Origin of the sequence: Streptomyces lanatus, assembly GCF_014655715.1 — a bacterium.
Classification (GTDB): Bacteria; Actinomycetota; Actinomycetes; order Streptomycetales; family Streptomycetaceae; genus Streptomyces; species Streptomyces lanatus.
The window spans coordinates 593,585-651,255 of record NZ_BNBM01000003.1; the positions used below are offsets into that span (position 1 = coordinate 593,585).

Annotated in this window: 37 protein-coding genes and 1 pseudogene (1 of these 38 cut by a window edge); 14 read left to right on the top strand and 24 right to left on the bottom strand. The window is 70.2% G+C overall.

The window, feature by feature from the left end; translation table 11 throughout:
- Window positions 1-188: 188 nt before the first annotated feature.
- The 3 genes from IE325_RS11730 (at window position 189) to IE325_RS11740 (ending at window position 6,149) form a co-directional block, all read left to right on the top strand.
- Window positions 189-1,106, top strand: a complete 918-nt coding sequence (locus tag IE325_RS11730) for an FG-GAP repeat domain-containing protein (protein WP_190069727.1) — start codon at window positions 189-191, stop codon at window positions 1,104-1,106.
- A 70-nt stretch (window positions 1,107-1,176) separates the two neighbouring features.
- A complete protein-coding gene (locus IE325_RS11735) occupies window positions 1,177-5,601 on the top strand; it encodes a Hint domain-containing protein (RefSeq protein WP_190069728.1) in 4,425 nt (1,474 codons plus the stop codon).
- The gene (locus tag IE325_RS11740; protein WP_190069729.1) at window positions 5,601-6,149 is read left to right on the top strand and encodes a hypothetical protein; all 549 of its coding nucleotides are present in this window, start codon (window positions 5,601-5,603) and stop codon (window positions 6,147-6,149) included. Before IE325_RS11735 ends, IE325_RS11740 begins: the two co-directional genes overlap by 1 nt.
- 75 nt (window positions 6,150-6,224) lie before the next feature.
- Here the strand turns inward: IE325_RS11740 and pyk are convergent, their stop codons facing one another.
- The 3 genes from pyk to pta all read right to left on the bottom strand — a co-directional run bounded on the left by pyk (window position 6,225) and on the right by pta (window position 11,027).
- Window positions 6,225-7,655, bottom strand: coding sequence for a pyruvate kinase (gene pyk, locus IE325_RS11745; protein ID WP_190069730.1), 1,431 nt, complete (start codon window positions 7,653-7,655; stop codon window positions 6,225-6,227).
- Window positions 7,656-7,737: 82 nt separating this feature from the next.
- Window positions 7,738-8,940: an acetate kinase gene (locus IE325_RS11750; protein WP_190069731.1), complete on the bottom strand. Its 1,203-nt coding sequence runs from the start codon at window positions 8,938-8,940 to the stop codon at window positions 7,738-7,740.
- Window positions 8,937-11,027, bottom strand: a complete 2,091-nt coding sequence (gene pta, locus IE325_RS11755; RefSeq protein WP_190069732.1) for a phosphate acetyltransferase — start codon at window positions 11,025-11,027, stop codon at window positions 8,937-8,939. The genes IE325_RS11750 and pta overlap by 4 nt, the downstream gene beginning before the upstream one ends.
- 203 nt (window positions 11,028-11,230) lie before the next feature.
- Here pta and IE325_RS11760 point away from each other — a divergent pair, with 203 nt between their 5' ends.
- The gene (locus IE325_RS11760; protein WP_190069733.1) at window positions 11,231-12,256 is read left to right on the top strand and encodes an ATP-dependent 6-phosphofructokinase; all 1,026 of its coding nucleotides are present in this window, start codon (window positions 11,231-11,233) and stop codon (window positions 12,254-12,256) included.
- 36 nt (window positions 12,257-12,292) lie between these two features.
- Here the strand turns inward: IE325_RS11760 and IE325_RS11765 are convergent, their stop codons facing one another.
- On the bottom strand, window positions 12,293-13,039 hold the full coding sequence (locus tag IE325_RS11765) for an XRE family transcriptional regulator (protein WP_373315141.1): 747 nt from the start codon (window positions 13,037-13,039) through the stop codon (window positions 12,293-12,295).
- Window positions 13,040-13,216: 177 nt separating this feature from the next.
- Here IE325_RS11765 and IE325_RS11770 point away from each other — a divergent pair, with 177 nt between their 5' ends.
- On the top strand, window positions 13,217-13,654 hold the full coding sequence (locus IE325_RS11770; RefSeq protein WP_190069735.1) for a PPOX class F420-dependent oxidoreductase: 438 nt from the start codon (window positions 13,217-13,219) through the stop codon (window positions 13,652-13,654).
- A gap of 13 nt (window positions 13,655-13,667) precedes the next feature.
- Here IE325_RS11770 and IE325_RS11775 read toward each other — a convergent pair whose 3' ends face one another.
- From IE325_RS11775 to IE325_RS11795, 5 genes are all read right to left on the bottom strand, one after another.
- Window positions 13,668-14,543, bottom strand: coding sequence for a carbohydrate ABC transporter permease (locus tag IE325_RS11775; protein WP_373315146.1), 876 nt, complete (start codon window positions 14,541-14,543; stop codon window positions 13,668-13,670).
- A gap of 14 nt (window positions 14,544-14,557) precedes the next feature.
- The gene (locus IE325_RS11780; protein WP_190069736.1) at window positions 14,558-15,427 is read right to left on the bottom strand and encodes a carbohydrate ABC transporter permease; all 870 of its coding nucleotides are present in this window, start codon (window positions 15,425-15,427) and stop codon (window positions 14,558-14,560) included.
- A 10-nt stretch (window positions 15,428-15,437) separates the two neighbouring features.
- Entirely contained in the window at window positions 15,438-16,820 is a 1,383-nt protein-coding gene (locus IE325_RS11785; RefSeq protein WP_190069737.1) for an extracellular solute-binding protein, read from the bottom strand.
- 144 nt (window positions 16,821-16,964) lie between these two features.
- Window positions 16,965-19,040, bottom strand: a complete 2,076-nt coding sequence (locus tag IE325_RS11790) for a tetratricopeptide repeat protein (protein ID WP_350894421.1) — start codon at window positions 19,038-19,040, stop codon at window positions 16,965-16,967.
- Window positions 19,041-19,182: 142 nt separating this feature from the next.
- Window positions 19,183-20,049 carry a 5'-methylthioadenosine/S-adenosylhomocysteine nucleosidase family protein gene (locus IE325_RS11795; RefSeq protein ID WP_373315143.1) on the bottom strand — a complete coding sequence of 289 codons (867 nt, stop codon included), beginning with the start codon at window positions 20,047-20,049 and terminating at the stop codon, window positions 19,183-19,185.
- Window positions 20,050-20,083: 34 nt separating this feature from the next.
- Between IE325_RS11795 and IE325_RS11800 the strand changes: the two genes are divergently transcribed.
- Both IE325_RS11800 and IE325_RS47275 read left to right on the top strand, forming a co-directional pair.
- Window positions 20,084-20,623, top strand: a complete 540-nt coding sequence (locus IE325_RS11800) for a hypothetical protein (RefSeq protein ID WP_190069739.1) — start codon at window positions 20,084-20,086, stop codon at window positions 20,621-20,623.
- Between the two features lie 1,850 nt (window positions 20,624-22,473).
- Window positions 22,474-22,830, top strand: a pseudogene (locus IE325_RS47275) (tetratricopeptide repeat protein); the annotation flags it as partial.
- Between the two features lie 220 nt (window positions 22,831-23,050).
- Here the strand turns inward: IE325_RS47275 and IE325_RS11810 are convergent.
- Together IE325_RS11810 and IE325_RS11815 are read right to left on the bottom strand one after the other, a co-directional pair.
- Entirely contained in the window at window positions 23,051-23,752 is a 702-nt protein-coding gene (locus IE325_RS11810; protein WP_229911757.1) for a response regulator, read from the bottom strand.
- Entirely contained in the window at window positions 23,749-25,494 is a 1,746-nt protein-coding gene (locus IE325_RS11815; protein WP_229911758.1) for a sensor histidine kinase, read from the bottom strand. The genes IE325_RS11810 and IE325_RS11815 overlap by 4 nt, the downstream gene beginning before the upstream one ends.
- Window positions 25,495-25,705: 211 nt before the next feature.
- Between IE325_RS11815 and IE325_RS11820 the strand changes: the two genes are divergently transcribed.
- Entirely contained in the window at window positions 25,706-27,103 is a 1,398-nt protein-coding gene (locus IE325_RS11820; protein ID WP_190069740.1) for a cation:dicarboxylate symporter family transporter, read from the top strand.
- A 162-nt stretch (window positions 27,104-27,265) separates the two neighbouring features.
- Here IE325_RS11820 and IE325_RS11825 read toward each other — a convergent pair whose 3' ends face one another.
- Window positions 27,266-27,706, bottom strand: a complete 441-nt coding sequence (locus IE325_RS11825) for a MarR family winged helix-turn-helix transcriptional regulator (protein WP_190069741.1) — start codon at window positions 27,704-27,706, stop codon at window positions 27,266-27,268.
- Window positions 27,707-27,784: 78 nt separating this feature from the next.
- On the opposite strand from IE325_RS11825, the gene IE325_RS11830 reads away from it, so the two are divergent.
- The 4 genes from IE325_RS11830 (at window position 27,785) to IE325_RS11845 (ending at window position 31,610) form a co-directional block, all read left to right on the top strand.
- Window positions 27,785-28,426, top strand: a complete 642-nt coding sequence (locus IE325_RS11830) for a maleylpyruvate isomerase family mycothiol-dependent enzyme (RefSeq protein ID WP_190069742.1) — start codon at window positions 27,785-27,787, stop codon at window positions 28,424-28,426.
- Window positions 28,427-28,512: 86 nt separating this feature from the next.
- On the top strand, window positions 28,513-28,902 hold the full coding sequence (locus tag IE325_RS11835; RefSeq protein ID WP_190069743.1) for a MerR family transcriptional regulator: 390 nt from the start codon (window positions 28,513-28,515) through the stop codon (window positions 28,900-28,902).
- Between the two features lie 14 nt (window positions 28,903-28,916).
- Window positions 28,917-29,231 carry a thioredoxin family protein gene (locus IE325_RS11840; protein WP_190069744.1) on the top strand — a complete coding sequence of 105 codons (315 nt, stop codon included), beginning with the start codon at window positions 28,917-28,919 and terminating at the stop codon, window positions 29,229-29,231.
- Between the two features lie 168 nt (window positions 29,232-29,399).
- A complete protein-coding gene (locus tag IE325_RS11845) occupies window positions 29,400-31,610 on the top strand; it encodes a HelD family protein (protein WP_190069745.1) in 2,211 nt (736 codons plus the stop codon).
- 61 nt (window positions 31,611-31,671) lie between these two features.
- On the opposite strand, the gene glgB is transcribed toward IE325_RS11845, so the two are convergent.
- The 5 genes from glgB to IE325_RS11870 all read right to left on the bottom strand — a co-directional run bounded on the left by glgB (window position 31,672) and on the right by IE325_RS11870 (window position 41,108).
- Entirely contained in the window at window positions 31,672-34,332 is a 2,661-nt protein-coding gene (glgB, locus tag IE325_RS11850; protein WP_190069746.1) for a 1,4-alpha-glucan branching enzyme, read from the bottom strand.
- The gene (locus IE325_RS11855; RefSeq protein ID WP_190069747.1) at window positions 34,329-35,774 is read right to left on the bottom strand and encodes a maltokinase N-terminal cap-like domain-containing protein; all 1,446 of its coding nucleotides are present in this window, start codon (window positions 35,772-35,774) and stop codon (window positions 34,329-34,331) included. The genes glgB and IE325_RS11855 overlap by 4 nt, the downstream gene beginning before the upstream one ends.
- Window positions 35,775-35,860: 86 nt before the next feature.
- Window positions 35,861-37,561, bottom strand: a complete 1,701-nt coding sequence (gene treS, locus IE325_RS11860; RefSeq protein WP_190069748.1) for a maltose alpha-D-glucosyltransferase — start codon at window positions 37,559-37,561, stop codon at window positions 35,861-35,863.
- A complete protein-coding gene (locus IE325_RS11865) occupies window positions 37,558-39,657 on the bottom strand; it encodes an alpha-1,4-glucan--maltose-1-phosphate maltosyltransferase (RefSeq protein WP_190069749.1) in 2,100 nt (699 codons plus the stop codon). Before IE325_RS11865 ends, treS begins: the two co-directional genes overlap by 4 nt.
- A gap of 248 nt (window positions 39,658-39,905) precedes the next feature.
- Window positions 39,906-41,108: a S8 family peptidase gene (locus IE325_RS11870; protein WP_190069750.1), complete on the bottom strand. Its 1,203-nt coding sequence runs from the start codon at window positions 41,106-41,108 to the stop codon at window positions 39,906-39,908.
- A 319-nt stretch (window positions 41,109-41,427) separates the two neighbouring features.
- Here IE325_RS11870 and IE325_RS11875 point away from each other — a divergent pair, with 319 nt between their 5' ends.
- Entirely contained in the window at window positions 41,428-44,052 is a 2,625-nt protein-coding gene (locus tag IE325_RS11875; protein WP_190069751.1) for a glycosyltransferase family 1 protein, read from the top strand.
- Window positions 44,053-44,092: 40 nt separating this feature from the next.
- Window positions 44,093-44,797, top strand: a complete 705-nt coding sequence (locus IE325_RS11880) for a hypothetical protein (RefSeq protein WP_229911759.1) — start codon at window positions 44,093-44,095, stop codon at window positions 44,795-44,797.
- Between the two features lie 6 nt (window positions 44,798-44,803).
- Here IE325_RS11880 and IE325_RS11885 read toward each other — a convergent pair whose 3' ends face one another.
- The 7 genes from IE325_RS11885 to IE325_RS11915 form a co-directional block, all read right to left on the bottom strand.
- Window positions 44,804-48,238: a glycosyltransferase gene (locus IE325_RS11885; protein WP_190069752.1), complete on the bottom strand. Its 3,435-nt coding sequence runs from the start codon at window positions 48,236-48,238 to the stop codon at window positions 44,804-44,806.
- A gap of 54 nt (window positions 48,239-48,292) precedes the next feature.
- Complete coding sequence (locus IE325_RS11890; RefSeq protein ID WP_190069753.1) at window positions 48,293-48,796, bottom strand: DUF1990 domain-containing protein; 504 nt, start codon at window positions 48,794-48,796, stop codon at window positions 48,293-48,295.
- A gap of 71 nt (window positions 48,797-48,867) precedes the next feature.
- Window positions 48,868-50,529, bottom strand: a complete 1,662-nt coding sequence (locus tag IE325_RS11895) for a M4 family metallopeptidase (protein ID WP_190069754.1) — start codon at window positions 50,527-50,529, stop codon at window positions 48,868-48,870.
- A 209-nt stretch (window positions 50,530-50,738) separates the two neighbouring features.
- Window positions 50,739-52,787, bottom strand: a complete 2,049-nt coding sequence (locus IE325_RS11900) for a M4 family metallopeptidase (RefSeq protein ID WP_190069755.1) — start codon at window positions 52,785-52,787, stop codon at window positions 50,739-50,741.
- 273 nt (window positions 52,788-53,060) lie between these two features.
- On the bottom strand, window positions 53,061-55,091 hold the full coding sequence (locus IE325_RS11905) for an NAD(+) synthase (RefSeq protein WP_190069756.1): 2,031 nt from the start codon (window positions 55,089-55,091) through the stop codon (window positions 53,061-53,063).
- 53 nt (window positions 55,092-55,144) lie between these two features.
- Window positions 55,145-56,884: an ABC transporter ATP-binding protein gene (locus tag IE325_RS11910; RefSeq protein WP_190069826.1), complete on the bottom strand. Its 1,740-nt coding sequence runs from the start codon at window positions 56,882-56,884 to the stop codon at window positions 55,145-55,147.
- A gap of 113 nt (window positions 56,885-56,997) precedes the next feature.
- On the bottom strand, window positions 56,998-57,671 hold the 3' portion of the coding sequence (locus tag IE325_RS11915) for an ABC transporter transmembrane domain-containing protein (protein ID WP_190069757.1). 1,039 nt of this gene lie beyond the right edge of the window; only the last 674 of its 1,713 coding nucleotides appear in the window; the start codon falls outside the window, past its right edge; it ends in the stop codon at window positions 56,998-57,000.

Sequence of the window (57,671 nt, forward strand, 5' to 3'; positions counted from 1 at the left end):
CCCACGACTCGTTCACGGCGTACCGAAAAGCTCTTTACATAATTCACACAGGCCCCATACGGTGGCGTTGCCGTGAGCATGACCAGCCACGGCGCGGGGGTTGCACCGGGGAAGCATGGCGAGGGCGTGAGCCATCGGCGTGTGCGTGCGCATCCCCGCCGACCTCATCGAGGGGGACCTCGCACTCCATGTTCACTCTCGTCAGACGCCCGCTGCGCCGAGCGGCGGCGGTCACCTCCGCGCTCGCGGTGGCCGTCGTACTCGCCATGACGACGGCGAAGGACACACCGACCTCGCCCTCCGCGGACAACTCCGACCGGGCGCCCCTGCTCCAGCAGGCGGCCGCCGACGGCACCGGCCTCTTCCCGCTGCTCGCGCGGGACAAGAACGGCCGCCTCTTCGACTACGAGCCCAAGGGCACCGGCGGATTCGCCGCCAAGTTCGACCTGGGCGGCGGCTACTCCGGCGCCACCGCCCTCGCCCAGGCCGACATCTCCCGCGGCCAGACCGGCACCGACCTGTACGCCGTCATCGACGGCACGCTCTACTACACCGCCGAGCGGGCCGGCGACACCAAGGTCCTCGGCACCGGCTGGGACCAGTACAACCTGCTCGTCTCCGTGGGCGACATGGGCGGCAGCGCCCACCCCGACCTGCTCGCCCGCGGCGAGGACGGCACGCTCTGGCTGTACCAGGGCAAGGCCGACGGCACCCTGTCCGCGCGGGTCCGCGCCGGTGCGTCCGGCTGGAACGGCATGAACGAACTCGCCGGCCGCGGGGACTACACCGGCGACGGGAAGGCCGACCTCGTCGCCCGCTCCACCGCCGGTGTGCTCTACGTCTACCCGGGCACCGGCAATGCCACGGCCGACGCCGTCCTCGGCACCCGCGTGACGGTCACCGCGCCCACCGGAACGGCGTGGAAGGACTACGGCACCCTCGTCTCGGCCGGCGACAACGACGGCGACGGCAAGCCCGACCTGCTCGGCGTGGACAGCGCGGGCGCACTGTGGCTATTCAAGGGCACGGGCAAGGCCTCGGCGCCCTTCGCCGCCCGCACCCAGATCGGCACCAGTGGCTGGACGGCGTACAACCTGCTCTTCTGAGCCGTCTGTCCGTTCGGTTTCCTCCGATTCCTCAGCAGAGACTTCTCAGCAGAACGGCTGACACTTCCTGATGCGTACACACGCACGTCCGGCCGCCCTCAGCCGCCGGACCATCTTCCGCAGACCGGGTGGCTGGACCCGGTTCCTGACCACCACGGCCCTCGCCACCGCGACCGTGATCGCGATGACGAGCGGTCAACTTCCCGTCCCGGCGCAGCAGCAGGCCGCCGCCACAGCCGACGAACCCACCCTCACCACGCCCTTCGACCTCGCCGGCGCCGCTCGCATCCGTGAGGAGCAGTGCCTGCTCAGCAGCGCTCTGCGCAAGGGCGGTCCTGCGGCCAAGGACGTCGCACGAGCGGGGCTCATCGGCACCGAGGAACAGCTGCACACGGCCGCCGATCCGGAGTACTGGACCGACACCCCGCTCGCCAGGGCGTTCGACAAGGACCGGGCGGCGGCCGACGCCAAGCTGGATGAGCTGTCTGGCCGCCGCAAGGTATGGGAGCAGTCCCTCGCCATTCCCGACCAGACCACACCGCCGGGCTACACGGTCACCGGCTTCGGGTGGGTGGATGACGACGCCAATCCGTTCCACACCATCAAACTGGGCAGTTGGGTCGCCGACCAGTTCTGGAAGCACGAGGACGACCTTTACACCGACCCCCATCCGCTGGCGAGCAAGGAATCCGTCGACGCCGCCACGGCCATCTACAAGGCTCGTTACGACGAGAAGGCCTCCGCTGACTACGAGGACCGCCAGGCGTGGGAGTCCATGCAGTTCATGCATGGCATGTACGCCGACGACGCGCGCCTCTTCCTCCAGTACGGCGGATTCCCCACCAGCGCCCCCGACCCGGACTCCATGGAGTTCCGGATCGACGTCGAGAACCTCAAGGCACGGTTCGCGTCCTGCGCGTACAGCAACCCGCAGGACCCGCACAAGGCGCTCACGACCGAACTCGCCGTGGCGCACACCGAGTGGGAGGACGAGCTCGGCGGGCAGAAGACCCAGCGGGACACCATCGTCCGCGCCGAGGTGCAGGCCAACGCCGACCTGTCCACCGCCTCCCAGGCACTCGGTGAGGCCCTCGCCCAGTCGCTGATCGCGAGCCGGCTCACCGTCTGGCAGGCGTACTGGACCAAGCAGAAACCGGCCGATCACCCCCTCTTCTATCCGACCACGGCCGAGTTCAACCAGGTCAAGAAGTGGATCGCGAACGCCCAGGGCCGGGCCTCGGGCCGCCTCTTCGTCGCTTCCCGTGCCGCGCTGTCCGCCAAGGCGCAGGCGGCGGCGGTCACTAAGGCCCAGACCGAGGCGTACGCCATCGCCGACAAGGCGGGTCTGCCACGCGGCCGCGGCCTGTTGTACGGCCAGCAGGCCGCGCAGGTCACCAAGGCGTCCGCAGCGGCCACCCAGGCGGCGGCGAAGGCCGTGGAGACCGCGTACAACGCGACCCGCGCCTCGGCCGCCGACAGCAAGACGCTCAACTCCCTGGCCAACACCCAGGCACACGCGGCGAAGGCGGAGTTCCGGCGCAAGGCGGCCCAGGAGGCCGAGGCCCAGGCGAAGGCCGCCGCGGAGGGCGCCGCCAAGCAGGCCGAGGAGGCCGCGAAGCACGCGGCCGAGGCCAAGGCGGCGGAGAACAAGGCCGAGGCCGCGGAGAAGACCGCGAAGGACGCGGCGGCCGACGCCGCGGCCAAGCGCAAGAAGGCCGAGGCGGAGCGCGACTACGCCAAGTCGCAGAAGGAACTGGCCGCGGCCGAGCGCAAGAAGGCGCACGACGCCGAGGCCCGGGCCACGTCCGAGCGGTCCGTCGCGGCGGACAAGCTCTCCGAGGCGCAGGCGGCGGGCAGGACCGCGGCGGAGAAGAAGGACGGCGCGCTGGCCCAGGAGCAGCGGGCCAAGAAGGCCAGGGATGGCGCGCTGGCCGCCGAGGAGCGCCGGGACAGCCTGGTGGCGAAGGCAGAGGCGGCCGAAGCACTGCTCGCCGCGGTGGACGGCACCGCGGACGCCATCGAGGCCCGACAGGCGGCGACGAAGGCACGTACCGCGGCCAACGAGGCCACGACGGCGGCCACCGAAGCGCGCAAGGCGGCGAACGAGGCCACCGAGGCGGCCACCGGCGCCCGCGAGGCGGCGACCCGGGCCCAGGGCGCGGCCAAGCGCGCCCAGTCGGCGGCGGACGCGGCCAAGCGTGACGTCGCCATCACCGATGCCGCCGTGACCAAGGCCCACGCGGCCGCCGCCGACGCCATCGCCGCGTCCCAGGCCGCCAAGTGGAACGCCATCGCGGCCAAGGCGGAGGCGGAGACCGCGCAGAAGTCGGCCGCCAAGGCCAAGGGCGACGCCGTCGTGGCGCGCTCCGAGGCCGGCCTCGCGGGGGCCGACGCGATCCGCACCGCGGGCCACGCCTACTCCACCGCGCAGGCCGCCTCGGCCGCCCGTGACTCGGCCGCCCAGGTCGTCAAGCCGGCCAACGACGCCATCGAACTCGGCTCCCCCTACGCGGAGACCGACTCCTCGGCGGGCCTCGCCGTACTGACCGGACAGGCGTCCAAGACGGCCGCCCAGCAGCAGGTCGCCGTGGCCAACGCGAAGGCCGCCGAGGCTGCCAAGGCGGCGGCCGCGGCCAAGGCGCTGGCGGCCAGGGCGGACGCCGACGCGAAGGCGGCAGCCGAAGCCGCCGCCAACGCGGCCGAGTACGCGGCGAACGCCGCCAAGTCCGCGGCCGAGGCCCAGACTTCCTCCGATGCGGCGGCCGCCTCCGCCAAGGCGGCGAAGAAGGCCGAAGCCAACACCGTCACCTACCACGAGAGGGCCGTCGAGGATGCCGAGGCGGCTCAGAAAGCGGCCACCTCGGCCGACGGGTACGCCACTCAGGCCGATTCCGAGGCCGACGAGGCCGAGAAGGACGCTGCGAGCGCCCGCCGTGCCGCCGACGCCGCGGAGACCGACGCTTCCACGGCCCGTTCCGTCGCCGACCAGGCGGAGAGGGACGCCACCACGGCCGAGGCCGCCGCGGCCAACGCCCGCAACCTGGCGGTGGAAGCGGCGCAGGCCGCCATCCGCACGCAGGAGGCGGACTTCGAGGAACGCAAGGAGCAGCAGCGCACCCCTGACGGCGGCGGAACCGGTGTCGACGGGGTCGTGATGAAGCCCAGCGCCGACACGAGGGTCGACGTCAACCCGCTGAGCGACTGCGTGGGCACGGGCAGCGGCAAGGACATCGGCTGCGAGATCGACCTCGAGTTCCACTTCTACGGCGAGATGGACTTCTATCTGGAGACCTGCCCGACGCCCGGCGTCGAGCGCGCCAAGTGCGGCAGCGCCATCAAACGCACCTACCTGAACAGCGCGCCGCTCGACGTCCGTTTCCGTGAGGACGACGTCCACATCGACGGCCTGGAGCTCACCGCCTCGGTCCTGAAGGCCGTGGCCACGGGAGCCGTCGCCGACATCGTCGGCTGCTCGAAGGGCAAGATCAGCAGCTGTCTGTGGTTGGCCGGCAGCATCATCCTGCCGGGGCTGCTGATGAAGGCCGCCGAGGCCGCGTTCGCCGTGCACCTGGCCATGCGTGAGGGCGCCGGCATCGGCCGGGCCATCTGGGGTCTGCGCGGCGCCGGGCTCTCCTCGTCCGCCGCGGCCAACCTCGAACGCCTCGGCCGGCAGGCACTCAACTCCATGTGCTTCCCCGCCGGGACGAAGGTCGCCACCGAGCACGGCACCAAGCCGATCGAACAGATCAGGGCAGGCGACCGGGTCTGGGCGGACGACCCGGAGACCGGCGAACGCCGACTGCGCACGGTCGCCGGGGTGATGCAGCGCACCACCGACGCGCTGGTCTCCGTGGACATGGGCGCGGAGACCGTCCGGGCCACCCCCGAACACCCCTTCTGGGTGAACGGCAAGGGCTGGACGAGCGCCGAGGCACTGCGTGAGGGCGACCGGCTGCGCACCCTGGACGGCCGGGGCGCCCGGGTCGAGTCGGTCCGGAAGGCCGCGGTCCGGACCCAGGTGTTCAACTTCGAGGTCGAAGGCGACCACACTTACTTCGTCGGCCGGACGAAGGTGCTGGTGCACAACGCCTGCCGGATCTGGCCGAACAACATGTCCGTCTCGCTGGCCGACGAACTCGCGGTGGCGGAGCGGCTGGGTGTCCGGCCTGCCAGGCCGGGATCCGCGAACTGGGACAAGTACATCGACATGGACGGCGAAAAGATCAAGTGGGCCGTCCTGGAGGACGGACAGTTGGTGATCATGCCGAAGGTGGTGCAGGGCCAGGAGCTGTCCCATCCCGTGCTGAGCGGCGGTGCCCCCGTCAAGGCCGCCGGTGAGGCCCAGATCGCGGGCAGCAACGGCCAGTACTTCGGGCTGGAGATCAACAGCCACAGCGGTCACTTCTTCAAGCAGGGCGACCCCTTCTGGGCCCCCGGAGGCGGGTCCGAGGCGCTGGGCCGGGAGATGTTCGAGGCGGCCGGGGTGCATTTCTGATGACCGGCCTCTTCGACGAACTGGACCGACTCGACCTCGACGGACACCTCCGTCGCTGGTCGGCGCCCGATCTCGACCGTACCGACGGCTCGGTCCACGCCTGGATCGCCGCCGCCCAGCAGTTCGCCGCCCGGATCCAGCAGGACCCGGGCGGGCTGACCGACGAACAGGTGCGGGCGCTTGCGCAGGCGTGGCCCGCGCTGCTCGCGGCGGCCGAGCGGGCGACCGGACCGCAGGGCAACGAGTGGGTGCTGCGTGACCTGTGGCTCAGGTCCTGGCTGCTGCAGCGGCTCGGCCCGCGTGAGGGCGTGTCCCTGCTCGACCCGGGGCAGGTGCTCGACCGTGCGCTGGACGCCATGCCGATGAGCCCGCAGGAGGCCGCCTCGCTCGCGCCCCGGTGGCGGGAGCTGGACCGGCCGCAGATCCTGTCGCTGCGGATGATCCGGCGACTGCTCGCTCCGGTACGGCCGCTGGCCACGGTCCTTGCCGATCACCCGCGCTGGGCCGAATGCCAGAAGTGGGAGGCGTTGGCCGGCGATCTGCCCTGACCCGTGGGAAACGCTGAGGGCGCCCCCTGCCACAGGGGGCGCCCTCAGTGCCGTACAAGAGGCTTCCAGCGGCGGTCAGTCCCGCCCGCCGCCCCCCAGATGGTGAACGCGAACCATGTTCGTCGTCCCCGGCACCCCGGGCGGCGACCCCGCCGTGATGACCACGATGTCGCCCTCGTCGAACAACCCCAGCTTCACGATCTCCTGGTCCACCAGGTCGACCATCTCATCCGTGCTGTTGACGAACGGGACGACGTGCGGCTCCACGCCCCAGCTGAGGGTCATCTGGTTGCGGGTGGACTCGTCCGTGGTGAAGGCGATGATCTGCTGGGCGGCGCGGTAGCGGCACAGGCGGCGGGCGGTGTCGCCGGACTGGGTGAAGGCGACCAGGCCCTTGCCGCCGAGGAAGTCGGCGATCTCGCAGGCCGCGCGGGCGACGGAGCCGCCCTGGGTGCGGGGCTTCTTGCCGGGGACCAGGGGCTGTAGGCCCTTGGACAGCAGTTCCTGCTCGGCCGCGGTGACGATCTTCGACATCGTCCTGACCGTTTCGATCGGGTAGGCGCCGACCGAGGACTCGGCGGACAGCATCACCGCGTCCGCGCCGTCCAGGATCGCGTTGGCCACGTCGGAGGCCTCGGCGCGGGTCGGGCGGGAGTTGGTGATCATGGACTCCATCATCTGGGTCGCCACGATCACCGGCTTGGCGTTGCGGCGGCACAACTCGATGAGCCGCTTCTGCACCATGGGGACCTTTTCGAGGGGGTACTCGACGGCCAGGTCGCCACGCGCGACCATCACACCGTCGAACGCCATCACGACGTCCTCCATGTTGGCGACCGCCTGCGGCTTCTCCACCTTGGCGATGACCGGGACGCGGCGGCCGACCTCGTCCATGACCTTGTGCACGTCGGCCACGTCGGCCGCGTCCCGCACGAAGGAGAGCGCGACCAGGTCGCAGCCCATGCGGAGGGCGAAGCGGAGGTCCTCGACGTCCTTCTCGCTCAGCGCCGGCACGTTCACCGCCGCGCCCGGCAGGTTGATGCCCTTGTGGTCGGAGACGACACCGCCCTCGATGACGATCGTCTTCACCCGGGGGCCGTCGACCTCGGTGACCTTCAGCTCGACGTTGCCGTCGTTGATGAGGACCTGGTCGCCCTTGGCGACGTCACCCGGCAGGCCCTTGTAGGTGGTCCCGCAGATCTGCTTGTCGCCCGGGACGTCCTCGGTCGTGATGACGAACTCGTCACCGCGCTCCAGCTCCACCGGGCCCTCTGCGAAGGTCTCCAGGCGGATCTTCGGGCCCTGGAGGTCGGCGAGGACGCCGATCGCGCGGCCGGTGGCCTCGGACGCGGCCCGCAGGCGCTCGTACCGCCCCTGGTGGTCCTCGTGCGTGCCATGGCTGAAGTTGAAGCGGGCCACATTCATGCCGGCCTCGATCAGCGAGACAAGCTGTTCGTGGGAGTCGACCGCGGGGCCGAGAGTACAAACGATTTTCGAACGGCGCATGGGACGATCCTATCGGTTTGTTTCGCCGCGGAATATTCCGTCTGGTGGAAGATACAAATGAGCTTGGCTTTGCTCAGCCGTGTTACCCGGCCGTTGCCCACGTCTGTGTCGCGATCTCCAGTTCTTCATCCGTCGGCACCACTGCGACCGCCACCCTCGCGCCGGCGGGCGAGATCAGCCGCGGCCCGTCACCGCGTACGGCATTCAGCTCGGCGTCCACGGCCAGGCCCAGCTGCTCCAGGCCCGCCACGGCCGCCTCCCGCACGGGCGCCGCGTTCTCGCCCACCCCGGCCGTGAACGCGATCGCGTCCACCTTGCCGAGCACGGCGTAATAGGCGCCGATGTACTTCTTCAGTCGGTGAATGTAGATGTCGAAGGCCAATTGGGCGCGCTCGTCACCCTCGTCGATCCGGCGGCGGATCTCCCGCATGTCGTTGTCGCCGCACAGGCCGATCAATCCGCTCTTCTTGTTGAGAAGAGTGTCGATTTCCGCGATGGACATTTCGCCAACCCGCGCCAAATGGAAGATGACGGCGGGGTCCATGTCACCCGATCGCGTGCCCATTACCAGCCCCTCCAAGGGCGTCAGCCCCATGGAGGTGTCCACACACCGGCCGCCCCGCACCGCCGACGCCGACGCGCCGTTGCCGAGGTGCAGCACGATCACATTGACCTCGGAAGGGTCCTTGCCCAGCAGCTCGGCGGTGGCCCGGGAGACGTATGCGTGCGAGGTGCCGTGGAAGCCGTACCGGCGTATCCGGTGGCGGTCCGCCGTCTCCACGTCGATGGCGTAGCGGGCGGCCGACTCCGGCATCGTCGTGTGGAACGCGGTGTCGAAGACGGCGACCTGGGGCAGGTCCGGGCGCAGCGCCTGGGCCGTGCGGATGCCGGTGAGGTTGGCCGGGTTGTGCAGCGGGGCCACCGGGATGAGCCGCTCGATCTCGGCGAGGACCGTGTCGTCGATGACGGTGGGCTCGGTGAAGTGCTTGCCGCCGTGCACCACCCGGTGTCCGATCGCGGCCAGCTCGGGGGAGTCGAGGCCGAGGCCGTCCTTGGCCAGCTCCGCCGCCACGGCCTTCAGCGCGGCGTCGTGGTCGGCGATCGGCTCGGTCCGCTCACGGCTCTCGCCGCCACCCGTCAGCGGGGTGTGCTTGAGCCGGGAGGACTGCTCGCCGATCCGCTCGACCAGCCCGGTCGCCAGCCGGCTGCCGTCCCGCATGTCCAGCAGCTGGTACTTCACCGACGAGGAGCCGGAGTTGAGGACGAGGACACGGGTCGCGGTCACTGCTGGGAAGCCTTCTCACTGGGGGACTGGGCCTGGATGGCGGTGATCGCCACGGTCGTGACGATGTCCTGGACGAGGGCGCCCCGGGACAGGTCGTTGACCGGCTTGCGCAGACCCTGCAGCACCGGTCCGACGGCGATCGCGCCGGCCGAGCGCTGCACGGCCTTGTAGGTGTTGTTACCCGTATTGAGGTCCGGGAAGATCAGAACCGTTGCCTGCCCCGCCACTTCGGATTCCGGCAGCTTGGTCGCGGCCACCGACGGCTCGACCGCGGCGTCGTACTGGATGGGCCCCTCGATCCGCAGATCCGGCCGCCGCGTACGCACCAGCTCGGTCGCCTCGCGCACCTTGTCGACATCGGCGCCCGACCCGGACGTACCCGTCGAGTACGACAGCATCGCGATCCGCGGCTCCACCCCGAACCCCTGGGCCGTGCCCGCCGACTGGATGGCGATGTCGGCCAGTTGCTCGGCGTTCGGGTCGGGGTTGACCGCGCAGTCGCCGTAGACCAGGACCTTGTCGGCGAGGCACATGAAGAAGACGGACGACACGATGTCCGCGCCCGGCCGGGTCTTGATGATCTCGAACGCCGGGCGGATCGTCGCGGCCGTGGAGTGCACGGAACCCGACACCATGCCGTCGGCCAGGCCCTCCTCCACCATCAGCGTCCCGAAGTAGTTGACATCACTCACCACGTCGTACGCCAGCTCCACCGTGACCCCCCGATGGGCGCGCAACTGGGCGTACTTCTCGGCGAACGCGTCGCGCAGCTCGCTGGTCGCCGGGTCGATCAGCTGGGCGGCACCCAGGTCGATCCCGAGATCGGCCGCCTTCTTGCGGATCTGGTCCACCGGGCCGAGCAGGGTCAGGTCGCACACCCCGCGCCGCAGCAGCACCTCGGCGGCGTGCAGCACGCGCGGCTCGGTGCCCTCGGGCAGCACGATGCGGCGCATGTCCGAGCGGGCCGTCTCCAGCAGCTGGTGCTCGAACATCATCGGCGTCACCCGGTCGGTGCTCGGCGCCGAGACCCGCTTCAGCAGCTCACCGGTGTCGACATAGCGCTCGAACAGACCCAGCGCGGTCTCCGCCTTGCGCGGGGTGACCGCGCTCAACTTCCCCTCCAGGGAGAAGAGTTGCTCGGCGGTGGGGAAGCTGTAACCGGGCACCGAGAGCACCGGGGTGCCCGGGGCGAGGCGGCCGGCGAGGGTGAGGATCTCCTTGCCGGGACGCTCGTCCAGGGTGAGCAGCACACCGGCGATCGGAGGGGTGCCGGCGCTGTGCGCGGCCAGCGAACCGACCACCAGGTCGGCGCGGTCGCCCGGGGTGACGACCAGACAGCCCGGGGTCAGGGCGGCCAGGAAGTTCGGCAGCATCGCGCCGCCGAACACGAAGTCCAGCGCGTCACGCGCGAGCCCCGAGTCGTCGCCGAGCAGGACCTTCGCGTCCAGGGACTGGGCGATCTGCGCGACCGTCGGCGCGGCCAGGGCCGGCTCGTCCGGGACGACATAGCAGGGCACCGGCAGCCGTGAGCCGAGCCGCTCGGCGATCTCGTCCCGGTCGGTCCGGGCCACCCGGTTGGTGACCATGGCCAGCACGTCGCAGCCCAGGCTCTCGTACGCCCGGTAGGCGTTGCGCGTCTCGGCGAGCACCGACTCGGCGGCCTGCTTGCGGCCGCCCACGACGGGTATCACGGACGCGCCGAACTCGTTGGCGAGCCGGGCGTTCAGGGACAGCTCGTCCGGGAGCTGGGTGTCGGCGAAGTCGGTGCCGAGGACGAGGACGACGTCGTAGTCACGGGCCACGGCGTGGAACCGGTCGACCAGCGTGGACACCAGCTCGTCGGTGCCTCGCTCGGCCTGGAGGGCGGACGCCTCGTGGTAGTCCATGCCGTAGACCGTCGCCGGGTCCTGGGAGAGGCGATAACGGGAGCGCAGCAGCTCGTACAGGCGGTCGGGGGTGTGATGGACCAGCGGCCGGAACACCCCCACCCGGTCGACCTGCCGGGTCAGAAGCTCCATGACCCCCAGCTCGACGACCTGGCGGCCGTCGCCGCGGTCGATTCCGGTCACGTACACGCTGCGCGTCACGCGTGCTCTCCGTTTCGTCTGTAGGGGTCGTCTGGGTCACATGATCGGTCGAAAAATCGCCCAGTGGGGTGAGCGAAACCCTCTTGACAATACCCTTGGCGGTGGATAAGGCGCCCGTCAGTACGGGAGCAGCACCGCCCTCGCGGACGTGAAACAATCGGATTGGCTCACCGGTATCAACAGCGAGCAGGAGACACAGCACGATGCGTATCGGAGTCCTGACCGCAGGCGGCGACTGCCCCGGCCTGAACGCCGTGATCCGGTCGGTCGTGCACCGGGCCGTCGCCCAGTACGGCGACGAGGTGATCGGCTTCGAGGACGGCTTCGCGGGCCTCCTCGACGGCCACTACCGCAGCCTCGACCTGGAGGCGGTCAGCGGCATCCTGGCCCGCGGCGGCACCATCCTCGGCTCCTCGCGACTGGAGCGCAACCGGCTGCGCGAGGCGTGCGAGAGCGCCCCCGACATCGCCCGTGACTTCGGCATCGACGCCCTGATCCCGATCGGCGGCGAGGGCACCCTGACGGCGGCCCGCATGCTGTCCGACGCCGGTCTGCCGGTGGTCGGCGTCCCCAAGACGATCGACAACGACATCTCCTCGACCGACCGCACCTTCGGCTTCGACACGGCCGTCGGCGTCGCGACGGAGGCCATGGACCGCCTCAAGACCACCGCCGAGTCCCACCAGCGCGTCATGGTCGTCGAGGTCATGGGCCGCCACGCGGGCTGGATCGCCCTGGAGTCCGGCATGGCGGCCGGCGCGCACGGCATCTGCCTCCCGGAGCGCCCCTTCGACCCCGCCGACCTGGTCAAGATGGTCGAGGAGCGCTTCGCGCGCGGCAAGAAGTTCGCGGTGATCTGCGTCGCCGAGGGCGCCCACCCCGCCGACGGCTCCATGGACTACGGCAAGGGCGAGATCGACCAGTTCGGCCACGAGCGCTTCCAGGGCATCGGCACCGCCCTCGCCTTCGAGCTGGAGCGCCGCCTCGGCAAGGAGGCCAAGCCGGTCATTCTCGGCCACGTCCAGCGTGGCGGCACCCCGACCGCGTACGACCGCGTCCTCGCCACCCGCTTCGGCTGGCACGCGGTGGAGGCCGCGCACCAGGGCGAGTTCGGCAGGATGACGGCGCTGCGCGGCACGGACATCGTGATGGTGCCGCTGGCGGAGGCGGTCACCGAGCTGAAGACGGTGCCGAAGGACCGGATGGACGAGGCGGAGTCGGTCTTCTAGACCCAGACCCAGACCCAGACCTGGACCCGGCTCGGCTCAGGCCCCGTTCCCCTGGACCGTCGTCCAGAAGCGCTCCACGATCCGGTCCATGAACTCGCGCCCGGCCGCACCGGCCTCCCCGTTGCCGCCGCCCCAGCTCAGCGTGGCGGTCATCTGCCCCTGGTAGACCTGGTGCAGCTCCTGGAGGCTGACCTCCAGCAGGCGCCGGTCCAGTGGCACCATCCGGCCGATCGGGCGCACATACGCCTGCCAGCGCGTCGTCACGGCACTGCGCAGCAGATCGGCGAGCTTGGTCTCGCGGCCGGTGACGGTGATGAAGTCGGGCAGCGTCAGGGCGAGGGCGTCGGCGAGGGCGGCGGACTGGCGGTCGGTGCCCTGCCAGTCGTCGTTCTCCTCCATACGGAGATAGGCGGGCACGTCATGCCCGACGACACGGGCCACGTCCTCGGGCGCGAGACCCCGGGCGATCCGGTGCTCGCGCAGCGTCCGCGGCCTGCCGAGCAGTTCACCCGGCGAGCACCACAGCACGCCCGCGAGGGCGGTGAGCTCATGGTTGGAGGGGGCGGCGAGCTCGCGCTCCCAGGCGATGACGAGATCCTCGGTGACGTAGGGGAGTCCGTACGAGGAACGCATGCCGTAGGCGACATGCTCGGGCCCCATGTTGAGGCCGGCGCGGAGTCTTCGGGCGGCGGGGGCGTTGAACGGGGGAGTGGGTGGATTGCGGCGGCTGGAGCGGTTGGGGGGCTGGTTCGGTTGAGCCGGGGGTCGGTGCACGGCCCACAACGTAGGCCGCGCGGAGTGGGGTGACTACAGTCTGTTCAGCCAGGATCACGGATTGTAGGAAAGTACGGCTACTGGCGGGTTCGGCGGTGGCTGAAGATCGCCTGTCGGGTCGGTGGGGTGACGGCGAGGATGGCGTTCGGTTGACGCGTTGACGATCTCCGAGGGTGAGGACTCCCGATGAATGGCAAGCTCAATGGGCATATTCGCGAACGACTGCTGGCTCCGAACTTCTGGCACCTCGCGACCGTGGGACCGGACGGCATGCCGCAGGTCTCGCCCATGTGGGCGGACATCGAAGACGAGTACGTCATGGTGAACACGTCGATCGGCCGCGTGAAGGTGGACAACCTGCGGCTCAATCCCAACGTTTCCCTCTCCCACCACGACCCCGAGAACCCGTACGACCGCGCCGAGATCCGCGGTCGGGTGGTCCGGCTGGTGGAGGGCGAGATGGCGGAGCGGGCGATGGACCGGCTCGCGCGGAAGTACATCGGGGAGGAGCGGTATCCGTGGCTGCTGCCCGGGGAGCGGCGGGTGATGATCCTCATCGAGCCGGTGCGGGTGCGGCGGGTCGTGGGGGTGGAGCGGTTCCGGGCGGGGGTGCTGCCCGAGTAGCGGGACGGCCCCTTCATCCTTTGACGGCTCCGCTCAACGCGAAGCCGCCGCCCATGCGTCGGGCGACCAGTACGTACAGCAGGATCACCGGCGTCGAGTAGACGATGGAGAACGCGGCGAGCTGCCCGTACGCCACCATCCCGCGGTTGCCGAAGAAGTCGTTGATGCTCACGGACGCCGGCATCTGGTCGGGGGTCAGCAGCAGCATGAAGGGGACGAAGAAGTTCCCCCACATCATGACGAACGAGAAGACCGTGACCACGGCGACTCCGGGCCCCATGAGCGGGAGCACGATCCGAAGCAGCGACTGGAGCGAGGACGCGCCGTCCGTCCAGGCGGCCTCCTCCAGCTCCTTCGGCACCCCGTCCATGAAGTTCTTCATCAGCCAGATGGCGAACGGCAGTTGGGAGGCGGCGAAGAAGAAGATCGTCCCCTCCATGGTGTCGATCAGGTTCACCCGCACGAACAGGGCGTACACCGGCACCATGATCGCCGTGATCGGCAGGCTCGTCGCGAACAGGATCGTGAGGAGGAACGGCCGGTTGAAGCGGGACCGGAAGCGGGAGAGCGGGTAGGCCGCGAGTGCCGCGCACACGACGGTGAGCGCGGTGCCGCCGCCGCACAGGAGCAGGCTGTTGAGCAGCGGGGTGAAGGTGATCTCCGGGGTCAGGACCGCGTCGAAGTTGTCCAGGGTGATGCCGTCCGGGACCTTGACCCGGAGGTTGGCGCTGGGGTCGAGGGCAGAGAGCACGACCCAGGCGAGCGGCAGCACGAAGGTGGCGGCCAGGACGAGGAGGCCGGCGTCGGCGGCGAGACGGTGGGTGGTTCTGCGGGAGGAGGGGGAGCGGAGGGAGGAGGGGTAGCGGCGGGAGCGGTCCATGGATGTCATGGGTGTCATGGGTGTCAGACCTCCGTCCGCAGCAGACGCAGATAGACCACCGAGAACAACGACCCCACCACCAGGAGCAGCAGCGCGACCGCGGTGCCGTAACCGATCATGCTCTTCTGGAACGCCTCCTCGTACATGAACAGCGGCAGCGTCTGGCTCTTGCCGCCCGGCCCGCCCCTCGTCATCACCCAGATCAGCCCGAAGACGGACAGCGTCTGGAGGGTGATGAGCATGAGGTTGGTGCCGATGGAGCGGCGGATCATCGGGAGCGTGATGTGCCACATACGGCGCCAGCCGCCCGCCCCGTCGACCTCGGCGGCCTCGGTGATCTCCTTGGGGATCTCGTTCAGGGCGGCCGAGTAGACGAGCATCGAGAAGGCGGTGCCGCGCCAGACGTTCGCGAAGGACACGGCGAGGATCGGTAGCGTGAACAGCCAGTTCTGGGTGGGGAGATGGAGCTGGTCCAGGATGGCGTTCAGGGTGCCCTCGCGACGGAAGAAGGCGTAGAGGAGGAACCCGGCGACGACCTCCGGCAGCACCCACGCCGTGACGACGATCCCGCCGGTGAGCGTGCGCACGGGCTTCGAGGCGCGCTGCATCAGCATGGCGAGGCCCAGGCCGAGGGTGTTCTGCCCGAGCAGGGCCGAGATGACGGTGAAGACGAGGGTGAGCCAGACCGCGTTGAGGAACGCCTCGTCGCCGAACGCCGTACGGAAGTTGTCGAAGCCGACGAAGGAGTCCTCGGCCTGGCCGGTGAGCTGGAGGTCGGTGAAGGCGATGTAGGCGCAGTAGGCGATGGGACCGGCGAGGAAGAGGAGCAGGAGGACGACGGAGGGGGAGACAGGGAGGGCGCGGGTGAGGGAGCGGGAGCGCTTTCTGCTCATGGGTGGGCGGCTACTTCTCGATCACCTGGTTGTCGGCCGCGGATTTGAGCTCCTCGTCGTAGCCCTTCGCCGCGTCGTCGACCGACATGTCGCCGGTCGTCACCCCCTCCATGGCCTCCTGTACGGCGGTGGAGACCTTCGGGTACGCCGGGTAGGCGGGCCGGTAGTGCGTGCTCGCGACGAGGTCGGTGAAGAACTTGATGCCGGGCTGGGCGTCGATGTACGCGGGGTCGGCGGCGACGTCCTCCCGTACGGCGATACCGGAGTTGGCGACGGACCACTTCTGGGCGTTCGCCTTGGTCTGCATCGTCTTGATGAACTCGAAGGCGAGGTCGGGGTTGGACGCCTTGGCCGGGATGGACCAGGTCCAGCCGCCGGACATGCTGACCTTGCCGGGTGCCTGGCCCTTCTGCGTCGGCATGGCGGCGAGGCCGAGCTCGTCCGACCACTCGGGCCACTCGTGCCCGCTGCCGGGAAGCCAGTCCTGCGGGAGCCAGGAGCCGTCGAGGGCGATGGCGAGCTTGCCCTGCGGAAGCCATTCGCCGCGGACGCGGGTCATGACGTTGGGGTCGAGGGCGTCGGAGACGTCGGGGCCGAGCTTCTCCTTGTAGACGGTTTCGACGAACGAGAGGGAGTCCTTGAAGCCGTCGCTCCCGGCGATCCACTTCTTGGACGACTTGTCGTACAGAGGGTCTGCTTTTGTGTCGCTCGTGCCGTAGAGCAGCATTTCGAACGTCTGCATGGTGGCGGCTTCGCCGACGGGCTTGCCCGTGTAGACGTTGAGGGGAATGACGTCGGGGACCTTTTCCTTGACGGTCCGAGCGGCATCGAGGACGTCGTCCCAGGTCTTCGGCTGCCAGTCCGCAGGCAGACCGGCCTTCTTGAAGATGTCCTTGCTGAACCAGAGCCCCCGGGTGTCGGTGCCGTCCGGGACGCCGTACGTCTTCCCGTCCTCGCCCTTCGCCGCCGCCTTCGCCGTGTCGATGAACTTGTCCCAGTCCTGCCACTTGGCCAGGTAGGGGTCCAGCGGCTTCAAGTACCCGCTGGTGATGTCCGAGTTGATGAGGAACGTGTCCTCGTAGACCAGGTCGGGCGCGGTCTTGGGGGAGCGGAGCATCTGCTGGAGCTTGGTGTAGTACTCCGAGTCCGGGGCCTTGATGGGGACGAACTCGACCTTCTTGCCGGGGTTCGCCTTCTCGAACTGCTTCTTGATGTCCGCGAGGTAGGTGTCCATCACCTTGATGGAGTTGTCCGTGGACTGCTTGAAGGAGACCTTGATGGTGTCCGGGTCACTCCCGGATCCGCCGCCGCACGCGGTGAGGGTTCCTGCGGCGGCGAGGGTCAGGGCGAGGAGTGTGGGGAGGGCGGGGCGGGCGGTGGGGCGCACGGGCATGACCTCCTGCGGGCGCACGTCGTGGTGGCCTGGGGTTGTCTGCCCGGTGAACCTAAGAGGAGTGGTCTAGTCAGGTCAATGGATGTGCGGGGGATTCCGCGGGGAGGGGGGAGTTGCCCCCAGCGGGTATGGCGGCGGGGCCGTCTACGAGTGCCTGGTCCGTGCAGACCATTGTTCGGCGGCGCAGGCGCGGGAACGGGCGGCTTCGGTGGGGGCGTTGGCGTGAGTGAAGGCGTCGGCGGCCTGGAGAAAGGCGGAGCGTGCTCGGGCGGGCTGCTGGACGTTCTTGTGGGCGACGGCAAGATGGTCGAGAGTCACTCCCTGGCCGTACCAGTCCTCGAGCTCCTGGAAGATCTCCAGGGACTTGCCGTGTGCCTCGATCGCCTCTTCCACCCGGCCTGCCCGCTCCAGAGCGTTGCCGATATTGCCCCACTCCGCCGCCTCGTTGTGGCGGTGGCCGGCGACCTGGAACAGAATGCGGGCGGACGTGTGCGCGTTGATCGCCTTGTCCGCATCGCCTTGCCGTAGTTGGGCGTTTCCGAGACAACCCAAGGCATTGGCCACACCGAGGCCGTCTTCGACGGCATGGAAAAGCTTGATCGCGCGGTTGTGGGCTTCAATCGCCTTCTTCGTCCGGCCCGCGCGTCGCAGTGCGACGCCCAGATTGTTCCACGCCCAGGCCTCTTGGCGGCGGTCTCCGATGTCCTGGAACAGGTCGCGGGCGCGGGTGTGGGCGGCGATGGCCTTCTTGGCCCGGCCCGCCCCGTCCAGGGCGTTGCCGATGTTGCCCCACGACCCGGCCTCTTCGCCCCGGTCTCCGATGTCCTGGAACAGATCGCGGGCGCGGGTGTGGGCGGCGATCGCCTCCTCCGCCCGGCCCGCCTGCGACAGAGCGATGCCGAGGTTGTTCAACACCCCGGCCTCGCGGTGGCGGTCCCCGGCACGGTGGGCGGCCTCTCCAGCGGCCTTCGCGACGGAGATGGCGTCGTCGAAATGCCGCCGCCAGTTCAGATACGACGCCAGGCAGTCGGCCAGCAGGGCCGCCGTGTCCGCGAACTGCTCCTCCCGCGCCCACTGCACCGCCGCCACCAGCGCTGCCCGCTCCTCGTCGAGCCACGCCACGGCCTGCGCCCGGTCCGTGAAGGGCCCCTGATCGCCTTGCGGAACCGACAGCAAGCGACTCGCCGCATAGGTCCGCCCGATGTAGAACCGCACGACCCGTTCGCGCGCCGCCTCGCCTTCCTCCCGCAACTCCGCGTCCCGTGCCACCACACCGGCCCCGAAGGCCCGGACCAGGTCGTGCATCCGCCAGCGCAAGTCGGCAGCCGACCCGGCGGCGGACGGTGCCGACGCGACGAGGTGCGCGGCGGCCAAGTCCTCCAACAGGGCCAGTACGACATCTGTTTCGAGGCCGGCCAGGGCGACGACCGCCGCTGTACCCGTCTCGGCGTCCGGAGCGAGACAGAGTAGACGCAGCAACCGGGACTGGTCGGCCGACAGCCGGCGATAAGAGGTCTCCAGCACGGGACGCAGGACGAGAGAGCGCCCGTACAAGTCTGTTCCAGGGCTGCCGTGGTCGAGGACAGCGGTGGCGTCATCGGCCTGCTTCACCTCCGCCACCAGAGAGGCGATATCCCGATGGCGCCGTCGGCGCAGCATCCCTGCGGCGATCTGGAGCGCCAGGGGCAAGTGGCCGCAGCTATCGGTGAGTGCGCGCAGCGCCTCGGGTTCCCGGACCGGACGTTCGTCCCGTTCATCGGTGGCGTGCAGGGCACGAGTCACAAGGGCGACGGAGTCGTCCGGGGCGAGCGTCTCAAGGTCGATCAGGCGTATCGCGAGTGCGTCCGGCCGATTCCGCGAGGTGATGAGCACCCTGTGGTGATCCGTGCCCGGCAGGAGCGGCAGGTACTGGGACGGGTCGGACGCGTTGTCCAGGATCAGCAGCATCCGGTCCCGTCGTTCGGCGAGCAGCGCTCGATACGTGTCGTGCTGCCGCTCCGGCGTCGTCGGCAGATCCCGGTCCCGTACCCCCAGCGCATCGAGCAGCGCGACCACTGCCTGATCAGCCGTAACCGGATCCTCGTCGTATCCACGCAGATCAACGAAGAGCGTCCCGCCCGGAAACCAGCCCTTCCCGTGTGCCCGATACGCCGCCTCCACCGCCAGCGCCGTCTTCCCGATGCCGCCCATGCCCGTGACGGCGAAGATGAGCAGCGGCAAGGCGTCCGTGTCGTCCTCGCCGGGGGAGAGATGCGGGAGCAGGCGGTCCAGCTCCGTCGAGCGGCCGGTGAAACCCAGGGGGCGGGGTGGGAGTGCGGCGGTCGCTCGCGGGACCGGGCCGTGGGTGGTGCCCCTGCCGCCCCTACCGTCGCCCGTCGGTCTTGCCGGTGACGGGGCCGTAGAAGGTGCCGCCGCGGAAGTCGATGTGGTCTCCGCCGTACGTCGCTCCGCCGTCGCCGCGTCGTTGGGGACCCTCCTCGGGGTCGGAGGACGCAGAGGAACCCTGCCGCGGCCGGTGCTTGCGCAGCACCGCGAACGTCACCGCGGCAGCCTGCTTGGCGGCGAGTTCCTGCGAACCCGCCGCGTCGGCATCGCGCTTGCCCGCGTCGGCGCGGTCGCTGATGCCGCGGATCACCAGCGCGTCCAACTGCCCGTTCAGATGGGCCGCGTGGGCCGCCCCCGAACCCTCCATCTCGATCGCGCCGGCGTCGTTGTAGTTCTCGCGCAGATATCCGGCGATCTCGGACTCGGCGTCCGCCAGGACCACGTCGCCCGTCGCGATCGGCATGAAGTGTGCCCGTACGTCGGCCATGTCCCGCACCGCGGAACGCGCCGACTGCACAAGCGCGTGGGAGGCCGAATGGGCCTTCGGCCTGGCCTGGAAACCCTCCGGCGTCTGCTTGCCGCCGTGGATCTCATACACCTGCGTGCCGATGACGACGTCACCGATTCCGACGTCGTCCTTGAGGCTGCCGGCGACTCCGACGAAGAACACTGCCTCCGGGTTCAGCCAGCTGATGAGCAACGTGGTGAGTGCGGCGGCCCGCCCGGCGCCTACGCCCAGCTCGGCGATGGCAATATGCCAGGTGGTGCTGGGCAGTTGACCTATCTCTACACGTGTTCCGTCACGGTGTACGCGTTCGCGTCGCTTCTCGACATACGCGCGGACGGCGTCGTATTCGAGGGGCAGCGCGGTCAGGACGAGAGCGGTGGGCTGAGTCTCCGGCACGCTCACTAACGTACCGCCGGGGGAAGGGGTTCGCGTGGCGGAACAGGACGTCACCGTGGGGCAGTTGCTGCTCGCCGAGTATCAGAGTGTCAAGGACGAGCAGAAGGCGCGGATCGGGTTCCGGGACAACTTGCTGTACGTGACCCTCGCCGTCGTGGCCGCCGTCATCGCCGCCGCCGCGCAGGCCAAGCAGCCGTCAATGCTGCTTGCGCTGCCGCCGGTGTGTGTGGTGCTCGGGTGGACGTATCTCGTGAATGATCAGAAGATCTCGGCGATCGGCGCGTATGTGCGGGAGGAGCTGGGGCCTCGGCTTGCCGCGCTTGCCCAGCCCGGGGGTGGGTTCGAGGCGTTCGGGTGGGAGACCGCGCATCGGGGGGACGCGCGGCGTGGGTCCCGTAAGGCCGTGCAGCTAGTGGTGGATCTGCTGGCCTTCTGTGGGGTGCCGTTGGCGGCGTTGGTGTTGTTCTGGGTGGATGGGGGGTCCGGGGCGATGCTTGTCGTGCTGTCGGTGGGGGAGGCGGTGGCTGTGGGTGGGTTGGCTTGGCAGGTGGTGTGGTACGCGCGTGGGGGGTGAATACCGGGTGGATTCCCCTTGTGCGGCGTAGCGTTGAAGATTCGCGACTGGACTAGGACTCCGGGGGACGGTACGGGCGTATGAAGGCTGCGTTGCTGGCTGCTCTGGCCGAGGGTGCGGGCGGGGACGACGGGCTCCGGGCGGTGGAGTCGTTGGCGCGGGCCCTCGGGCTGGGGGCGGGGGCGTCGGTCGCGGAGCTGGCTGACGCGGCTCGGGATCCTGCGCGGCGGGCGGTTGTGCAGCGGTGGGGTGAGGAGCTGGCCGGGCTTCTTGCCGCCGATCCGGAGGGTGTTGCCCGTGGTCTGGCGGGGGCCATGCAGCGGGAGGCGCCGGGGAGCGGGGCGTCCTGGTACGACGGGGATCATGCCGACTTCCGGGGTGGGGTCTTCCTGCGTGAGGTGGTCGGGGTGCAGGTGGTGATCCAGGGGGGTGGGGTCGCCGTACCGGAGGCGTTGACGGGGTTGCCGCCGAGGCCGGGTGGGTTCACGGGGCGGGCGGAGGAGACGGCGGCGTTGCTGGCCGCGCTGGATCCGGCGGGGGCGGCACAGTCCTCCGCGGTGCTTGTCGCCGCCGTGACCGGCCTCGGCGGCATCGGCAAGACCGCGCTTGCCGTCGAGACCGCGCACCTTGCTTGTGAGCGGGGCTTGTTCCCGGGCGGGGTTCTCTTCATCGACCTGCATGGCTATGACCAGGAGCCCGTAGCCGCCGACCATGCCCTTCAGGCTCTGCTCCGGGCCCTGGGGATCGCGCCGGGACACATCCCGAATACGGCGGACGAGCGGGCGGTGCTCTATCGCTCGACGCTGGCGGCCCGGGCCCGCGAGCGTGGCGCGGTGCTGGTTCTGGCCGACAACGCGTCGTCGCCGGACCAGGTGCGGCTGCTGCTGCCGGCCGACAACCGGCACCGCGTTCTGGTCACTTCTCGGGACAGGCTGCCCCAACTGGGCGCGCGGCTCGTTCGCTTGGACCAGCTCAGCCCGAAGGAGGCGTACGAGCTTCTCGACCGTGCGCTGCGGATCGCGGACCCGGACGACAGCCGAGTCGGTGACGATCCCGACATGGCCGAGCGGCTTGCCCGTCTGTGCGGCCATCTGCCGCTGGCCCTGCAGATCGCGGCGGCTCTGCTGGCGGAGGATCCGGACATGCCGGTGGCGGAGCTTGTGGCGGAACTGGGCGAGTCCCGAGACCGGCTGGAGTATCTGGACGACGGTGAGCGCAGCGTTCGTGCCGCCTTTGAGCTCTCCTACCGCCGACTGCCGTCCGAGCAGGCTCGGCTGCTGCGGTTGCTCGCCCTTGCACCGGGGGCTGAGGTGAGTGACCAGGTTGTTGCCGCGTTGGTCGGTGCCGAGGTGCCTCCGGCGCGGGAACTGAAGGCATTGGCCCGTGCGCACCTCCTGGAGAGGGGGAGCGGGCGAGGGCGGTGGCGGTTGCATGACCTGGTGCGGGCATTCGGGGCACGTGTCGTGGCCGGCGACGCGGCGCTGCGGGAGGAGGGGGACGTCGCACGGACGCGGGTGTTCGCGTTCTACGGCTTGGGGACGATCGCAGCCCATGCCTGGTTGAGCTGGTTGCCGGGAAAGTCGCAGCCGCAGCTGTTCGCCGACCGTGCGCAGGCTGTGGCGTGGCTGGACGATGAGCGGGCGGGGATGGTGGCAGCCATCTTGTGGGGGCTTGAGGAGCGATACGCGGATTCGGCGGCGGGGCTGGCCGAGCTGCTAACGCCGTACCTCGCCTGGCGGCGGCACTTCGACGATCTGATCACGGTCAACCGTGCCACACGGGAGGTCGCTCACCGCGCCGGGAACCGTCCGGGTGAGGCGCGTGCGTTGCTGAGTCTGGGCGGTGCCCTGATGCAGACGGGCCGGCTGAGGGAGGCGAGCGAGGCACTCATCAGTGCCCGTGACCTGTACCAGGCTGTGGGCGACCATCATGGTGAGGCCGCCGCGTGGGACAACCTCGGCTTCATCCTGCAGGAGGCGGGCATGGTGGACGAGGCGATCAGCGCGCACGTCTATGCCCGCGACTTGTTCCGGGCCCTCAAGGACCGTCGCGGTGAGGCCAAGGCGTGGGACAACCTGGGGTGCTCCTTGGATGAGGCCGGTCGGCCGGAAGAAGCGATCGAGGCACTCATCAACGCTCGTGGCCTGTACCGGGCCGTCGGCGACCGCCAAGGTGAGGCCGCCGCGTGGGGCAACCTGGGCGTAGCCCTCGCGGCGGCGGGTCGGGCGGAGGAGGCGATCGACTCGTACGGCAAGGCTCTGAAGGTCTTGCATGAATTCGAGAACTGGTTTGAAGCCGGTCGCATGCTCAGAAACCTGGCAGCTGCTCAGACAGACCTCCAGCGCCTCGCAGATGCCCGTACCTCCTACCTGCGCGCCGCTGACGCCTTCACCCGAGCCGGTTCCCCCGCTCAGGCCAGCGCGGCTCTCACCGCTGCTGATGCCCCCGAACCCACCGATAAACCAACTCCGGCCTCCCCACCTGCCCATAAACCGGCGCCCGCTCAGCCCTCCCCGCCTCCACCAAATGCTCCAGATACCGCCGAGCCGTGATCCGGGAGATCCCCACGGCCTCAGCGACCCCCGCCGCGGTCAGCCCCTCCTCCGCCTCCCGCACAGCCCCCGTCACCCGCTCCAGCGTCGGCCCGCTCAACCCCTTCGGTAGCGCCGCAGGCGAGGGCGCCCGCAGCGTCGCCAGTGCCCGGTCCACCTCGTCCTGCCCGCTCGCCTCCCCCACCGACGCATGGAACTCGGCGTACCGCACCAGCCGATCCCGAAGCGTGGCGAACGTGAAGGGCTTCAGGACGTACTGCACGACCCCGAGCGACACCCCCTCCCGCACCACCGCCAGATCCCGGGCCGACGTCACCGCGATCACATCCGCGTGATGCCCGGCCGCCCGCAACGACCGCGCCAACTGCAACCCGTGCACATCCGGCAGATGCAGATCCAGCAGCAACAGATCCACCGGCGTACGCTCCAGCGCGCGCCGCGCCTCCGCGCCCGTGTGCGCCTTGCCGACCGCGACGAAGCCGGGCACCCGCCCGACGTACATCATGTGCGCGTCCGCCGCCACGGGGTCGTCCTCCACGACCAGGACGCGGATGTCCTGCTCGGCCGCCGCCGTCATACGTCACCTCTCGAAACCACGGCATCCTCGGAGCCGGTCGTCCGCGTCGAGTCGGCCGGGCCGGCTCCCCTCTCAGGCGGGGCGCCCTCCCGGAGAGCGGCGTCTCCATGTCGCTCACCCGCCCGCAAGCCGCCACCCCCCTCCACCAACGGCAACCGCACCTCGAACACAGCCCCACCCCCCTCGGCCTCCGCCACCGACAACACCCCGTGATGCCGGATCGCGGCCTGTCGCACCAGCGCCAGTCCCAGCCCTCGACCCCCCGGCCCGGCCGGTTTCGTGGAGAAGCCGCGCTGGAACACCGTCTCGGCGAGCGAGGGGTCCACCCCGGCTCCCGTGTCCGACACTTGCAGGACCAGCTCACCGCCCTCGGCATACGCCGTAACCGTCACCCGAGCCCCCACACTCCCCTGCGCCGCATCCACCGCGTTGTCGATCAAGTTCCCCAGTATCGTCACCAGGTCCCGCGGCGGCAGAGTGTCCGGCAGCAGCCCGTCGTCGAGCCGGCTGTCCTCCGACACCACCAGCTCCACGCCCCGCTCATTGGCCTGTGCCGTCTTGCCCAGCAGCAGCGCGGCCAGCACCGGCTCGCTCACCGCCGCCACCACCTGATCGGTCAACGCCTGCGCCAGCTCCAGCTCGGCGGTCGCGAACTCCACCGCCTCCTCCGCGCGTCCCAGCTCGATCAGCGAGACGACCGTATGCAGGCGATTCGCGGCCTCGTGCGCCTGCGACCGCAGCGCCTGTGTGAAGCCCCGCTCGGAGTCCAACTCGCCCATCAACGACTGGAGTTCGGTCACATCCCGCAGCGTCACCACGACCCCCCGCCGCTCCCCGCCCGACACCGGCGACGTATTCACCACCAGCACCCGCTCATCCGTCAGATGCACCTCGTCCACCCGAGGCTCGGAGGCCAGCAGCGCCCCGGTCAGCGGAGCCGGAAGCCCGAGTTCCGCCACCGAGCGGCCCACCACATCGCCGTCCACGCCCAGCAGCTCCCGCCCGCCGTCATTGATCAGGGCCACCCGGAACTGCCCGTCCAGCATCAGCAGCCCCTCACGCACCGCGTGCAACGCGGCCTGGTGGTAATCGTGCATATGGCTCAGCTCGGCCGCGTTCATGCCATGGGTGTGCCGGCGCAGGCGCGCGTTGATGACGTACGTACCGATCGCGCCCAGCGCGAGCGCACCCGCCGCCACCCCGATCAACGCCGTCAGCTGGTCCTGCACCCGCTTGCTGATGGCCTCCACCCGGATGCCCGCGCTGACCAGGCCGACGATGTGCGAGGGGTCCGTGCCGCCGTCGTAGATCGGGACGACCGCGCGGACGGACGGGCCGAGCGTGCCGGTGTAGGTCTCGGTGAAGGGTTCTCCGCGCAGGGCGCGCGCCGTGTGGCCGCGGAAGTGCTGGCCGATCTGCTCGGGGTCGGGGTGCGTCCAGCGGATGCCCTGGGGGTTCATGATCGTGACGAAGTCGACCTCGGCGTCGCGCTGGACCCGGAGCGCGTACGGCTGGAGCTCGGCCGTCGGGTCGGCGGTGCGGATCGCCTCCCGTACGGACGGGGCGTCGGCGATCGCCTGGGCCACGGCCTTGGCCTGGCGCCCGGCGGCCTCCTCGGCCTGGCCGCGGTCGCTGACGTAGCTGAACACCGCGTACCCGGCGACGAGCACCGCTATCAGGACGGCCTGCATCGCGAAGAGCTGGCCGGCCAGGCTGCGGGGTCTCGGGACGGGGATGCGCATGTCGCCAGTCTGCCTCCACGGCTGATTGTGAACTAAATGAACGGAAGGGTGACCGCCCTCACACGGCGGGAGATAGTCACCGCATCGCTGAGTAGTACGACCCGTCCGCGACCCCCGTCCCCCCGGGGCCCGCAAGGCGACAGCGAACCCCCCACCCCGGACGTGAGCCGCACGCCGGTGACAACCGACGAAGACGTCAAGGAGGGCAGCCGTGGCCGCCGCCAGTTCCCCGAATACGGCACCTGCCGCACCCGTGGCCAAACGGGACCGCACCCACTACCTCTACATCGCGGTGATCATCGCGGTGGCTCTCGGTATCACCGTGGGTCTGGCCGCACCCGACTTCGCGGTCGAGCTGAAGCCCATCGGTACGGGCTTCGTGAACCTGATCAAGATGATGATCTCGCCGATCATCTTCTGCACGATCGTGCTCGGTATCGGTTCGGTACGGAAGGCTGCCAAGGTCGGTGCCGTCGGCGGTATCGCGCTGGGCTACTTCCTCGTGATGTCGCTGGTCGCCCTCGCCATCGGCCTCGTCGTCGGCAACATCCTGGAGCCGGGCACCGGCCTCGCCGTCACCGACGCCGTCAAGGACGCCGGTCACGCGCAGGTCGACGCCGAGGCCAAGGACACCACCGAGTTCCTGCTCGGCATCATCCCGACCACGATCGTCTCCGCGTTCACCTCGGAATCGGTGCTGCAGACCCTGCTCATCGCGCTGCTCGCCGGGTTCGCGCTCCAGGCCATGGGCTCGACCGGGGAGCCGATCCTGCGGGGTGTGCAGCACATCCAGCGGCTCGTCTTCCGCATCCTCGCCATGGTGATGTGGGCCGCGCCGATCGGTGCCTTCGGCGCCATCGCCGCCGTCACCGGTTCCGCCGGTCTCGACGCGCTGAAGAGCCTCGCCGTACTGATGCTCGGCTTCTACGTCACCTGCTTCCTCTTCGTCTTCATCGTGCTCGGCACGCTGCTGCGGGTCATCGCCGGCCTGAACATCCTCACGTTCTTCAAGTACCTGGGCCGTGAGTTCCTGCTGATCCTGTCGACCTCCTCCTCCGAGTCGGCGCTGCCCCGCCTCATCGCGAAGATGGAGCACCTCGGCGTCAGCAAGCCGGTGGTCGGCATCACCGTCCCGACCGGCTACTCCTTCAACCTCGACGGCACCATGATCTACATGACCATGGCGTCCTTGTTCATCGCCGACGCCATGGGTACGCCGATGTCGATCGGCGAGCAGATCCCGCTGCTGCTGTTCCTGCTGGTCGCTTCCAAGGGCGCCGCCGGTGTCACCGGCGCGGGTCTGGCCACGCTGGCCGGTGGCCTCCAGTCCCACAAGCCCGCCCTGGTGGACGGCATCGGCCTCATCGTCGGCATCGACCGCTTCATGAGCGAGGCCCGCGCCCTGACGAACTTCGCGGGCAACGCCGTCGCCACGGTGCTGATCGGTACCTGGACGAAGGAGATCGACCGCGAGCGGGTCGACCAGGTGCTCGCCGGTGAGATTCCGTTCGACGAGAAGACCCTGCTGGACGACGACGGTCACGGTGGTGGCGGCGAGTCGGCCGAGGTGCCCGAGCAGGGTGGCGAGAAGGAGCTGGCCAAGGCGTAGTCGCTCCCCGCGCCGCCCTCAGGGGCCTTCGGCCCCCCTCACTCCGGATGCCCGGCCCCGCCTGAACCGGGGCCGGGCATCCGGCCACATACGCCGGGCGGCTGAGTTGCTCCCCCGTCACTCAGCCGCCCGGTCACCCGCTTGACGGTGTTTCCGCAGCGGCTACGCCCACGGATCCGTGATCTCCCGCAGCAGCGTCAGCGCCTCCCGCAGCTGCTTCGTCCGCCGCTTCCCGAGGTGCTCCTCCCATTCCTGCTCCACCTCGGCGACCACAAGGTCCGCCGTCTCCTTGGCCGCCCGGGCCTTGTCCGCCAGGCACACCAGGCGGGCCCGTCTGTCCGTGGGGTCCGGTACCCGGCGTACATAGCCCGCCTTCTCCAGCTGGTCGACCAGGAAGCCGGCCGTCTGCTTGGTGACCTGGGCCTGTTCGGCCAGTTCGGTCAGGCGGGTGCCGTCGGGGCCGATGCGCTGCATGACGCGGGCCTGGGCGGGCGTGAAGTCGTCGAAGCCGGACTCGGCGAGGGCCGCGAAGACGCGGTTCTCCAGGGCCCGGTACGGGAGGAACAGGAGCACGCCCGTGTTGAGCTCGCTCTCCGCCACCATGTCCGGGCCTCCTCAAACGCATTGACTTTGGTCAGAGTCACTGACTAGTTTAGTCAGAGAAGCTTACCACTTGAGTGGGTGATTCCCGTGGGTGTCGTGCTGGACGTGGACGAGCGCTGGCGGATCGTGGACCGGGAGCGGGCCGGCCTGGCCGACCTCCTGGACGGGCTGAGCCCCGATGAGTGGGAGACACCCACGCGGTGCGGCGACTGGCGGGTCCGGGACGTGGCCGCGCATCTGACCATGGCGGCGCGCTTCAGCTACCGGGACGGTCTGCGGGAGATGGTCCGCGCCCGCGGCGACTGGAACCGGATGATCCATGACTCGGCGGTCCGCGAGGCTCAGTTGCCCGTCGCCGAGATCGTCGCCAACCTCCGCTCGACCATCGGCTCCCGCAGCCTCGCGCCCACCACCACGCCCCGCGAACCCCTCATCGACATCCTCGTCCACGGTCAGGACATCGCCCTCGCCCTCGGCCGCGTACGCCCCATGCCCCCGCAGGCCGCCCGCGACGCCGCCGACCGTGTCTGGACCATGCGGATCCCGCCCCGCCCCTGGCCGCTTCCGCACGCCCGGCTGGTCGCCACCGACATCGAGTGGACGCGTGGTGAGGGCGACGAGGTGCGCGGACCGATCGCCGGGCTGCTCCTGCAGCTCACGGGGCGTCCGGAGGCGGCCCAGGAGTGGTTCGACCGCACCGCCGCCGCGCCGGGGGAGTGAAGGGGCGGGCTTCCTGACCGCTCTCCGGAGCGGGCCGCCCCGCGGCCATTGCCCTGACGTCGGCGTCAAGGATTACGTTCGTACCCATGCGAATCGGCGAGCTGGCCACGCGGGCCGGGACCACGACGCGCACCTTGCGCTACTACGAGTCGCGGGGGCTGCTGCCCGCGCGGCGCGGCGGCAACGGCTATCGGACGTACGACGAGAACGACCTGAAGCTGCTGCGGCAGATCAGGACGTTGCAGGACTTCGGGTTCGACCTGGAGGAGACCCGGCCCTTCGTGGAGTGTCTGCGGGCCGGGCACCCGGAGGGCGACTCGTGTCCCGCCTCGCTCGCGGTCTACCGGCGCAAGCTGGATGAACTCGACGCGCTGATCGCCGAGTTGCGGGCGGTGCGGGCGCAGATCGGGGTGCGGCTGGCGGCGCTGGGCGAAGGGGAACCACCGTTGTGCGAACTGGGAGGGCGGGAATTGTGATCAGGGCGGCGGGTGTGGCCGAGGTGACGGACGGCGACTTCGAGGCGGAGGTGATCGGGGCGGAGCTGCCGGTGCTGGTGGAGTTCACCGCCGACTGGTGTCCGCCGTGCCGGCAGATGGGGCCGGTGCTGACCGCGCTGGCCGCGGAGGAGGGTGAGCGGCTGAAGGTGGTGCAGCTGGACGTGGACACCAACCCGCTGACCACGAACGCCTACAAGGTGCTCTCCATGCCGACCTTCATGGTGTTCCGCGGTGGTGAGCCGGTGAAGTCGATGGTGGGGGCGCGGGCGAAGCGGCGGTTGCTGGAGGAGCTGTCCGACGTGCTCTGATCCTGAACGGATACAAAGAAATCCCCCGAGCAATTGCGCTCGGGGGATTTCTTTGCGTATATTCAATGGTTCGCGACTTCGCGTGAATTCGGTCGCGGTAAAGTCCAGTGAGCACAGTATATCCGGGCGGGAGTGGAATTGTCAAACACCGAATTTCAAGACGGTGAAATGCGGCGCGAGCAGGAATTCATCGACGACCTGTACGCACGCGTGGACGCGCTGCGCGGTGACACCGAGTCCTCCGTCACGGACGCGCTCGCCCAGGGCAACACGCCCATGCAGGCCCGCCTCGAACGGGACATCCTCGTCGCCGAGCGTTCGGGGCTGCTCGCCGCGCTGAACGCCGTGGACGGCTCGCTGTGCTTCGGCCGGATCGATCTCTCCTCCGGTGTCACCCACCACATCGGCCGGATCGGTCTGCGCACCGACGACGCCGAGCACACCCCGATCCTCGTCGACTGGCGGGCCGATGTCGCCCGCCCCTTCTATCTGGCCACCGGGCACACCCCGATGGGGCTCAGGCGCCGGCGGCACATCACCACCGACGGCCGTACCGTCACCGACCTGCACGACGAGATCCTCGACCTGGGCGACGAGGAGCGCACGGGCCACGAGGACCCGACCGGGGACGCGGTCCTCCTCGCCGCCCTCAACTCCGCGCGCACCGGCCGGATGAACGACATCGTGCAGACCATCCAGGCCGAGCAGGACGAGATCATCCGCGCACCGCACCGCGGGGTCCTGGTCGTGGAGGGCGGCCCGGGCACCGGCAAGACGGCCGTCGCCCTGCACCGCGCCGCGTACCTCCTCTACGAACACCGCGAACTCCTCGCCAAACGCGCGGTCCTGATCGTCGGCCCCAACCCCGCCTTCCTCGGCTACATCGGCGAGGTCCTGCCCGCGCTCGGCGAGACGGGCGTGCTGCTGGCGACGATCGGCGAGCTGTTCCCCGGAGTGCGGGCGACGGCGACCGACAGCCGCGCCGCGGCCGCGGTGAAGGGCCGCGCCGACATGGCGGACGTGCTCGCCGAGGTCGTACGGGACTGGCAGGCGCTGCCCGACCCGGTGATCGCGATCGAGCACGACCGTGAGGTCCTGATGCTCGACGACGACCTGGTGCGGGTCGCCCGCGAACGCACCCGGGACGCCAAGCTCCCGCACAACGTGGCGCGGGAGCATTTCGAGGGGCACATCCTCAACACGCTCACCGAGCTGTACGCCGAGCGCGTCGGCACCGATCCGTACGACGGCAGCAGCCTCCTCGACCCGAGCGACATCACCCAGATCCGCGACGAGATCGCCGAGAACCCCGAGGTGTGGGCGGCCATCGACCAGCTGTGGCCGAGGCTGACCCCGCAGCGCCTGCTCGCCGACTTCCTCGCCGATCCCCTCGGTCACCTCCCCGAGGAGGACGCGGCCGCGATCCGCCGGCCCGTCACGCGTGCGTGGACGATCGCGGACGTGCCGCTGCTGGACGAGGCGGCCGAACTGCTCGGCGAGGACGACCGGGTGAAGCGGGCGCTGGCCGAGCGGGAGCGGGAGACGCAGGTCGCCTACGCACAGGGCGTGCTGGACGTCTCGTACGCCTCGCGTACCTATGAGTTCGAGGACAAGGACGAGGAGGACTCCGAGGTCCTCTCCGCGCACGACATCATCGACGCCGAGCGGTTCGCCGAACGCCAGGAGGAGGACGACCACCGCAGCGCCGCGGAGCGCGCGGCGGCCGACCGGACCTGGGCGTTCGGGCACATCATCGTCGACGAGGCGCAGGAGTTGTCGCCGATGGCCTGGCGGCTGCTGATGCGGCGCAGCCCGACCCGCTCGATGACGCTGGTCGGCGACCCGGCCCAGACGGCGGAGGCGGCGGGCGTCGGCTCCTGGCGCGGCATCCTGGAGCCCTACGTCGAGGACCGCTGGGAGCACACCCGCCTCGGCGTCAACTACCGCACCCCGGCCGAGATCATGGAGCTGGCGGCAGCGGTCGTACGGGCCGAGAACCCGGACTTCGAACCCCCGAGTTCCGTACGGTCCACAGGTGTACGTCCCTGGGTGCGCGCCACCGACGACCTGCCCGGCGCCGTCGCCAAGGCGGTCGGGGAACTCACCCCCGCCGAGGGCCGCCTCGCGGTCATCGCACCACGCCATCTGCACCGCAGGCTGGCCGCCCGACTGGACGGGGTGACGGCAGGCACCGAGCCCGACCTGACCCGCAGCGTCGTACTGCTCGACCCCCGTCAGTCCAAGGGCCTGGAGTTCGACTCGGTGCTCGTGGTGGAGCCGGGTCTGTACGGCACCAGCGACCTGTACGTGGCACTGACCCGGGCGACGCAGCGGTTGGGGGTGCTGCACACGGGCCGGCTGCCGCAGGCGCTGGCGTGACGTCGCCGAACGCCGGACGGGCAGGTCTCAGCCCGTCCGGCGTCTGAGGTCGACGAGGAAACTAGGCCGGTCGCAGCCACACCGTGGCCAGCGGTGGCAGCGTCAGCCGGATGCTCGCCGGGCGGCCGTGCCAGGCCTGGGGCTCCGGCTTGACCGGGTCGGGGTTGGTGACGTCACCGCCGCCGTACTTCGCCGCGTCGGTGTTCACCGCCTCGTGCCAGGCCGGGACGTCGTCCGGCACCCCGAGGCGGTACTCGTGCCGTACGACCGGCGACAGATTCGACACCGCCAGCAGCGGGACGCCCTCCGCGTCGTAGCGCAGGAACGCGAAGACGTTGTCGTCCGCCGCGTCGCCGACCACCCACTGGAAACCGGACGGATCGGTGTCCCGCTGCCACAGGGCCGGGGTATGGACGTACACCGTGTTCAGGTCGCGGATCAGGTCCCGCACTCCCCGGTGGTCGGGCTCCGCACCGTACGCCGAGTCCAGCAGCCACCAGTCGGGGCCGTGGGCCTCCGACCACTCGGCGCCCTGCGCGAACTCCTGCCCCATGAAGAGGAGCTGCTTGCCGGGGTGGGCCCACATGAAGCCCAGGTAGGCACGGTGGTTGGCCCGCTGCTGCCACCAGTCGCCCGGCATCTTGGACACCAGGGACCGCTTGCCGTGCACCACTTCGTCGTGGGAGATGGGAAGGACGTAGTTCTCGCTGTAGGCGTACACCATCGAGAACGTCATCTCGTTGTGGTGGTACTTGCGGTGCACCGGTTCCTTCGCCATGTACTCCAGCGAGTCGTGCATCCAGCCCATGTTCCACTTCAGGCCGAAGCCCAGGCCGCCGAAGCCGCCGGGACCAGCCACATGCGTCGGCCGTGTCACGCCGTCCCACGCCGTGGACTCCTCCGCGATGGTCACGACCCCCGGCACCCGCCGGTACACCGTCGCGTTCATCTCCTGCAGGAACGCCACCGCGTCCAGGTTCTCCCGGCCCCCGTGCTCGTTCGGCACCCACTGGCCCGGCTCGCGCGAATAGTCCAGGTAGAGCATGGAGGCGACGGCGTCCACCCGGAGCCCGTCGATGTGGAACTCCTCGCACCAGTACAGGGCGTTGGCCACCAGGAAGTTGCTCACCTCGCGCCGGCCGAAGTCGAACTCCAGCGTGCCCCAGTCGGGGTGGGCGGAGCGCAGCGGATCCTCGTGCTCGTACAGCGGACGCCCGTCGAACTCGGCCAGCGCCCAGTCGTCGCGCGGGAAGTGCGCCGGCACCCAGTCCATCAGCACGCCGATCCCGGCCCGGTGGAGGGAGTCGACCAGATGCTTGAAGTCATCCGGGGTGCCGAGGCGGGCCGTGGGCGCGTAGAAGCCGGTGACCTGGTAGCCCCAGGAGCCGCCGAAGGGGTGCTCGGCGACCGGCATCAGCTCGACATGGGTGAAGCCGAGGTCCTTGACGTACGCGGGGAGCTGCTCGGCGAGTTGACGGTACGTCAGTCCCGGTCGCCAGGACGCCAGATGGACCTCGTACACCGAGAACGGCGCCTCATGCGCCGGCACCGACCCGCGCCGCTCCAGCCACGCCGCGTCCCCCCACTCGTACCGCGAGGCGTGCACGATCGACGATGTGTTGGGCGGGGCCTCCGTCCGGCGGGCCAGCGGGTCCGCGCGCAGCGTCTTCGAACCGTCCGGCCGGGTGATCTCGAACTTGTACAGCTCGCCCTCGCCGATGCCGGGCACGAACAGCTCCCAGATCCCGGTGCCGCCGAGCGAACGCATCGGATAGCCCGTGCCGTCCCAGAAGTTGAAGGTGCCGGCCAGGGAGACACCGCGCGCGTTCGGCGCCCACACCGTGAAGCGGGTGCCGGTCACGGCCTGGTGGGTCATCGGCTCGGCGCCGAGGGCCTTCCACAGCTCCTCGTGCCGGCCCTCGCCGATCAGATGCAGATCGAGCTCGCCCAGCGCGGGCAGGAAGCGGTACGCGTCCTCGGTCTCCTGCACCGAGCCCTCGTACGCCACGAGGAACTGGTAGCCCTCCGGCACCTCCCGCAGCGGCAGCAGGCCCGAGAAGAACCCCTCCGCGTCGTCGTGCAGCTCCGCCCGCAGGTTCCCGGCCACGACGGTCACCGACAGGGCGTACGGCTTGAAGGCCCGGAACGCCACACCGCCGGGGACCGGATGCGCACCGAGGACGGCGTGCGGGTCGTGATGGGTGCCGGTCAGCAGACGATCGCGGTCGGCGGCGTCGAGAGCGGGCGAGACGGCGACCTCTACGGGCTCGACCGGCTCGACCGGCTCGGCGGGCATCGGGGCGGCCTTCGAGGGGACCGCCTTCTGCGCCGGGATCTTCTTCCGCGTCGCCTTTTGCGCGGGGATCTTCTTGGCGGCGGGCTTCTCGGGAGCGGACTTCTTGGCGGCGGTGCTCTTCGCCGCCGTGCCTTTCGCCGCCGTGCTTTTCGCGGTGGCCTTCTTCGCCACGGCTTTCTTGGCCGCGGTCTTCTTCGCGGCCGCCTTCTTCGCCGGGGCCTTCTTCGCGGTCGCCTTGCTCGCGGCCGCCTTCTTCTGCCCGGTGGCCTTCGCCGCCGCCGCCTTCTTCGCCGTCCCCTTCTTCACGGCCTCCGCGGCCTCCGCGGCCTTGGTCGTCGCCCTTTTGGCGACGCTCGTCTTCTCGGCCGACTGCTCGGCCGTGTCCTGGTGTTGCGAACCGCTGGAGGGAGTGGTGCGGGGGGTCACGGGCGGGGCCTCCTAGGCGCAGGTGGGGATGAGGGGAGGGATGGAGCGGGGGTGCCGGTGTCCGCGGCGAGACGGTGTATCGCGGACAGCGGCACGGGGAGCCAGTCGGGCCGGTGACGGGCTTCGTAGACGACCTCGTAGATCGCCTTGTCGGTCTCGTACGCACGCAACAGCACCGGATCGGTGCGCGGATCGGCGCCGCCTGCCTGTGCGTACCCGGCGCAGTACGCGGCCCGGCAGGCGTCGGCCCAGCCCGGTACCGGCAGGTCGGCCGAGTGGGCCGCGTAGTCGAAGGAGCGCAGCATGCCCGCGACGTCCCGCACCGGGGGCTGCGGCATCCGGCGCTCGGCCAGCGACTTCGACGGCTCGCCCTCGAAGTCGATCAGCCACCACCGCCCGCCGGGTGAGCGCAGGCACTGCCCGAGGTGCAGATCGCCATGGATGCGCTGGGCCGTCCAGGTACGGCCCTCGGCGGCGAGGCCGGCCAGCGCCTCGAACGCGGAACGCAGACCCGGCGCGTACGGCCGCAGCGCCGGCACCGCCTGCGTGGCCGCCTCCAGCCGCTCGACCATGCCGTCGACGAGGTGCTGCACCTGTGTGTGCCCCAGGGTCACGGTCGGCAGCGTACGGGCCAGCGCCATGTGCACCTCGGCGGTCGCACGCCCCAGCGCCCGCGCCTCGGCGGCGAAGTCCTCGCCCTTGGCCAGCTCGCGCAGCGCCAGCTCCCAGCCGTCCGCCGCGCCCTGCACAAAGGGCTGCAGCACACCCAGTACGTACGACTCGCCGGCCAGGTCGGCATGGAACCACGCCGTCGGCGCGGGCACCCGGTCGCAGTCCTCGCGGGCCAGCGCGAGCGGCAGCTCCAGGTCGGGGTTGACGCCGGGCACGACCCGGCGCAACAGCTTCAGGATGAACGTATCGCCGTAGACGACCGACGAGTTCGACTGCTCGGAGGTGACCAGACGCGGCACCAGGGCGGAGCGGATCTCCTGGGCCCCGTCCCGTTCGAAGCGCAGCGCGCCGATGCGGGCCCCGGTGCGCAGGGCTTCGAGGAGCAGTTCGCCGGGGCGGGGGTCGTGCAGGGCGTCGTACACCGTGCGTCCGGCGAGCGGGCCCTCGGTGACATGTCCGATCAGGGCGGGCGCGAGCCGAGGCGGCAACGCCTCGCGCTCCCCTATGAGGAGCTGGTAGCAGTCGGCGGGCGGCTCGGGGGCGCCCGGCACGGGGGTGACGGGCTGATGGGCGCGCACCAGCAGGTGGTACAGGCCCAGCTTGCCGCCGGGCGGCAGCAGTTCGGTGGCCGCGACCGGCGAGAACCCGGTGACCGGACGCCCCTTGCCCGCGAACCAGCGCTGCCGCGGCAGCCACTCCCGCAGCAGTGGATCCAGTGACGCAAGGAGGCCGGGCGAAGTGGTGACGGTACGGGTGACGGCTTCCGACATGGCGTCGCGTCCTTTCCCCGGGCGGTCGGGGTGTTACTTCTGCGTGCCCCCGGCGGGGCGGCGGAAACCGCCGCCCCGCCGGGCTCTCAGGCGGCGTCCTTGCGCAGCCGGAACCAGTAGAAGCCGTGGCCCCCGAGCGTCAGCAAGTACGGGAGCTCACCGATGGCCGGGAAACGCACCCCGCCGAACAGCTCGACGGGATGTCGCCCATTGAACCTCCGCAGATCGAGTTCCGTCGGCTGCGCGAAACGGGAGAAGTTGTTCACGCACAGCACCAGATCGTCCTCGTATTCACGCAGGAACGCGATCACGGCCGGATTCGACGACTGGAGTTCGGTGTAGGTGCCGAGTCCGAACGCCGGGTTCTGCTTGCGGATCTCGATCATTCGGCGGGTCCAGTGCAGCAGCGACGACGGCGAGGACATCGACGCCTCGACATTCGTCACCTGGTAGCCGTAGACCGGGTCCATGATGGTCGGCAGATACAGCCGCCCGGGGTCGGACGACGAGAATCCCGCGTTTCGGTCCGGTGTCCACTGCATCGGGGTGCGGACGGCGTCCCGGTCGCCGAGCCAGATGTTGTCGCCCATGCCGATCTCGTCGCCGTAGTACAGGATCGGCGAGCCGGGCAGCGACAGCAGCAGGGCGGTGAACAGTTCGATCTGATTGCGGTCGTTGTCGAGGAGCGGGGCCAGTCGCCTGCGGATACCGATGTTGGCGCGCATGCGGGGGTCCTTGGCGTACTCCGCCCACATGTAGTCGCGTTCCTCGTCGGTGACCATCTCCAGGGTCAGCTCGTCGTGGTTGCGCAGGAAGATGCCCCACTGGCAGCCGGAGGGAATCGCCGGGGTCTTCGCGAGGATTTCCGAGACCGGGTACCTCGACTCCCGCCGCACCGCCATGAAGATCCGCGGCATGACCGGGAAGTGGAACGCCATATGGCATTCGTCGCCGCCGCCCGCGTAGTCGCCGAAGTAGTCGACGACGTCCTCCGGCCACTGGTTGGCCTCCGCCAGCAGCACCGTGTCCGGGTAGTGGGCGTCGATCTCCTTCCGCACCCGCTTGAGGAACTCGTGCGCGGCGGGAAGGTTCTCGCAGTTCGTGCCCTCCTCCGCGTACAGATAGGGCACGGCATCCAGCCGGAATCCGTCGATTCCCAGGTCCAGCCAGAACTTCAGCGCCGAGAGGATCTCCTCCTGCACGGTCGGATTCTCGTAGTTGAGATCCGGCTGGTGGGAGAAGAAGCGATGGAAGAAGTACTGCTTGCGGACCGGGTCGAAGGTCCAGTTGGAGGCCTCGGTGTCGACGAAGATGATGCGGGCGTCGGCGTACTGCTTGTCGTCGTCGGCCCACATGTAGTAGTCGCCGTACGGGCCGTCCGGGTCCTTCCTCGACTCCTGGAACCACGGGTGCTGATCGCTCGTGTGGTTCATGACGAAGTCGATGATGACCCGCATACCGCGCTGATGGGCGGAGTCCACGAAGTCCACGAAATCGGCGAGGTCACCGAATTCGGGCAGCACCGAGGTGTAGTCGGATACGTCGTAGCCGCCGTCCCTGAGCGGTGACTTGAAGAACGGCGGCAGCCACAGACAGTCGACGCCGAGCCATTGCAGATAGTCGAGTTTGGCGGTGAGGCCTTTGAGGTCGCCGACACCGTCGCCGTTGGAGTCCTGGAAGGAACGGACCAGGACCTCGTAGAAGACGGCGCGTTTGAACCAATCCGGGTCACGATCCTTGGCAGGAGTGTCCTCGAAGGTGTCCTGAACGGGCTCGTTGACGATCATTTTGTGGGTGACCCTCCGATCTGCGGGGTGGACGGTCGCAGAAAACGAAAGATGTGCGCGGGCGCGCGGCCCGGCTCGAGGCGCACATAATTGGCCCTGCCCCAGTGATAGGTCTCGCCGGTGAGCTCGTCGCGCACCGGCACCGACTCGTGCCAGTCCAGGCCGAGTTGCGGCATGTCCAACGAGACCGTGGCCTCCTGGGTGTGGTGAGGATCGAGGTTGGCGACCACCAGAACCGTGTTCGAGCCCTGCCGCTTCGAGTACGCGATCACCGCGTCCTGGTCCGCGTGGTGGAAGTGGAGGTCACGCAGCTGCCGGAGGGCCGGATTCTCACGCCTGATGGTGTTGAGGCGGGTGATCAGGGGGGCGATGGTGTCCGGGGTGTCCCAGTCGCGGGTGCGGATCTGGTACTTCTCCGAGTCGAGGTATTCCTCGCTGCCGGGGCGCAGGGGTGTGTTCTCGCAGAGTTCGTAGCCGCTGTAGATGCCCCAGGTGGGGGAGAGGGTGGCGGCGAGGACGGCGCGGACCTCGAAGGCGGGGCGGCCGCCGTGCTGGAGGAATTCGTGCAGGATGTCGGGGGTGTTGGCGAAGAAGTTCGGCCGCATGTAGGCCGCCGCCTCGCCCGACAGTTCCGTCAGGTACTCGGTCAGCTCCTGCTTGGTGTTGCGCCAGGTGAAGTAGGTGTAGGACTGCTGGAAGCCGGTCTGGGCCAGGGTGTGCATCATCGCGGGGCGGGTGAAGGCCTCGGCGAGGAAGATCACGTCGGGGTCGGTGCGGTTGATGTCCGCGATCACCTGCTGCCAGAACAGCACCGGCTTGGTGTGCGGGTTGTCGACCCGGAAGATCCGCACCCCGTGGTCCATCCAGTGCCGCAGCACCCGCAGCGTCTCGGCGATCAGGCCGTCCATGTCGGCGTCGAAGGCGATGGGGTAGATGTCCTGGTACTTCTTCGGCGGGTTCTCCGCGTAGGCGATCGTCCCGTCGGCGCGGTGGTGGAACCACTCCGGGTGCTTGTCCACCCAGGGATGGTCCGGGGAGCACTGCAGGGCGAAGTCGAGGGCCACCTCCAGGCCCAGCTCACCGGCGCGTGCGACGAAGCGGTCGAAGTCCTCGATCGTGCCCAGGTCGGGGTGGACCGCGTCGTGGCCGCCCTCGGGGGAGCCGATCGCCCACGGCACCCCGACATCCTCCGGACCGGCGGAGAGGGTGTTGTTGCGGCCCTTGCGGAAGGTGGTGCCGATCGGGTGGATCGGCGGGAGGTAGACCACGTCGAAGCCCATCGCGGCGATCCCGGGCAGCCGGCGCGCGGCCGTCTCGAACGTGCCGTGCGGCCGGTCGGCCGTGCCCTCGGAGCGGGGGAAGAACTCGTACCAGGACCCGTACAGGGCCCGTTCCCGCTCGACCAGCAGCGGCAGCGGGTCCGAGGCGGTGACCAGATCCCGTAGCGGATAGCGCCCCAGCACCGCGTCGACCTCGGGCGTCAGCGCCGCCGCCAACCGCCAGGCCGCCGGGCGGTCTTCGTCGCGCAGTGCCTCGGCGGCCGCGAGGATCAATGGTCGCCCCGCGTCCTCGGGCACCCCGGCGGCGGCGCGCTCGTACAGTCGCGCGCCTTCCTCCAGGACCAGCTCCGTGTCCATCCCGGCCGGGATCTTGATCTGGGCGTGGTGCCGCCAGGTGGTGACGGGGTCGCCCCACGCCTCGACCCGGTAGGTCCAGTGGCCCGGCTCGCCGGCGGTGACGTCGGCGCCCCAGCGGTCGGTGCCGGGGGCGAGTTCGCGCATCGGGGTCCAGGGCCCGGGGCGGCCCTCGGGGTCGGTCAGCACGACGTCGGCGGCCACGGCGTCATGGCCCTCGCGGAACACGGTCGCCGAGATCTCGAAGGTCTCGCCGGTCACCGCCTTCGCGGGCCTGCGCCCCTGCTGCACGATCGGGCGGACGTCGAGCACCGGTATGCGCCCGACTCCGCCGGCCAGGTCGGTCGTGGGGGGGTGTGCCGGAGCGGGCGGTCCGGGGTCCGCGGTGACGGTGCGCGGGGCCGGGGGCGCATCGGCATGGGGCTCGGGGGGTGTGGACGACTGGTGGTGCATGGCGGGCATGACCGCTCCTGTCCGCGTCAACGTGGGTGGGCGGATGGCTGTGGGGAGGTGGGTCCTGCGGGGTGGTGCGTGGTGTTTCCATGGTGCGCTCGGGGGCGCACGGGTGGGGTGTACCGGTGGAGCCTTCCCACCCTATTCGGGTGGGCAATCCGGCACTTTGTTAACTACTCACGCGTATGTCTACGCACAAGACCGGCCCCGTTCCACAGGAACGGGGCCGGCGTGCGCACTTCGGCGTGAAGAGGGCGCTACGACCCCGGTACCTGAAGGAGTTTGTTCGGCGAGCCGAGGCCGCGGCCGGACACCTTGCCGGACGCGGCCTGCGCCACGAGCGCCTTGGACACCTGTGCGGGCCGTGCCTTGGGATGGTCGGCCAGATAGAGCGCGGCCACGCCCGCCGCGTGCGGCGACGCCATCGACGTACCGGAGTAGGTGGCCCTGCCGGTGTCGCTCGCGTTCGATGCCGAGGTGATCGACACGCCCGGGGCGAACAGGTCCAGGACCGAGCCGGTGTTGGAGAAGCCCGCCCGCGCGTCCTTCTTGTCGGTGGCGCCGACGGTGATGGCCTCGCGCACCGCGGCCGGGGAGTACAGGCCGGCCGGCAGCCCGTCGTTGCCCGCCGCGACCGTATAGGTCACGCCGGAGGCGATGGAGTTGCGTACGGCCGCGTCCAACTGGGTGTTGCGGTAGCCGCCGAGGCTGACGTTGGCGACCGCCGGCTTCTTGGCGTGCCTGGTCACCCAGTCGATGCCCGCGATGACGTCGGACGTGGTGCCGCCGCCGGCGTTGTCGAGGACGCGTACGGCGACGACCTTGGCGTTCTTGGCGACGCCGTACTGCTTGCCCGCGATGGTGCCGGCGACATGGGTGCCATGGCCGTTGCCGTCGCTCGCGGTGCGGTCGTCGCCGACGAAGTCCCAGCCGTAGCTGGCGCGGCCGGCGAAGTCCTTGTGCGAGATGCGGATGCCGGTGTCGATCACGTACACCGTCACTCCGGTGCCCGCGGACTCGGGCCAGGTGTAGCTCTTGTCGAGCGGCAGGTTCCGCTGGTCGATGCGGTCCAGGCCCCAGGACGGCGGGTTCTTCTGGGTGTGCGCCGGCAGTACCCGGGTGTCCTGGACGACCGAGGCGACCCTGGGGTCGGCCGCGAGCCGCTTGGCCTGTCTCTCGCCCGCCCGGATGGCGTAGCCGTTGAGGACCGTGCCGTAGGTATGGCTGATTTTCGCCCCGTACTTCTCGGCGAGGCCTTTTCCGGCCGCCGACGGGGCCTTTGTTCCCCCCTTGAGTGTCACCAGGTAACTGCCGCTGATGGCGCCGGGTTCCCCGGCGCCGCGTATCTGCCCCTCCGGTGCGGCGTGCGCGGGCATGGTGGTGGCCGAAAGTGCGGCGACACACGTCACCGCGGTCAGACCACCCGCCCGGCGCAGACGCCGTATGCGCGTCCGTGCCATGGTGTGAGTTCCCCTCCTCAACTCGGCGCACGGCGGCCTGGAACACCGGGTGCACCCGGCTCGACCGGTGCGCCACTGTCACCCTCTCGTGACGTGAGAAGTCGCCACAAGGACGCCTACGGGGGCGGAATCGGCCATACCGGCCATGGGGGATGTGTAAAGGTTGCGGTCGGTTTCGGACGGAGGCGGCGCTTCCGTTCCGCATACCGGTCGCAAAAACGCACTGTGGTTACGAAGCCCCGCATACCGATACCGTCGATGGCGATGACGGGACCCACACCGCCGTGTGTCCCCTGCCGCGCGCTGCCCGAGGTGAACCGTGAAGGCGATCCGTCGATTCACCGTCCGACCAGTCCTCCCCGAACCCCTCCGGCCCCTCAGCGATCTGGCGCGCAATCTGCGCTGGTCCTGGCATGCGGAGACCCGCGACCTCTTCCAGTCCGTGGACCCCGGGCGCTGGGCCGCCTCGGGCGAGGACCCCGTCCGGCTGCTGGGCAGCGTGCCGCCCGCGCGGCTGGCCGAGCTCGCCGCGGACGGCCCCTTCCTGAGCCGCCTGAGCGCGGTCGCCGGCGACCTCGACGACTACGTCACCGGTGGCCGCTGGTACCAGGACCAGTCCGCCGAACTGCCCGCCGCCGTCGCCTACTTCTCGCCCGAGTTCGGCATCACCGCCGCCCTGCCGCAGTACTCCGGCGGCCTCGGCATCCTCGCCGGCGACCACCTCAAGGCCGCCAGCGACCTCGGAGTGCCGCTGATCGGGGTGGGCCTGCTGTACCGGCACGGCTACTTCCGCCAGACCCTCTCCCGGGACGGCTGGCAGCAGGAGCACTACCCGGTCCTCGACCCCAACGAGCTGCCGCTCGCGCTGCTGAAGGAGCCCGACGGCACCCCGGCCCAGGTCTCCCTCGCCCTGCCCGGCGGCAAGTCCCTGCACGCCCGGGTCTGGCTCGCCCAGGTCGGCCGGGTGCCGCTGCTGATGCTCGACTCCGACGTCGAGGAGAACGACCTCGGCGAACGCGGCGTGACCGACCGGCTCTACGGCGGCGGCAGCGAGCACCGGCTGCTCCAGGAGATGCTGCTGGGCATAGGAGGTGTGCGGGCGGTCCGGACGTACTGCCGGCTGACCGGCCACCCCGAGCCCGAGGTCTTCCACACCAACGAGGGACACGCCGGCTTCCTCGGTCTGGAGCGCATCGCCGAACTCGCCGACCAGGGGCTGGACTTCGACGCCGCGCTGGAGGCCGTCCGCGCGGGCACCGTCTTCACCACCCACACCCCCGTCCCGGCCGGCATCGACCGCTTCGACCGCGAGCTGGTCGCCCACCACTTCGGACCCGCCGCCGAGCTCCCCGGCATCGACGTCGAGCGGATCCTCCAGCTCGGCATGGAGACCTACCCCGGCGGCGAACCCAACCTCTTCAACATGGCCGTGATGGGCCTGCGCCTGGGCCAGCGGGCGAACGGCGTCTCGCTGCTGCACGGCAACGTCAGCCGCGAGATGTTCTCCGGACTGTGGCCGGGATTCGACCCCGACGAGGTCCCGATCACCTCGGTCACCAACGGCGTCCACGCCCCCACCTGGGTCGCCCCCGAGGTGTTCCGCCTCGGCGCCCGCCAGATCGGCGGCCGGCGCACCGAGGACGCGCTGACCGTCGGCGGCTCGGACCGCTGGGACGCGGTCGGCGAGATCCCGGATCAGGACATCTGGGAGCTGCGCCGCAACCTGCGCGAACAGCTGGTCCTGGAGGTGCGTGAGCGTCTGCGCGCGTCCTGGCGGCAACGCGGCGCCGGAACGGCCGAGTTGGGCTGGATCGACGGAGTGCTCGACCCCGACGTCCTCACGATCGGATTCGCGCGCCGGGTCCCGTCGTACAAGCGCCTCACCCTCATGCTCCGCGACCGCGACCGGCTGATGGACCTGCTGCTGCACCCGGAGCGGCCGATCCAGATCGTGGTGGCGGGCAAGGCGCACCCCGCGGACGACGGCGGGAAGCGGCTGGTGCAGGAGCTGGTGAGGTTCGCGGACGACCCGCGGGTCCGGCACCGGATCGTCTTCCTCCCCGACTACGGCATGGCGATGGCCAAGAAGCTCTACCCGGGCTGCGACATCTGGCTGAACAACCCGCTCAGGCCCCTGGAGGCATGCGGCACGTCGGGCATGAAGGCGGCGCTGAACGGCTGCCTCAACCTCTCCGTGCTGGACGGCTGGTGGGACGAATGGTTCCAGCCGGACTTCGGCTGGGCCATCCCCACCGCGGACGGCACCGCCACCGACCCGGACCGCCGCGACGACATAGAGGCCGCGGCGCTGTACGACCTGCTGGAGCAGCGCGTCACCCCCCGCTTCTACGAGCAGGGGCGGGCGGGGCTGCCGGACCGCTGGATCGAGATGGTCCGCCAGACCCTGACCCTGCTGGGCCCGAAGGTCCTGGCGGGCAGGATGGTCCGCGAGTACGTGGAGCGCCTCTACACGCCCGCCGCGCACGCCCACCGTGCGATGACGCCGGACGCGGCGCGCGAGCTGGCGGGCTGGAAGGCACGGGTCCGCTCGGCGTGGCACGACGTGAGCGTCGACCATGTGGAGACCTCGGTGGCCGCGGTGACGGCCACGGCGGAACTGGGCACCACCCTCACCCTCCGCGTCCGTGTCGCCCTCGGCGGCCTCGCCCCGGACGACGTGGAGGTCCAGGTGGTCTCGGGCCGCGTCGACCCCGAGGACCGCATCGGGGACGCCTCGACGGTGCCGCTGAAGCCGACGGGAGGCCCGGACACGGAGGGCCGCTGGGCCTACGAGGGCCCGCTCTCCCTGGACCGGACGGGACCCTACGGCTACACCGTGCGGATCCTTCCGGCACACCGCCTGCTGGCGTCGGGCGCGGAGCTGGGGCTGGTGGCGGTGCCTTCCGAGGAAATGGGCGAAGGGGCGGGGGTGTTGATGCGGTGACGTAGTCTGAGTCGGGGGAGAGGGGGACCCGATTCAGTCGGTGCTGGGGAACATAGTGATCGGGCTGGTGACCAGCCTGCTCGGCGGTGCCTTCGTCTGGTTGTGGGAGCGGGCCAGGAAGGCCCGCGCGGTGAACCGGAGGGCGGCGTTCTTCGGCGTCCGCCCGGGCGAGACCTGCCTGATCGTGCTGGGCAACAAGTACAACTCGCCCGGCACCGCCCACTACCGCGATGTACGCGCCGTCGTCGAACTGACCCTGCTCGTGGGCGAGTTGGGCTGCGATGCGGCGGTTGAGTCGGGTGGCTACCGCGGCAGCAACGGCGATCGTACGGAGTTCTGCGTCGGCGGCCCCACCGGCGGCGCCAACCTCCGCACCGGCGGCCATCTCGCCGCCCACCTGCCCGGTGTCACCGTCCACCCCTACGACGGCACCAGCCCGGAGTCGGTGGCCATCGAGGTCGGAGGGGAGAAGTTCCTCTTCGACCGCGGCCAACAGGAGTACGCCCTGGTCGCCAAGTTCACACCCACCGAGTCCACCCGCCCCGTGTTCCTGGTGGCCGGCCAGACCTCCGTGGCCAATCTGGCGGCCATCCACTTCCTTCGGCGCGAGTACGCGCGGGTGGCGCGGCAGCTGCCGTCGGTTGAGCGCTTCTGCCTCCTGATCAAGGTCTCCGACATCGGCACCTACGAATTCCACCGGGCGAGCCTGGAACGGGACGTCACCGCGGCCGCGTTCGGGCCGTGACGGTGTTCAGCGGCCCGGGAGTTCACCGAGGACGACATCGGCCGCCCGGCGCCACGGCACCTTCTCGGCGAGGATCCGGCGGAGCTCCGCCGCCTGCCGGAACGCGCCCTCGGCGTCCCGCAGTTTGCCGTTGACGGCCCGCGCCCACTTCTCGGTGTCCTCCTCGTCGTCCCCCGACAGCTCGACGACGAACCGGCTCGCCCGCTCGTGCCCGAGCTCCTCCCGCAGGAGATCGGCCAGTCCGCTGTCCGAGCCGACCAGCACCGGAATGCCGTACGTGATCGCCTCCAGACCCACCAGGCCGAACCCCTCCTTGCGGGACGGCATGATCACCAGGGCGGCGCTGCGCAGATCGTCCTCGATGCGGTCCTGCTCCGCCGTATAGGCGCGGACGACGATGTCCAGCTTTGCCTTGCCGGCCCAGCCCTTGATCTTGTCCCGTGAGGCGTCCACCTCGCCCTCCGGTGCGCCGCGCACGACCAGGCGGACGCCGCCGCGCAGCCCGTCGTCGTACAGCCACTGCGCGACCTTGGCGCAGGCCCCGGCGGCGATGTCGACGCCCTTGAGTTCCGCGTCCTCTACGCGGCCCAGCAGGAACACCCGCAGCGGCTTTCCCTTCGGCGGGACGCGGTCGGCGGCGCCGGGTACCTGGGTGTCGAAACCCGGGTCGAGCTGTACGGGCGGCAGTCGCTCGGGGCTCTCGACCTCGTCGAGGAACTGACCGTGCAGCCGGGGCCCCACGGCGATCACACGGTGGGCGGTCCTGCCGAGGTGGCGCTCGATCCGGGTGCGCTCCTCGGCCAGCAGACCCGCGTCGTTGCCCCGGTCCGGCTTGTGCCACTCGATCTCGTCCGGCGCCATGTGCACGAAGTGCAGGCGCCTGGCGCCCGGGAAGAGGTCGTCGCGCAGCTGCTGCGCCGGAGGCCCGGTGATCCGGCCGTGCCCGAGGATCAGGTCGGGCTCGATGCCGACGGGGAGATCCCGGGGGCGGGCGGCGAGGCGCATGTCCGCCGAGGCGCCCGGGATCCTGCGGGCCGGCAGCAGCGTGACGCCTGCCGCCCCGGCGGCCACCGACTCCTCGGCGGTGGCCTCCAGCACCACACAGAACACCTGGGCCCCGGCGCCTGCCAGGGCATGGCACAACTCCCGGTTGAAGGTGCTCAGGCCGCCGTGGGAGGAGGACCACTCGGTGGCGACGGAGAGCACGACAGGGGGACGGTCGATGGGTGGGGCGGGGGCGGTGGCGGGCTCCGGTCGGGTGTCCTGCGCTTTGGTGGTCACACCGAGTGCGGTCTGGGCGCGCCGTACAGCGTCGATCAGCTCTACGTCGGTCTCCTCGTGCAGCAGCGCGGGGTTCTCGGGGTCCGGCAGCAGAAGGTAGCTGATCGAGGGCTTGTTGGTCGTGACCCTGTCCAGCTCGGCCGCCGATTCGGCGAGCCGTCCCGCGGCCAGACCCGGCTCCCCGGTCAGAAGATGGGCCATGGCAGCGTTGTAGAGACTCAGAGCCCGGCTCCATGGATTGTCGGCCATCGCGACGGCCTGCCGGGCCCATTCGAGCGCGTCCTCCTGCACACCCTGTGTCAGGTTGAGGTAGGCCAGGCAGTTGGCCTGCACCCAGCCAGGGCCCAGCGCAAAAGACGACTCGAAGTGGGCCCGTGCGCGGGAGAGGTCACGGGAACTGTAGGCGTCGAACGCGGCGAGTCCATGGTTGATGCTCAGTTCGAGCCGCCGTTTTCCCTTGGCCTTCTGGAACCACTCCTTGGCCGGCCACGACCGCAGCGGCTGGCGGACCCGCTCGGCCGTGAGCCGACCGCCCAGCGCCCCGATCCGTTCGGCCGCCGCCTTGAAGTCGGCCCGCTCGCTCAGCTCGATGTCGTCCGTGTCCGCCGCGTACATCCAGCGTTCGATCGTGTGGTCGCGGTAGGAGCAGGTGACAGAGGTGAGGTCGAGGGCCTGCGGTTCGCCCGCGCGCAGGATCGCGAAGTGCACGTACTGGATCGACTTCGTGGCGTTCGGGCCGGCGGCGGGCTGTCGGTTCAGGGCGTCGAAGCAGCGCTCCACATGTGTCGCGGACATACCCGGACAACACGTCGGCAGAATGCGCAGGGGGTCCTCGGCGAAGTCGTGCAGCAGGCTGAGCAGTCGGTGCGTCATCAAGCCCCGGACATCGGACCGGCTGGTGACCTGGACGTGCGACGACCGCCCGATCACGCTGGCCGACCACAGTCGCGTGTACACCTCATCGAAGAGCTCCGTCCCGATAGCGAGCCGCACGATGTCGTCGTCCTCGAGGACGCCCCGGGCGACGAGAGCCGTCCGGTACGCGTCGTACTCCTCGCGGGTGATCTCCGGCGGCCCGGCGAGGCAGTGGGCGAACCAGGCCTCGTCCGGTGTCGCGTGGTCCAGGGCCGAGGTCAACACGTTGAAAGCGATCAGCTCGGTGCGCGGCATCTCGCGCACGGCACGGATCAGCGGGCGCTCGAGTATGCCGGTCTGGGACTCCGACTCCATGCGGGACCGGATGTCCGTGAGCAGTTCCGGCGTGAGCTCCAGGTCGGTGGTCAGACCGCGCTTCAGACGCTCGAACATCTCGTGGCAGTAGAGCTGGATCGCGTACGGATTGCCGTCTGTCAGCAGCCTGAGCGGTGACACCAGGCGCTTCGTGTCAAGACCGAAGACGCCGGCCTTCTTGAGTGGACGCTCGACGCAGTCGAGGATCGCTGTCTTCTCGATGAACCGCCTGACCTCAATCCGCTTGAACTGTCGCAGGATCTGTGAATGCACATCCGCGATCCGGTCCGTCAGCCCCGATGTGCCCGCGAGCACCAGCACCAGACCGTCGACACGGGTGGTGAGGAAGCGCAGCACCGACAGCGCGCGGGCGTCGTCGGCGATCACCTGGGCCTCGTCCACCAGCAGGGCGATGGGATGCCCGAGCAGCGCGACGAACGCGGCGAGGTCGGCACGCAGCGCCGCCTCCGGCACCCGGCCGCCCGGACCGGCGAGGGCGACGGCTTCGGGGAACTGCAGCGGAGCCACCGAGGCGGCGTCGCCGACCCCGGCCATCGCCCGTCGGACGGCGGCCAGTTCGAAGGGGATCGCGGGTGCCTCCGCTCCTTCGGAGCCGGCCGTGATGACCGCGACGATCTCGTCGTACAGCTTGCTGAAGAAGGCCAGCGGCTCGCCGTCGCCCTCGATCAACTCCACGCGCACGGTGGTCAGTTCCCGTGCCTGTGCCATCCACTCGGCGGCGTTGAGCAGGCTCGTCTTGCCGGCTGCCCGCGGGCCGTCGAGGACGACGCAGACAGAGGGTCGGTCGACGGCGGCCTGATCGAGTTCATAGGAGATGGCGGCGACTTCCTCGTCCCGCCCCGCGAACACGGCGGCATCCCGCACCGGATTGCGGTAGTCGTACGGGTTGAGCACTTCGGAGATGTTCACGAGCCCCCTCACCTCGCCATGATCGTACGATCGCACAGCGCGGTCCGGCGACCGTCAGGTGTCATCACCGTGCAACTTCCGCAACACCGCCCCGCACCGTCGCGCATAGGCGTGCTGCAGGCCGCGCGTGGCGGGGCCGCCCGCGCGGGCGTACCACTTGGCCGCGCGGCTGAAGGCGCGGACGGTCAGCCAGACCGTGCCGTCGCCCGTGCGCTCCACGAGGAACGCCTCCTCGCCGCACTCGGGGTGGCCTTCGAGGGTGCCGTAGGCCCAGCCGATCCTGCGGTACTCGTCGACCGTCCAGACCACCCGGCACGGGGCCTTGACGACACCGGCGAGGGTGACCGTGACGTCGACGTCGAGGGCCGCCCGTTCGGCGCTCGCGTCGATGCCGACGCCCATCGCGCGGTGCATCTCCCAGGTCATGACCGCCTCCGCGGCTCTGCGGAAGACGTCCTCGCCCTCGCCGATGCGGGTGCGTACGTGCAGGGGGTGGAAGCCGGGAGGGCAGAAGCCGTTCTCCCGGGTCGCGCCGACGTCGTCGTACGTGAAGGCCATGGGTACCAAGAGTAGGGCGGCACCCGGGGATGCCTTCGTCCCGGGTGCCGCCCTCTTCAACTCCGTGTGTATCAGGCCACGTTGATGGCGGACCAGGCCGCCGCAACCGCCTTGTACTCGGTGCTGCCGGTGCCGCCGTACAGGGCGGACGCCGCGCTCAGGGTCGCCGTGCGGGCGGCCTTGTAGTTGGTCGTCGACGTCATGTACTCGGTGAGCGCCTTGTACCAGATCGCCGCGGCCTTGTCGCGGCCGATGCCGGTGACCGTCGAGCCGTTGGAGGTCGGGGAGTCGTAGCTGACCCCGTTGATCGTCTTCTTGCCGCTGCCCTCGGACAGCATGTAGAAGAAGTGGTTCGCCGGGCCCGAGGAGTAGTGGACGTCCAGGCCGCCGAGCGAGGACGACCAGTAGTCCTTGGAGCCGCCGTCCTTGCTCGGCTTGTCCATGTAGCGCAGCGGGGAGCCGTCGCCGTTGATGTCGATCTTCTCGCCGATGAGGTAGTCACCGACGTCGGAGGAGTTCTTGGCGTAGAACTCGACGGCCGTGCCGAAGATGTCGGAGGTGGCCTCGTTCAGCCCGCCCGACTCTCCGGTGTAGTTCAGGCCCGCGGTGTTGGAGGTGACGCCGTGCGTCATCTCGTGGCCGGCCACGTCCAGCGAGGTCAGCGGGTTGGTGTTGCCCTCGCCGTCGCCGTAGGTCATGCAGAAGCAGCTGTCGTCCCAGAAGGCGTTCACATAGGCGTTGCCGTAGTGGACGCGGGAGTAGGCGGCCTTGCCGTCGTTCTTGATGCCGGAGCGGCCGAAGGTGTCCTTGTAGAAGTCCCAGGTCTCCTGTGCGCCGTAGGCCGCGTCGACGGCGGCGGTCTGGTCGGTGGAGGAGCTGGAGGCGGTGCCGGTGCCCCAGGTGTCGTCCGCGTCCGTGAACAGGGTTCCGGTGCCGGAGGTCCTGCGGGCCAGGTTGTACGTCTTGTGGCCGCCGCGCGTGGCGTCGGTGAGGTTGTACGTCGAGCCCGACTTGGTGGTGCCGAGGGTGACCGTGCCCGAGTACAGGCTCTTGCCGGTGCCGGTCTCGATGCCCTGGTACTCGAAGAGCTTCTTGCCGGTGGCGGCGTCGGTGATGACGTGCAGCTCGTTCGGGGTGCCGTCGTCCTGGAGGCCGCCGACGACGGTCTCGAAGGCGAGGGTCGGCTTGCCGTTGGCCGCCCAGATCACCTTGCGGGGCGCCTTGTCCGCCTCGGTCTTCTTCGAACCGGCCGACTTGGCGAGCGAGACGGCCTGGCCCTCGGCCTTGTCCGCGCTGATCGCCGGCTTCAGCGAGGCGACCTTGATGGTGGCCTTGGTCGCCTTGGTGACGCCCTGCGTCTTGCCGGCCTTCTCGTGGACGACGAGGTCGCCGCCGAGGACGGGCAGGCCCTCGTAGGTGCGCTCGTAGCGGGTGTGGACGGTGCCGTCGGCGTCTCTGACGACGTCCTTGACGACCAGCTTCTCCTGGGCGCCGAGGCCGATCGCGTCGGCGGTGTCGGCCGCCTGGGCCTGCTGGTCCTGGATGAGGGCGGTGCGGGTCGCCGGGGCCAGCGCGACCGGGGCGGCGAGTGGGGCGGCCTTGGTGCCGGCGTCCACGGGAGCCGCGGCGGCCGAACCACCGGTGGTCAGGGCGGTGGTGAGGAGGGCCCCGGCTGCCACGGAGGTGGCTATGGCGAGGGTCGTGCGCTTGCGACGCGCGTAGAGGGGGGTCACACGAGCTCCTTTTGTGGGGGAAGTGCATCGGTGCTGTGCGGCGGGTGGTGGAAGCGTGCCACCTGCGGCGCGTACATGTCAGGAGTGATCGCTGATGTTGGCCAAGATTTGACTGTTGGGTGAACGTTTCAGAAATGTGAACGGGCGCCGTCCCGGCGGGAGTTGAACCCACCGAGACGACGCCCTGTCGGAGACACACCCGTACGGGCCTACGGGAAGGTGAGCTTCCAGCTGTTGATGTAGCCGGTGTCGATGGCCGCGTTGTCCTGGACGCGTAGCGTCCAGACGCCGTTGGCGGCCTCGGAGGACGCGTTCACCGTGTACGTGGTGTCGAGGTTGTCCGAGCTTCCGCCGGCGCCGTACGCCTTCAGGTTGTACGCCGTGCCGTCGGGGGCGACCAGATCCACCTTGAGGTCACCGACGTAGGTGTGGACGATGTCCACGGCCACCTGGAGGTTGGACGGCGCGTTGCCGGTGCGGCCGGACACGGTGATCGGGGACGTGACCGCCGCCCCGTTGTCCGGGATCGACACGTCGGTGCCGCTCTCGAACGACGTACCGCCACCGCCGCCGCCATCGGGGCGCGAGCCCACGTTGATGCCGGCCCAGGCGTCCTGCACCGCCTTGTACTCGGCGCTCGTCGTGCCGTACAGCTCACCCGTGGCCGCGAGGGTGCCGGTGCGGGCGCCCGCGTAGTTGGTGTTCGAGGTGAACTTGGTGGTCAGCGCGCGGAACCAGATCTTCTCCGCCTTGTCGCGGCCGATGCCGGTGACCGGAAGGCCGTCCGAGGTGGGCGAGTCGTAGGTGACACCGTTGATGGTCTTGGTGCCGCTGCCCTCGGAGAGGAGGTAGAAGAAGTGGTTCGCCGGGCCCGACGAGTAGTGCACGTCGATCGAGCCGATGCCCGAGTACCAGCTGTCCTTGGATGCGCCGTCCTTGCTCGGCTTGTCCATGTAACGCAGCGGCGAACCGTCGCCGTTGATGTCGATCTCCTCGCCGATGAGGTAGTCACCGACGTCGGAGGCGTTGTTGGCGTAGAACTCGACGGTCGAGCCGAAGATATCGGAGGTGGCTTCGTTCAGACCGCCGGACTCACCGCTGTAGATCAGGCCCGCGGTGTTGGAGGTGACGCCGTGCGTCATCTCGTGGCCGGCCACGTCGATGGACGTCAGCGGGTGGGTGTTGCCCGAGCCGTCGCCGTACGTCATGCAGAAGCAGCTGTCGGACCAGAACGCGTTGACGTAGTTGTTGCCGTAGTGGACCCGGGAGTAGGCGCCGACGCCGTCGCCCCGGATGCCCGAACGCCCATGCACGTTCTTGTAGTAGTCCCACGTCAGCGCGGCACCGTAGTGCGCGTCGGCGCCCGCGGTCTCCGCGTTGGACGGGTTGCCGTTGCCCCACACGTCGTCGGGGCCCGAGAAGAGGGTGCCGGTGCCGGAGGTGCCGCGGTTGAGGTTGTACGTCTTGTGGCTGCCGCGCGCGCCGTCGGTCAGGTTGTACGTCGACCCGGACTGCGTGGTGCCCAGCGTCACCGAGCCGCTGTACATGGTGTTGCCGGTACCGGTCTCGATGGCCTGGTACTCGTACAGCTTGGCGCCGGTGGCGGCGTCGGTGATGACATGCAGCTCGCTGGGGGTGCCGTCCTCCTGGAGGCCGCCGACGACGGTCTCGTAGGCGAGGGTGGGCGTGCCCTTCGCGGCCCAGATCACCTTGTGCGGCGCCTTGTTGACGTCCGGGCTCTTGGCGTCCTCGGCCTTCGCCGCGGCCAGCGCCTGCTTCTCGGCCTTGGCGGCGGGGACGGCGGCGGTCGTGGTCGCCGGCTTGATGGCGGCGCGGGTCGCCTTCACGACGTCCTTGGTGGCGCCGGACTTCGTGGTCTCGACGACCAGGTCGCCGCCGAGGACGGGCAGACCGTCGTAGGTCCGCTCGTAGCGGGTGTGGACCGTGCCGTTGCCGTCCTTGACGACATCACGGACGACCAGCTTCTCCTTGGCGCCGAGGCCCAGGTCCTTGGCGGTGTCCGCCTTGGTGGCGTTGGCGTCGCGTATCAGCTCGGCGCGCTGGGCGGGGGACAGCTTGACGGACTCGGCGCCCGGTAGGACCTTTCCCGCGGCCGACGGTGCCTTCTCCGGGGCTGCGGTGGCGGCGCCGGTCTGGACGGCCGCGGCGATCAGGGCGGAGACGCCGACCAGGGCGACAGCGGCGGCCCGGCGATGCGTCGTGTGGGGGGTGCGTCTGTGGGAGGAACTGTCTCTCAACACTGACTCCTTCTGCGCGGCCGCGGATCACGCGGCCAGGGGAGACCGGCCGGCGGGTGGGCCGTCCGGGCGATACGGGGTGGTACGCAGAACGACGTGCGCGTGCGGGAGCTCGGCCGCGGGCACCGACGTGTGACGGTGCTGTGGGGTTGCTGTGTCGCGGCCGTGGGAAGAGTGGCAGGTGACTGCGGTTTCTGTCAGGACCGCGTCAGGAAGTTGGCCGGAAATCGTTCGTTGTCCGGGAGTTCACGTTCGATAAACGGACCTGTTGACTCAAACGTCGATACGGCCGAGATCGCGCAGCCAGGCGGCCGCGTTGCCGTCGGACGGCGCCCGCCAGTCACCGCGCGGCGAGAGCGAACCGCCCGCCGACACCTTCGGGCCGTTCGGCATCGCCGAGCGCTTGAACTGTGCGAACGCGAAGAAACGACGGCAGAAGACCTCCAGCCAGCGCCGGATCTCGGCCAGGTCGTACGCCACCCGCTTCGCCTCGGGGAACCCGGGGGGCCAGCTTCCGGCCTTGGGGTCGTGCCACGCGTGCCACGCCAGGAAGGCGATCTTCGACGGCCGGAAGCCGTACCGCAGGACGTGGAAGAGCGTGAAGTCGTGCAGCGCGTACGGCCCGATCTTCGACTCCGTCGACTGCATCTCCTCGCCCGGCACCAGCTCCGGGCTGATCTCGGTGTCGAGGATCGCGGCCAGCGTGTCGCTGGTCTCCTCGTCGAACTGCTCGCTGCCGATGACCCAGCGGATCAGATGCTGGATCAGCGTCTTCGGCACCCCGCCGTTGACGTTGTAGTGGCTCATCTGGTCGCCCACGCCGTACGTGGACCAGCCAAGGGCCAGCTCCGACAGGTCACCGGTGCCGAGCACGATGCCGCCGCGCTGGTTCGCGAGCCGGAAGAGATAGTCGGTGCGCAGGCCCGCCTGGACGTTCTCGAAGGTGACGTCGTACACCGGCTCGCCGGACGCGAAGGGGTGGCCCATCTCCTTGAGCATCAGCCGCGCGGTCGGCGTGATGTCCAGCTCGGCCGCGGTGACGCCGAGCGAGTTCATCAGCTTGTGGGCGTTGTCCTTGGTGTGGTCGCTGGTCGCGAACCCGGGAAGGGTGAAGGCGAGGATGTCGCTGCGCGGACGCCCGGCGCGGTCCATCGCGCGGGCGGCGACGATCAGCGCGTGCGTGGAGTCCAGACCGCCCGACACCCCGATGACGACCTTCGGGCCGCCGATCGCACCCAGCCGCTGCTGAAGGCCCGCGACCTGGATGTTGTACGCCTCGTAGCAGTCGAGCGCGAGCCGGTCGGCGTCGGCGGGCACGAACGGGAAGCGCTCCACCCGGCGCTTGAGCCCGAGGTCGGCGGTGGGCGGGTCGAGCTGGAACAGGACCCGGCGGAAGTCACCGGTCCGCCCGGCGTGCGCGCGCCGGTTGTCGTCGAACGTGCCCATCCGGGCCCGCTCCTGCCGCAGCAGGTCCAGGTCCACGTCGGCCACCGCGTACTGCTCGTCCAGCGGGAAGCGGCCCGTCTCGGCGAGCAGGGCGCCGTTCTCGTAGATCATGGTCTGCCCGTCCCAGGACAGGTCCGTCGTGGACTCGCCCAGACCGGCCGCCGAGTAGACGTACGCCGCGAGACAGCGCGTCGACGCCGCCCGGCACAGCAGCCGACGGTCCTCGGCCCGGCCCACCGTGATCGGGCTGCCCGAGAGGTTCGCGAGCACGGTCGCGCCGGCCAGTGCCGCCTCCGCGCTCGGCGGCACCGGCACCCACATGTCCTCGCAGATCTCGGCGTGCAGGACGAGGCCGGGGACGTCCTCGGCCTCGAACAGCAGGTCCACGCCGAACGGGACCTCTTCACCGCCGACCCGGATCGTCCCGCCGCGCTCGTCCTCACCGGAGGCGATCTGGCGGCGCTCGTAGAACTCGCGGTAGTTCGGCGGGTACGACTTCGGGGCCACGCCGAGGATCCGGCCCCGGTGCACGATCACCGCGCAGTTGTAGATCCGGTGGCGATGCCGCAGCGGCGCGCCGACGACCAGCACCGGCAGCAGGTCCGCCGACCCGGCGACGACGGCCCCGAGCGCTTCCTCGACGTCATCGAGCACCGCGTCCTGGAGCAGCAGGTCCTCGATGGAGTAGCCGGTCAGGCCCAGCTCGGGGAAGACGGCGACCGCGACGCCCTCCCGCGCGCACGCGCGCGCCTGCCGCAGTACCGCCTCCGCGTTGGCGCGCGGGTCGGCGATGACGGTGTGGCCCGTACACGCGGCGACCCGCGCGAAGCCGTGCTGGTAGATCGACCAGAAGTTCAACGGACTTCCCCAGGAGAAGCAGACAGTGCTGGCATCGAGCATAGATCGCCTGTTCAGCCCGGCGCCCCCGGCCGCTCCCCGTGCCACGACCGCCACAGCGCCGCGTACGACCCGTCGGCCGCGACCAGCTCGTCGTGCGTGCCCAGCTCGGTGAGCAGGCCGTTCTCCATCACGGCCACACGGTCCGCGTCGCTGGCGGTGTGCAGCCGGTGGGCGATCGCGATGACGGTACGGCCCTGAAGTACGGCGGCCAGCGCCCGCTCGGTGTGCCGGGCGGTCGTCGGGTCGAGCAGCGCCGTCGCCTCGTCGAGGATCAAGGTGTGCGGGTCGGCGAGCACCACGCGGGCGAGGGCCAGCTGCTGGGCCTGTGAGCCGTCCGTGGCGCTGCCGCCGTCGCCGAGCGCGGTGTCGAGGCCGTCGGGCAGCCGCCGTACCCAGGAGTCCGCGCCGACCGCGGTGAGCCCGGCCCACAGCGCCTCGTCCGTGGCGGACGGCTCGGCGATACGGAGGTTGTCGCGGACCGTGCCGAGGAAGACATGGTGCTCCTGGGTGACCAGGACGACCTGGCGGCGCAGCTGCTCCGGGCCGAGCGCGACGACCGGCACTCCGCCGACGGTCACCGAGCCGGCGGTCGGCGCGTCCACGCCCGCGAGCAGCCGGCTCAGGGTCGTCTTCCCGGCGCCGGACGGGCCGACCACGGCGAGGCGTTCACCTGGGCGGACGGTCAGGTCGACGCCGCCCAGGACCTCGCCGCCCCGGTCGTAGGCGTAGCGCACGCCGGTCACTTCGATCAGGTCGTTCGCCGGGGCGGGGGCGCCGGTGTCGGTGGCTCGCGGGGCCTGCGCCAGGCCCTCCACGCGGGCGAAGGAGGCGCCGCTGCTCTGGAGTTGCTCGACGCGCATCAGGATCTCGTCCAGCGGCTCGCTCAGCTGTTGGACATAGAGGGCGGCGGACACGACCGAGCCGAGGCTCATCGCGCCGTGCTGCAGCAGGACCCCGCCGAGCAGCAGGACCGTGGCGACGGGGACGACGTACGACATGTCGACCGCCGGGAAGAACACGGTGCGCAGGAACAGGGTGTGGAAGCGGGTGCGGCGGGATGTCTCCAGGGCGTCCCGGCTCGCCGCGATCCTCTTCTCTTCGAGACGCAGCGCCTCCACCGTGCGGGCTCCGGTCACGGTCGCCGTGAGGATCTCCGCGACGTCGGAGGTGGCGGCGCCCTCGGCGAGGTAGCCGTCGCGTGCCCTGCGCAGATACCAGCGCAGGGCCCACCAGATGCCGCCGAAGCCGAGTACTCCGCAGAGGCCCAGGAGGGGGTTCAGGGTGATGACCGCCGCCAGCAGGAACACGGCCTGTACGGAGCTGATGAGCAGCTCCGGGCCCACGTCGCGCAGCGTGGTGCCGACCAGGGCGACATCGGTGGTGCCGCGTGTGGTGAGGTCGCCGGCGCCGGCTCGCTCCACGACGTTCGCGGGCAGGGCGAGGGTGCGGTCGACGAAGTCCTCACGGACCCGGGCGAGGGTGCGTTCGCCGAAGCGGTGGCCCACGTAGCGGGCCCAGCGGGCCAGCAGCAGCTGGGCTGTCGCCGCTATCAGGATGGCGCCGGCCAGCTTGTCGACGGCGGTTGTGCCGTGGCCGGCTCTGACCTCGTCGATGATGCGGCCGACCAGGTAGGGGGCGGCCAGGCCTGCGATCGCTGCCGCGGAGTTGAGGGCGAGGACCGCGGTGAAAGAGCGGGCGTCGGCTCGGATCAGGCGGGTGGTGGCTCGGCGTACGTCTTTTGGCTCGGCGATGGGGAGGGTTTTGCGGCTTGGAGCTCGGGACTTGGGGTCGTCTGCCGGGTGCGGGTTGTGTGTGGCTGGTCGCGCAGTTCCCCGCGCCCCTTTGGGGCGGCGTTGCTGGGCCGTCAACTCAAGACCTCCTCGGCGTTCTCGTCCCGGGCCACCAACGCCCTGTATCCCGGCTCGCCGGCCAGCAGCTCGTGGTGGGTGCCCGTCGCCGCCACCTTGCCGTCCACCAGGTAGTGCACGGTGTCCGCGCGGTCCAGGAGCAGCGGGGACGTCGTCGTCACCAGCGTCGTGCGGCCCCGCCGGGACGCGTGGAGGCGTTCCGCGACCCTTGCCTCCGTGTGGGCGTCCAGGGCAGACGTCGGTTCCACCGCGAGGAGCACCTCCGGGTCGGCCAGCAACGCCCGGGTCAGGCGGACGCGTTGGCGCTGGCCGCCGGAGAGGTTGCGGCCCTGGGCGTCGATCGGGGTGTCGAGGGCGTCGGGGAGGCCCCGGACGATGTCCTCGGCGACGGCGGTGTGCAGCGCCTGTGCGAGGGCCGTCTCGTCCCGGTCCGCCTGCCCGGCGATCAGCTCGCGCAGCGTGCCCGCGAACAGGTCCGCCTCATGGTCGGCGACCAGGATGCGGCCTCTGAGCTGCGGTAGCGCGATGTCGGAGAGCAGTGCGTCGCCCCAGGTCGCCGTCGATGGGACGTAGCGGCCGAGTCGGTCGACCACGTGCGCCGCGTCGGACGGCAGCGCGGTGGTCAGGGCGGTCAGGCGGCCCGGGAGCACCCGTACTCCGGACTCGGGGT

Excerpts from the sequence above, each read along its gene's own strand:
- IE325_RS11730 (WP_190069727.1), top strand. The coding sequence starts at position 189 with ATGTTCACTCTCGTCAGACGCCCGCTGCGCCGAGCGGCGGCGGTCACC.
- IE325_RS11735 (WP_190069728.1), top strand. The coding sequence starts at position 1,177 with ATGCGTACACACGCACGTCCGGCCGCCCTCAGCCGCCGGACCATCTTC.
- IE325_RS11740 (WP_190069729.1), top strand. The coding sequence starts at position 5,601 with ATGACCGGCCTCTTCGACGAACTGGACCGACTCGACCTCGACGGACAC.
- pyk (WP_190069730.1), bottom strand. The coding sequence starts at position 7,655 with ATGCGCCGTTCGAAAATCGTTTGTACTCTCGGCCCCGCGGTCGACTCC.
- IE325_RS11760 (WP_190069733.1), top strand. The coding sequence starts at position 11,231 with ATGCGTATCGGAGTCCTGACCGCAGGCGGCGACTGCCCCGGCCTGAAC.
- IE325_RS11770 (WP_190069735.1), top strand. The coding sequence starts at position 13,217 with ATGAATGGCAAGCTCAATGGGCATATTCGCGAACGACTGCTGGCTCCG.
- IE325_RS11775 (WP_373315146.1), bottom strand. The coding sequence starts at position 14,543 with ATGACATCCATGGACCGCTCCCGCCGCTACCCCTCCTCCCTCCGCTCC.
- IE325_RS11780 (WP_190069736.1), bottom strand. The coding sequence starts at position 15,427 with ATGAGCAGAAAGCGCTCCCGCTCCCTCACCCGCGCCCTCCCTGTCTCC.
- IE325_RS11785 (WP_190069737.1), bottom strand. The coding sequence starts at position 16,820 with ATGCCCGTGCGCCCCACCGCCCGCCCCGCCCTCCCCACACTCCTCGCC.
- IE325_RS11810 (WP_229911757.1), bottom strand. The coding sequence starts at position 23,752 with ATGACGGCGGCGGCCGAGCAGGACATCCGCGTCCTGGTCGTGGAGGAC.
- IE325_RS11815 (WP_229911758.1), bottom strand. The coding sequence starts at position 25,494 with ATGCGCATCCCCGTCCCGAGACCCCGCAGCCTGGCCGGCCAGCTCTTC.
- IE325_RS11825 (WP_190069741.1), bottom strand. The coding sequence starts at position 27,706 with ATGGTGGCGGAGAGCGAGCTCAACACGGGCGTGCTCCTGTTCCTCCCG.
- IE325_RS11835 (WP_190069743.1), top strand. The coding sequence starts at position 28,513 with ATGCGAATCGGCGAGCTGGCCACGCGGGCCGGGACCACGACGCGCACC.
- IE325_RS11845 (WP_190069745.1), top strand. The coding sequence starts at position 29,400 with ATGCGGCGCGAGCAGGAATTCATCGACGACCTGTACGCACGCGTGGAC.
- IE325_RS11855 (WP_190069747.1), bottom strand. The coding sequence starts at position 35,774 with ATGTCGGAAGCCGTCACCCGTACCGTCACCACTTCGCCCGGCCTCCTT.
- treS (WP_190069748.1), bottom strand. The coding sequence starts at position 37,561 with ATGATCGTCAACGAGCCCGTTCAGGACACCTTCGAGGACACTCCTGCC.
- IE325_RS11865 (WP_190069749.1), bottom strand. The coding sequence starts at position 39,657 with ATGCCCGCCATGCACCACCAGTCGTCCACACCCCCCGAGCCCCATGCC.
- IE325_RS11870 (WP_190069750.1), bottom strand. The coding sequence starts at position 41,108 with ATGGCACGGACGCGCATACGGCGTCTGCGCCGGGCGGGTGGTCTGACC.
- IE325_RS11890 (WP_190069753.1), bottom strand. The coding sequence starts at position 48,796 with ATGGCCTTCACGTACGACGACGTCGGCGCGACCCGGGAGAACGGCTTC.